Source organism: Nocardia sp. NPDC005998, from assembly GCF_040614395.1.
In the GTDB taxonomy this organism is placed as follows: domain Bacteria; phylum Actinomycetota; class Actinomycetes; order Mycobacteriales; family Mycobacteriaceae; genus Nocardia.
The window spans coordinates 56175-112712 of the sequence record NZ_JBEXUI010000029.1; the positions used below are offsets into that span (position 1 = coordinate 56175).

Annotated in this window: 57 protein-coding genes and 1 pseudogene (2 of these 58 running past the window's edge); 27 read left to right on the top strand and 31 right to left on the bottom strand. The window is 66.3% G+C overall.

Going from position 1 to position 56538, the window contains the following annotated elements; translation table 11 throughout:
- The 3 genes from ABZ293_RS30140 to ABZ293_RS30150 all read right to left on the bottom strand — a co-directional run.
- Window positions 1-551, bottom strand: partial view of a helix-turn-helix domain-containing protein gene (locus ABZ293_RS30140; RefSeq protein WP_355186122.1) — the 5' portion only. 85 nt of this gene lie to the left of the window's left edge; the window shows 551 of its 636 coding nt (coding positions 1-551); its start codon is at window positions 549-551; its stop codon lies beyond the left edge, outside the window.
- Between the two features lie 19 nt (window positions 552-570).
- Window positions 571-1716: an acyl-CoA dehydrogenase family protein gene (locus ABZ293_RS30145; protein WP_355186124.1), complete on the bottom strand. Its 1146-nt coding sequence runs from the start codon at window positions 1714-1716 to the stop codon at window positions 571-573.
- Window positions 1717-1849: 133 nt separating this feature from the next.
- Complete coding sequence (locus ABZ293_RS30150) at window positions 1850-2545, bottom strand: TetR/AcrR family transcriptional regulator (protein WP_355186126.1); 696 nt, start codon at window positions 2543-2545, stop codon at window positions 1850-1852.
- A 195-nt stretch (window positions 2546-2740) separates the two neighbouring features.
- On the opposite strand from ABZ293_RS30150, the gene ABZ293_RS30155 reads away from it, so the two are divergent.
- From ABZ293_RS30155 to ABZ293_RS30170, 4 genes are all read left to right on the top strand, one after another.
- Window positions 2741-3679, top strand: coding sequence for an alpha/beta fold hydrolase (locus ABZ293_RS30155; protein ID WP_355186128.1), 939 nt, complete (start codon window positions 2741-2743; stop codon window positions 3677-3679).
- Between the two features lie 112 nt (window positions 3680-3791).
- Window positions 3792-4988 carry a hypothetical protein gene (locus ABZ293_RS30160; RefSeq protein ID WP_355186130.1) on the top strand — a complete coding sequence of 399 codons (1197 nt, stop codon included), beginning with the start codon at window positions 3792-3794 and terminating at the stop codon, window positions 4986-4988.
- A 105-nt stretch (window positions 4989-5093) separates the two neighbouring features.
- Window positions 5094-6563 carry an SDR family NAD(P)-dependent oxidoreductase gene (locus tag ABZ293_RS30165; RefSeq protein WP_355186132.1) on the top strand — a complete coding sequence of 490 codons (1470 nt, stop codon included), beginning with the start codon at window positions 5094-5096 and terminating at the stop codon, window positions 6561-6563.
- Window positions 6564-6641: 78 nt separating this feature from the next.
- A complete protein-coding gene (locus tag ABZ293_RS30170) occupies window positions 6642-7031 on the top strand; it encodes a DUF2784 domain-containing protein (RefSeq protein ID WP_354956923.1) in 390 nt (129 codons plus the stop codon).
- On the opposite strand, the gene ABZ293_RS30175 is transcribed toward ABZ293_RS30170, so the two are convergent.
- Both ABZ293_RS30175 and ABZ293_RS30180 read right to left on the bottom strand, forming a co-directional pair.
- On the bottom strand, window positions 6971-7729 hold the full coding sequence (locus ABZ293_RS30175; RefSeq protein ID WP_355186134.1) for an alpha/beta fold hydrolase: 759 nt from the start codon (window positions 7727-7729) through the stop codon (window positions 6971-6973). The genes ABZ293_RS30170 and ABZ293_RS30175 overlap by 61 nt on opposite strands.
- A 73-nt stretch (window positions 7730-7802) precedes the next feature.
- Window positions 7803-8708 carry a dienelactone hydrolase family protein gene (locus ABZ293_RS30180; RefSeq protein WP_355186136.1) on the bottom strand — a complete coding sequence of 302 codons (906 nt, stop codon included), beginning with the start codon at window positions 8706-8708 and terminating at the stop codon, window positions 7803-7805.
- Between the two features lie 44 nt (window positions 8709-8752).
- On the opposite strand from ABZ293_RS30180, the gene ABZ293_RS30185 reads away from it, so the two are divergent.
- Both ABZ293_RS30185 and ABZ293_RS30190 read left to right on the top strand, forming a co-directional pair.
- Window positions 8753-10099, top strand: coding sequence for a CoA transferase (locus ABZ293_RS30185; protein WP_355186138.1), 1347 nt, complete (start codon window positions 8753-8755; stop codon window positions 10097-10099).
- Window positions 10100-10160: 61 nt separating this feature from the next.
- Entirely contained in the window at window positions 10161-10352 is a 192-nt protein-coding gene (locus ABZ293_RS30190) for a hypothetical protein (protein ID WP_355186140.1), read from the top strand.
- A 4-nt stretch (window positions 10353-10356) separates the two neighbouring features.
- Here the strand turns inward: ABZ293_RS30190 and ABZ293_RS30195 are convergent, their stop codons facing one another.
- Complete coding sequence (locus ABZ293_RS30195) at window positions 10357-10929, bottom strand: TetR/AcrR family transcriptional regulator (RefSeq protein WP_355186142.1); 573 nt, start codon at window positions 10927-10929, stop codon at window positions 10357-10359.
- A gap of 101 nt (window positions 10930-11030) precedes the next feature.
- Between ABZ293_RS30195 and ABZ293_RS30200 the strand changes: the two genes are divergently transcribed.
- The 3 genes from ABZ293_RS30200 to ABZ293_RS30210 are packed head-to-tail and all read left to right on the top strand — an operon-like array spanning window position 11031 to window position 14204.
- Complete coding sequence (locus ABZ293_RS30200; protein WP_355186144.1) at window positions 11031-12239, top strand: FAD-dependent monooxygenase; 1209 nt, start codon at window positions 11031-11033, stop codon at window positions 12237-12239.
- A 43-nt stretch (window positions 12240-12282) separates the two neighbouring features.
- Window positions 12283-13326: a nucleoside hydrolase gene (locus ABZ293_RS30205; protein WP_355186146.1), complete on the top strand. Its 1044-nt coding sequence runs from the start codon at window positions 12283-12285 to the stop codon at window positions 13324-13326.
- The gene (locus tag ABZ293_RS30210) at window positions 13323-14204 is read left to right on the top strand and encodes an amidohydrolase family protein (RefSeq protein WP_355186148.1); all 882 of its coding nucleotides are present in this window, start codon (window positions 13323-13325) and stop codon (window positions 14202-14204) included. The genes ABZ293_RS30205 and ABZ293_RS30210 overlap by 4 nt, the downstream gene beginning before the upstream one ends.
- Window positions 14205-14207: 3 nt before the next feature.
- On the opposite strand, the gene ABZ293_RS30215 is transcribed toward ABZ293_RS30210, so the two are convergent.
- A complete protein-coding gene (locus ABZ293_RS30215) occupies window positions 14208-14849 on the bottom strand; it encodes an NAD(P)H-binding protein (RefSeq protein ID WP_355186150.1) in 642 nt (213 codons plus the stop codon).
- A 117-nt stretch (window positions 14850-14966) separates the two neighbouring features.
- On the opposite strand from ABZ293_RS30215, the gene ABZ293_RS30220 reads away from it, so the two are divergent.
- From ABZ293_RS30220 to ABZ293_RS30235, 4 genes are all read left to right on the top strand, one after another.
- Window positions 14967-15461, top strand: a complete 495-nt coding sequence (locus ABZ293_RS30220; RefSeq protein ID WP_354957287.1) for a MarR family transcriptional regulator — start codon at window positions 14967-14969, stop codon at window positions 15459-15461.
- A gap of 288 nt (window positions 15462-15749) precedes the next feature.
- Complete coding sequence (locus ABZ293_RS30225) at window positions 15750-16628, top strand: hypothetical protein (protein ID WP_355186152.1); 879 nt, start codon at window positions 15750-15752, stop codon at window positions 16626-16628.
- Window positions 16629-16690: 62 nt separating this feature from the next.
- On the top strand, window positions 16691-17551 hold the full coding sequence (locus ABZ293_RS30230) for a hypothetical protein (protein ID WP_355186154.1): 861 nt from the start codon (window positions 16691-16693) through the stop codon (window positions 17549-17551).
- Window positions 17548-18972, top strand: coding sequence for a neutral zinc metallopeptidase (locus ABZ293_RS30235; protein ID WP_355186156.1), 1425 nt, complete (start codon window positions 17548-17550; stop codon window positions 18970-18972). Before ABZ293_RS30230 ends, ABZ293_RS30235 begins: the two co-directional genes overlap by 4 nt.
- A gap of 67 nt (window positions 18973-19039) precedes the next feature.
- Here the strand turns inward: ABZ293_RS30235 and ABZ293_RS30240 are convergent, their stop codons facing one another.
- On the bottom strand, window positions 19040-19699 hold the full coding sequence (locus ABZ293_RS30240; protein WP_355186158.1) for an L-2-amino-thiazoline-4-carboxylic acid hydrolase: 660 nt from the start codon (window positions 19697-19699) through the stop codon (window positions 19040-19042).
- A 180-nt stretch (window positions 19700-19879) separates the two neighbouring features.
- Window positions 19880-20281, bottom strand: coding sequence for a nitroreductase/quinone reductase family protein (locus tag ABZ293_RS30245; RefSeq protein WP_355186160.1), 402 nt, complete (start codon window positions 20279-20281; stop codon window positions 19880-19882).
- 48 nt (window positions 20282-20329) lie between these two features.
- On the opposite strand from ABZ293_RS30245, the gene ABZ293_RS30250 reads away from it, so the two are divergent.
- A complete protein-coding gene (locus ABZ293_RS30250; RefSeq protein ID WP_355186162.1) occupies window positions 20330-20926 on the top strand; it encodes a TetR/AcrR family transcriptional regulator in 597 nt (198 codons plus the stop codon).
- A 35-nt stretch (window positions 20927-20961) separates the two neighbouring features.
- Here the strand turns inward: ABZ293_RS30250 and meaB are convergent, their stop codons facing one another.
- The 3 genes from meaB to ABZ293_RS30265 form a co-directional block, all read right to left on the bottom strand.
- Window positions 20962-21963, bottom strand: coding sequence for a methylmalonyl Co-A mutase-associated GTPase MeaB (meaB, locus tag ABZ293_RS30255; protein WP_354957281.1), 1002 nt, complete (start codon window positions 21961-21963; stop codon window positions 20962-20964).
- A gap of 91 nt (window positions 21964-22054) precedes the next feature.
- On the bottom strand, window positions 22055-24355 hold the full coding sequence (scpA, locus tag ABZ293_RS30260) for a methylmalonyl-CoA mutase (protein ID WP_355186164.1): 2301 nt from the start codon (window positions 24353-24355) through the stop codon (window positions 22055-22057).
- Window positions 24355-26232 carry a methylmalonyl-CoA mutase family protein gene (locus ABZ293_RS30265; protein WP_355186166.1) on the bottom strand — a complete coding sequence of 626 codons (1878 nt, stop codon included), beginning with the start codon at window positions 26230-26232 and terminating at the stop codon, window positions 24355-24357. The genes scpA and ABZ293_RS30265 overlap by 1 nt, the downstream gene beginning before the upstream one ends.
- A 175-nt stretch (window positions 26233-26407) precedes the next feature.
- Here ABZ293_RS30265 and ABZ293_RS30270 point away from each other — a divergent pair, with 175 nt between their 5' ends.
- Entirely contained in the window at window positions 26408-27100 is a 693-nt protein-coding gene (locus ABZ293_RS30270) for a TVP38/TMEM64 family protein (protein WP_355186168.1), read from the top strand.
- Between the two features lie 78 nt (window positions 27101-27178).
- On the opposite strand, the gene ABZ293_RS30275 is transcribed toward ABZ293_RS30270, so the two are convergent.
- Both ABZ293_RS30275 and ABZ293_RS30280 read right to left on the bottom strand, forming a co-directional pair.
- Entirely contained in the window at window positions 27179-28081 is a 903-nt protein-coding gene (locus ABZ293_RS30275; protein ID WP_355186218.1) for a trypsin-like peptidase domain-containing protein, read from the bottom strand.
- A gap of 296 nt (window positions 28082-28377) precedes the next feature.
- Window positions 28378-28545, bottom strand: a complete 168-nt coding sequence (locus tag ABZ293_RS30280) for a hypothetical protein (RefSeq protein WP_355186222.1) — start codon at window positions 28543-28545, stop codon at window positions 28378-28380.
- On the opposite strand from ABZ293_RS30280, the pseudogene ABZ293_RS30285 reads away from it, so the two are divergent.
- Together ABZ293_RS30285 and ABZ293_RS30290 are read left to right on the top strand one after the other, a co-directional pair.
- Window positions 28499-28908: pseudogene (locus tag ABZ293_RS30285) on the top strand (metal-dependent hydrolase). The gene ABZ293_RS30280 and the pseudogene ABZ293_RS30285 sit on opposite strands and share 47 nt — an antisense overlap.
- A gap of 40 nt (window positions 28909-28948) precedes the next feature.
- A complete protein-coding gene (locus ABZ293_RS30290; protein WP_355186170.1) occupies window positions 28949-29179 on the top strand; it encodes an inositol monophosphatase family protein in 231 nt (76 codons plus the stop codon).
- A 337-nt stretch (window positions 29180-29516) separates the two neighbouring features.
- Here the strand turns inward: ABZ293_RS30290 and ABZ293_RS30295 are convergent, their stop codons facing one another.
- Both ABZ293_RS30295 and ABZ293_RS30300 read right to left on the bottom strand, forming a co-directional pair.
- On the bottom strand, window positions 29517-29885 hold the full coding sequence (locus tag ABZ293_RS30295; RefSeq protein WP_355186172.1) for a nuclear transport factor 2 family protein: 369 nt from the start codon (window positions 29883-29885) through the stop codon (window positions 29517-29519).
- Between the two features lie 111 nt (window positions 29886-29996).
- Window positions 29997-30389 (bottom strand): hypothetical protein, encoded by a 393-nt coding sequence (locus ABZ293_RS30300; RefSeq protein ID WP_355186174.1) that lies wholly within the window; start codon window positions 30387-30389, stop codon window positions 29997-29999.
- Between the two features lie 165 nt (window positions 30390-30554).
- On the opposite strand from ABZ293_RS30300, the gene ABZ293_RS30305 reads away from it, so the two are divergent.
- Genes ABZ293_RS30305 through ABZ293_RS30315 form a run of 3 tightly spaced genes read left to right on the top strand, consistent with a single transcriptional unit; the run spans window position 30555 to window position 32255 of the window.
- Window positions 30555-30872, top strand: a complete 318-nt coding sequence (locus tag ABZ293_RS30305; protein ID WP_354957274.1) for a hypothetical protein — start codon at window positions 30555-30557, stop codon at window positions 30870-30872.
- Window positions 30873-30876: 4 nt separating this feature from the next.
- Window positions 30877-31422 carry a DUF6879 family protein gene (locus ABZ293_RS30310; protein ID WP_354957273.1) on the top strand — a complete coding sequence of 182 codons (546 nt, stop codon included), beginning with the start codon at window positions 30877-30879 and terminating at the stop codon, window positions 31420-31422.
- Window positions 31419-32255, top strand: a complete 837-nt coding sequence (locus tag ABZ293_RS30315; RefSeq protein WP_355186176.1) for a helix-turn-helix transcriptional regulator — start codon at window positions 31419-31421, stop codon at window positions 32253-32255. Before ABZ293_RS30310 ends, ABZ293_RS30315 begins: the two co-directional genes overlap by 4 nt.
- Window positions 32256-32260: 5 nt before the next feature.
- Here the strand turns inward: ABZ293_RS30315 and ABZ293_RS30320 are convergent, their stop codons facing one another.
- The 7 genes from ABZ293_RS30320 to ABZ293_RS30350 form a co-directional block, all read right to left on the bottom strand.
- Window positions 32261-33064, bottom strand: a complete 804-nt coding sequence (locus tag ABZ293_RS30320) for an LLM class flavin-dependent oxidoreductase (protein WP_355186178.1) — start codon at window positions 33062-33064, stop codon at window positions 32261-32263.
- A gap of 69 nt (window positions 33065-33133) precedes the next feature.
- Complete coding sequence (locus ABZ293_RS30325; RefSeq protein WP_355186180.1) at window positions 33134-34441, bottom strand: DUF3533 domain-containing protein; 1308 nt, start codon at window positions 34439-34441, stop codon at window positions 33134-33136.
- Window positions 34442-34565: 124 nt separating this feature from the next.
- On the bottom strand, window positions 34566-36197 hold the full coding sequence (locus tag ABZ293_RS30330; protein WP_355186182.1) for a tetratricopeptide repeat protein: 1632 nt from the start codon (window positions 36195-36197) through the stop codon (window positions 34566-34568).
- Window positions 36194-38014: a hypothetical protein gene (locus ABZ293_RS30335; protein ID WP_355186184.1), complete on the bottom strand. Its 1821-nt coding sequence runs from the start codon at window positions 38012-38014 to the stop codon at window positions 36194-36196. Before ABZ293_RS30335 ends, ABZ293_RS30330 begins: the two co-directional genes overlap by 4 nt.
- A complete protein-coding gene (locus ABZ293_RS30340) occupies window positions 38011-39303 on the bottom strand; it encodes an ABC transporter substrate-binding protein (protein ID WP_355186186.1) in 1293 nt (430 codons plus the stop codon). Before ABZ293_RS30340 ends, ABZ293_RS30335 begins: the two co-directional genes overlap by 4 nt.
- A 174-nt stretch (window positions 39304-39477) precedes the next feature.
- Window positions 39478-40413, bottom strand: coding sequence for a CorA family divalent cation transporter (locus ABZ293_RS30345; protein ID WP_355186188.1), 936 nt, complete (start codon window positions 40411-40413; stop codon window positions 39478-39480).
- 3 nt (window positions 40414-40416) lie between these two features.
- Window positions 40417-40605, bottom strand: coding sequence for a hypothetical protein (locus ABZ293_RS30350; protein ID WP_355186190.1), 189 nt, complete (start codon window positions 40603-40605; stop codon window positions 40417-40419).
- Window positions 40606-40809: 204 nt separating this feature from the next.
- Between ABZ293_RS30350 and ABZ293_RS30355 the strand changes: the two genes are divergently transcribed.
- A complete protein-coding gene (locus ABZ293_RS30355; protein ID WP_355186192.1) occupies window positions 40810-41151 on the top strand; it encodes a metalloregulator ArsR/SmtB family transcription factor in 342 nt (113 codons plus the stop codon).
- Between the two features lie 21 nt (window positions 41152-41172).
- Window positions 41173-42060 carry an LLM class flavin-dependent oxidoreductase gene (locus tag ABZ293_RS30360; protein ID WP_355186194.1) on the top strand — a complete coding sequence of 296 codons (888 nt, stop codon included), beginning with the start codon at window positions 41173-41175 and terminating at the stop codon, window positions 42058-42060.
- A gap of 373 nt (window positions 42061-42433) precedes the next feature.
- Here ABZ293_RS30360 and argS read toward each other — a convergent pair whose 3' ends face one another.
- Window positions 42434-44197 (bottom strand): arginine--tRNA ligase, encoded by a 1764-nt coding sequence (argS, locus tag ABZ293_RS30365; protein ID WP_355186196.1) that lies wholly within the window; start codon window positions 44195-44197, stop codon window positions 42434-42436.
- 192 nt (window positions 44198-44389) lie between these two features.
- Here argS and ABZ293_RS30370 point away from each other — a divergent pair, with 192 nt between their 5' ends.
- Window positions 44390-44929, top strand: a complete 540-nt coding sequence (locus ABZ293_RS30370; protein ID WP_355186198.1) for a DUF3558 family protein — start codon at window positions 44390-44392, stop codon at window positions 44927-44929.
- 74 nt (window positions 44930-45003) lie between these two features.
- Here the strand turns inward: ABZ293_RS30370 and ABZ293_RS30375 are convergent, their stop codons facing one another.
- Together ABZ293_RS30375 and ABZ293_RS30380 are read right to left on the bottom strand one after the other, a co-directional pair.
- The gene (locus ABZ293_RS30375; RefSeq protein ID WP_355186200.1) at window positions 45004-46260 is read right to left on the bottom strand and encodes an SPFH domain-containing protein; all 1257 of its coding nucleotides are present in this window, start codon (window positions 46258-46260) and stop codon (window positions 45004-45006) included.
- Complete coding sequence (locus ABZ293_RS30380; RefSeq protein WP_354957258.1) at window positions 46260-46691, bottom strand: NfeD family protein; 432 nt, start codon at window positions 46689-46691, stop codon at window positions 46260-46262. The genes ABZ293_RS30375 and ABZ293_RS30380 overlap by 1 nt, the downstream gene beginning before the upstream one ends.
- 80 nt (window positions 46692-46771) lie before the next feature.
- On the opposite strand from ABZ293_RS30380, the gene ABZ293_RS30385 reads away from it, so the two are divergent.
- The 4 genes from ABZ293_RS30385 (at window position 46772) to ABZ293_RS30400 (ending at window position 52472) form a co-directional block, all read left to right on the top strand.
- Window positions 46772-47599 carry a DUF3097 domain-containing protein gene (locus ABZ293_RS30385; protein ID WP_355186202.1) on the top strand — a complete coding sequence of 276 codons (828 nt, stop codon included), beginning with the start codon at window positions 46772-46774 and terminating at the stop codon, window positions 47597-47599.
- 210 nt (window positions 47600-47809) lie between these two features.
- Complete coding sequence (locus ABZ293_RS30390) at window positions 47810-48628, top strand: hypothetical protein (protein ID WP_355186204.1); 819 nt, start codon at window positions 47810-47812, stop codon at window positions 48626-48628.
- Between the two features lie 109 nt (window positions 48629-48737).
- The gene (locus tag ABZ293_RS30395) at window positions 48738-49508 is read left to right on the top strand and encodes a serine protease (protein ID WP_355186206.1); all 771 of its coding nucleotides are present in this window, start codon (window positions 48738-48740) and stop codon (window positions 49506-49508) included.
- Window positions 49509-50027: 519 nt separating this feature from the next.
- Window positions 50028-52472, top strand: coding sequence for an FHA domain-containing protein (locus ABZ293_RS30400; protein ID WP_355186208.1), 2445 nt, complete (start codon window positions 50028-50030; stop codon window positions 52470-52472).
- An 18-nt stretch (window positions 52473-52490) separates the two neighbouring features.
- Here ABZ293_RS30400 and ABZ293_RS30405 read toward each other — a convergent pair whose 3' ends face one another.
- The 5 genes from ABZ293_RS30405 to ABZ293_RS30425 form a co-directional block, all read right to left on the bottom strand.
- Window positions 52491-53552, bottom strand: coding sequence for a ferrochelatase (locus tag ABZ293_RS30405; protein WP_355186210.1), 1062 nt, complete (start codon window positions 53550-53552; stop codon window positions 52491-52493).
- 21 nt (window positions 53553-53573) lie between these two features.
- The gene (gene inhA, locus ABZ293_RS30410) at window positions 53574-54410 is read right to left on the bottom strand and encodes an NADH-dependent enoyl-ACP reductase InhA (RefSeq protein WP_354957252.1); all 837 of its coding nucleotides are present in this window, start codon (window positions 54408-54410) and stop codon (window positions 53574-53576) included.
- A 76-nt stretch (window positions 54411-54486) separates the two neighbouring features.
- The gene (fabG1, locus tag ABZ293_RS30415) at window positions 54487-55203 is read right to left on the bottom strand and encodes a 3-oxoacyl-ACP reductase FabG1 (RefSeq protein WP_354957251.1); all 717 of its coding nucleotides are present in this window, start codon (window positions 55201-55203) and stop codon (window positions 54487-54489) included.
- Between the two features lie 97 nt (window positions 55204-55300).
- A complete protein-coding gene (locus ABZ293_RS30420; RefSeq protein ID WP_354957250.1) occupies window positions 55301-56305 on the bottom strand; it encodes a VWA domain-containing protein in 1005 nt (334 codons plus the stop codon).
- On the bottom strand, window positions 56302-56538 hold the final stretch of the coding sequence (locus ABZ293_RS30425) for a DUF58 domain-containing protein (protein ID WP_355186212.1). The gene runs 714 nt beyond the window's last position; only the last 237 of its 951 coding nucleotides appear in the window; the start codon falls outside the window, past its right edge; its stop codon occupies window positions 56302-56304. Before ABZ293_RS30425 ends, ABZ293_RS30420 begins: the two co-directional genes overlap by 4 nt.

Genomic DNA, 56538 nt, shown 5'->3' on the forward strand with positions numbered 1-56538 from the left:
GTGAGCGTGCCGCGGGTGATCCATTCCCGGCCCGCGACCTTCACCAGACCACCGAATGCGCGGACCATGGCCCGCAATTCGGCACTGTGCGCCGATTCCGCGCGCCCGACCATCAGCAGCATCCGCTCGGCGGCCGCGTCATCGGCCTGATCCAGGATGTGCTGCACCTCCGGATCGTCGCCGACCCCCTCATGGCTGGTCACCTTGACCCAGGTGCTGCCGTGTTCGGAGATCACATCCAGCAGCCAGTGCACACTCGCGTCGACGCGCTCGCGATCGGTGCCGGTCGGCGCGACCATATCGTCGAGGCGCGGCAGGGTGACCATCCGCCGCACCACCGCGAGATATAGGTCGCGCTTATTGCCGAAGTAATGGTTGATCAGACCGCGCGCGACCCCGGCGCGTTGTGCGAGTTCCGCGGTGGACACCGCCGCATACGGCCGTTCGCCGAACATGTCGATCGCGCATTCGAGGATCTGCGCGCGGCGTTCGTCCGGCTCCAGCCTGCGTCTGCGCGGCTGCGCCTCGGTGTTGTTTCGAGTGATCCGCAAGCGATCGCCTGCGGCGATCTCAGAGTGACCTGGCAATGAGATCCTTCATCACCTCGTTGCTGCCGGCGAGGATGCGCAGTACGCGGGCACCGGTGTAGAGCTGGGAAATCGGATACTCCGTCATGTAGCCGTAGCCGCCGAACAGTTGCAGGCAGCGATCGACCACAATACCGAGTTGATCGGTGAGCCAATACTTCGACATCGCAGCAGTGGGAATATCGAGTTCGCCGCGCAGATGCTGCACGATGCAGTCGTCCAGGAAGATCCGGCTCACCTTGGCGATGGTCGCGCATTCGGCCATCTCGAATTTGGTGTTCTGCATCGCGAACAGCGGCTTGCCGAAGGCCTCACGTCCCTTGGTGTAGTCGACGGTCAGCCGCACGGCCTGCTCCATCATGGCGACCGCGATGATGCCGGTCACCAGTCGCTCCTGGGCCAGCAGCTGCATCATCTGATAAAAGCCCTGGCCTTCGGCCTCGCCGAGGAGGTTCGAGACGGGCACGCGCAAGCCGTCGAAGAACAGTTCGGCGGTGTCCTGGGCCTTGCCGCCGATCTTGTTGAGGATGCGGCCGCGCTTGAAGCCCGGGGTGTCATCGCCGACCTCGGCGAAGATCAGGGATACGCCCGCCGCGCCCTTGGTGGGGTCGGTCTTGGCGGCGATGATGATGCCATCGCAGAGCCAGCCGTTGGTAATGAAGATCTTCGAGCCGGTGATGACGTATTCATCGCCCTCGCGAACCGCGCGGGTCTTGATGTTCTGCAGATCCGAGCCGGTGCCCGGTTCAGTCATGCCGATGGACAGCACCATCTCACCGGTCGCGGCCTTGGGCAGCACCCGCTGCTTGAGGTCCGCGGTGCCGAAGCGGTGGATATAGGGCGCGATGATCGAGCTGTGCACCGGCATGCCGAGCGCACCGTCACCCGCGAATGCCTGTTCCTCGATGATGGCGGCCTCGTGCGCGAAAGTGCCACCGCCACCGCCGTATTCGGCCGGGATGGCGGTGCACAGCAGGCCGAGTTCACCGGCCCGGTTGTACAGCGCGCGGTCTGGATGTCCCTGCGCGACGAACTTCTCCTCATGCGGGACGACCTCCCTCTCGAAGAAGGTTCTCGCTAGTTCCCGGACCGCCTCGACCTCGTCGTCACTCCATGCGGCGCGTGCCATCGCATAAATCCTTTGCTCATGCGCGCAGGCCTGCTCGCCCGCGTCTCGCCATCAGATTCGCGCACTATTGGCATGATGTCAACAAAGCGGGCGCGCGACAGGTACGGGCGGGTGTACGAGGATGGAATGCGGATCAGCCGGTCGGGCGCTGCGCCTGGTTGACGGCCGCGAGCGAGGTGAAGATCGGGGTATCGGGATCGGCCGAAATGCCCTGCCGACGCAGGAATCCGTCGATCAGGCCCCAGACGAATTCGGTGGCCTGCTCGACGAATTCGGCCGTACCTCCAGGACGCTCGGAATCGGCTTCGCCGAGCCACAGGTCGGTGACCGCGACGACCACACCGACGACCGCGCGAGCGAGATAGTCGATGCCGGTGGCATCGATCGGGATGGACTCGGCGACTTCGCGCGCCTGCCCGGCGAATCGGCCCGCGGCCGCGCGACCGAGATCGAATTGCACTACCGAACCGTCCGCGTGCTGGGTGACATGCGCCTGGCCAAGAAACCGAAAGACGTTGGGGTGCTGGAGGATACTGTCGGCATAGCCGGTGAGCACACGACGCAGCGCGACCCGCGGCGGTTGCAGCATCAGTGTCAGATCATTGCCCGCGGCGGCCCCAGCCGATTTCGCCATCCGGTTGCCGATCTCGGTGTAGAGGTCGGCCTTATCGGCGAACTGGCGGTACAGGCGCGGCTTGGTAATCCTGGCCTCGCGGGCGATGTCGTCCATGCTCGGGTGCGGGCCGTCGCGGTCGATCACCCGAATGGCCGCGTCGACGATCTCCTCGCGGGTGATCGTCCGCGGCACGGATCTATCCGAACGGGCCATGGTGCGGAGCATACACGTACCGGCGGTACACGCTTTTGAGCCGCGCAAATCCCTGGTCGACAGCGCGATATGGGTGACCGACTTCATAGTCGACGCAGGTTTCAACCCATTGCCTCAGGTGCATTCGTACTGTCAGTATCGGCTCACGTACCGGTGGTACACAGCAGCACCCAGCGCATCGATCGAGGCAACAAGATGACCGAACAGCTCGACTCAGCCGACCCGACCGGCGCCCGGCAGCCGCACCGACAGTCGACCGTTGACGGCGCACACGGTGCACTTGCCGTCTTCGAATGGGGCGTGGTCGACGCCGAACCTCTGGTACTGGTGCACGGCCTGTCCGACACACACATGGTGTGGTCGGCGGTGGCGGCGCTGCTCGCCGACGGATTCCGGGTCATCGCCTATGACGTGCGCGGGCACGGTCGATCGGCGAAACCCGGTGCGCCGCAGGACTATCGACTCGACTCGCTGGCCGAGGACTTCTTCGCGCTGATCGATGCGGTCAGCCCGAAGCGGGCGGTGCACGTCTGCGGACACGGCTGGGGTGCGGTGCAGGCCTGGGAGGCGGTCTGCGATCCGCGCGCCAATACCCGCATTGCCTCGTTCACGGCGGTCGCCGGTCCGAATCTCGATCACGTCGGCCTGACACTGCGCGAGTTGGCGGCGCAGCCGGGGCGCGCGCTGCGACTGATCGCCGACCCGAAGTTCCGACGACACGGGGCCGGATCGGCCCGGACCGCGGCGCAGCGGATCGCCTATCCGCCCCGGGTGCGCACCTGGCTGATCGACCAGCTCGGCGGCATCGCCCGCGCGTACGCGCCCCTCGCCCCGACCTGGCGCGCGGATCTGGCGGCAGGCGCGTGGATCGCCGCGGCCAATCTCGCACACCGTTTGCTGTGGCCGCGCGAGCGGACCACCGCGGTGCCGGTGCAACTGGTCGTCGACACCACCGATGTACTCGTACCACCGTTCCTCTACTACGGCAGTGCGCGCTGGGTGGACCGGCTGTGGCGCTGTCCGATTCCGGCCGATCACTGGCTGCCGGTGACCGAGCCGCTGCTCGTGGCCGAGGCCATCGCCAATTTCGTCGAGGATCTGCGCGCCGCGAATACCAGCATTCCGCACCAGTGACACCGAAATCCATGAGCGGAGCGCAATCTTCGTGCTCGACGCAGCCAGCACACCCACCAGTGGCGGTCGGTCGGGATCGCCGGGCAAATGAACGAGATGGTACTTTGCGCGCATGACCGGACCGGGGGAACAGCAGAATCAGCCCAACGACGCCTGGTGGGCACAGGAGCAGCCACCGCAGGCGCCGCAGTATTCACAATCGGATCCGACGATGGTCGGGCAGCCCGGTTTGCAAGTGCCACCGCAGCCCGTGGCGCCAGCGGCGGGGCAACCGGCCGGCGGCGCCGAGCAGCGGCCCGCTGATCCGACACTGCTGCGGCAGCCGTTCGACCAGCCAGGGGCCGTGCCCGCCGGATATCAATCGGGCACGGGCTATCAGCAGCCCGGATACCACCAGTCCACACCCGGATATCCGCAGCCGGGATTCCAGCAGGCGCCGAGCACGCCCGGATTCCCGCAGGCCGCACCGGGTTTCCAGCAGCCGACGCCCGGATTCCCGCAGGGGGCACCAGGATTCGAGCAGCCCGCGCCCGGATTCCCGCAGGCCGCACCGGGATTCCAACAGCCCGGCGCCGGATTCCAGCCCGCGCCGGGATTCCCGCAGCAGGCGCCCGGATACCCACAGCCACCCAAATCCGGTGGTAAAGGCTGGCTTTGGGCGCTCGGCGCGATCGTGCTCACCTCCGCGGTCTGGGCGGTCGCCATGTTCGCGATCGGCGCCTTCGACGCGGGCAAGGCCGATATCAGCAAGGACGCCGACCTGCGCGGCTACAAGTACATCGAGAATCTCTGCGATATCACCGATACCTCGCCGTACACCAGCGCCGGCTTCACCCTGTCGAAGTCCGATTCCTCGGGCGAGACCTACCCGAAGCACGACGGCTCCAAGCACGCGGCGGTCGATTCAATGGGCTGCGATGTTCGCTTCACCCCGTCCGGATCGAGTGAGAAATACGACTACGCCGCGATCTATACCAGCGCGCAAGTGCACAAGCAGTCCAACCCGGGGCCGGAATTCACCGCATCGTACGAGACCTGGACGCAGAGCGAATACGGCAAGGACTCGAAGGTCGAGAAGATCTCCGGGCTCGGCGACGAGGCGTATGTGATAACCGGCAAGCACAAGTCCGACGATCCGACCGCCGATGTCTCCGTGGCCGTGCGCGACGGCTGGACCACCTACCACATCAGCTGGTCGCAGTATTCGTCGAGCACTTCGAAGTCCTCGGGCAAGATCCTCAGTACCGCCGAGGTCACCGAACTGCTGAAGAAGACGGCGAACTCGACAATGAGCAAGCTGCGCAAATAGCCGGCGGCCGGTCGGTGCGGGACCGCCGTGCCGACCGGTCGAAACCGCGAATGCGACAATGAGTGGGTCAACCCCCATGTTCACGAAGGACAAATCCGCATTCCGATGGCCGAGTACACCGCGTCGACGTCTACCCAACCAGCGCCGAGCGGCACTGCCATCGCCCCCGATGAGCTGGCGATCTGCCTTCGGGTGCTGGAACAGGCCGGGCAGTTGGACAAGGACGATCCGGATTCGATCGCGGTGCAACGCGCCGTCGGCCATATGTTCAAGAAGCTCAAGCAGCGCCGCCGGACCGAGGCCAGGGATGCGGTCGCCGAGGCGGACCGCGCAGTGGTCGCCGCGACGGCGACCGGCTCCCCGAACCGGATCGATGACGAGACCGCGGGCATTCTGCTGACCTCGAATGCGGCGGGCGCGAGTGCGGGCACCCTTATCCGGCCGCGGCCCTGCTATATCTGCAAACAGCGCTACACCCGGGTCGACGCGTTCTACCACCAACTGTGCCCGGACTGCGCGGCGAGCAGCCACGCAAAACGGGACGCCCGTACCGATCTCACCGGGCGGCGCGCCCTGCTGACCGGCGGTCGCGCCAAGATCGGCATGTACATCGCGCTGCGGCTACTGCGCGACGGTGCGCACACCACCATCACCACCCGTTTCCCCAATGACGCCATCCGCCGCTTCGCCGCCATGGACGACAGCGCCGACTGGCTGCACCGACTGCGCATCGTCGGCATCGATCTCCGGGATCCGGCCCAGGTCGTCGCGCTCGCCGACGATGTCGCAGCGCAGGGGCCGCTGGACATTCTGATCAATAATGCCGCCCAGACCGTGCGCCGCTCCCCCGGCGCCTACAGCGCACTGGTCGATGCCGAATCCGGTCCGCTGCCCGCTGGCGCGCTGCCGGATGTGGTCACCTTCGGCAAGACCATGCAGGCGCACCCCACCGCTCTCACCGCCTCCCTGACGCCGACGCTGTCCTCCGCCGATGTCGCCGAACTGGCGCTGGTCGCCGGATCGGCCACGCCGGAACGCATTTCCCGCGGCATCGCGATCGACGCCGGTGGTCTGGTGCCGGATCTGGCGCATACCAACAGCTGGGTGCAGACCGTCGGCGAGGTGAATCCGACCGAACTGCTCGAGGTCCAGCTGTGCAATTCGGTGGCACCGTTCATCCTGGTCTCCCGGCTGCGCCCGGCCATGGCGGCCGCCGCGGCCCGCCGCAAGTATGTGGTGAACGTCTCGGCCATGGAGGGCCAGTTCTCCCGCGCGTACAAGGGTGCGGGCCACCCGCACACCAATATGGCCAAGGCCGCGCTGAATATGCTGACCCGCACCAGCGCCCGGGAGATGTTCGAAGAGGACGCCATCCTCATGACCGCCGTGGATACCGGCTGGATCACCGACGAACGCCCGCACTACACCAAGATCCGCCTCGCCGAAGAGGGCTTCCACGCTCCCCTCGACCTGGTCGACGGCGCGGCCCGCGTCTACGACCCGATCGTCCAGGGCGAGACCGGCAACGATCTGTACGGCTGCTTCCTCAAGGACTATCAACCCTCGCCCTGGTGATCAGATCCTCGGCAGACGATCGACCCAGCGGACACTCGAACCGTCATATCGCACGGATTACGGGACTACGCTGGGCATATGCTTTATCGGCTGCTGGCCGATGCCACCGCCGCGGTGCATTTCGTGTTCGTGGCGTATGTGGTGGTCGGTGGGTTCATGGCGTGGCGCTGGCCCCGCACCATCTGGCTGCATCTGCTCGCGTTCGGGTGGGGGTTCAGCACGGTTCTGTTCGGATTCGTCTGTCCGCTCACGAATTTGGAGAATTGGGCGCGGCATCGGGCCGGTGTGGCCGGGCTGCCGCCGAGCGGGTTCATCGACCACTATCTGACCGGGGTGATCTATCCGGAAAGCGCGTTGGGGTTGGTGCGCGGGTTGGTCGCGGTGTGCGTGGTGGTGTCCTGGGTCGGCTACGTCCGGAGGGTGCGGGCGATGAGGTCAGCGACCTCGGAGACCTTGTCGTCCAAGTAGAAGTGTCCGCCGGGGAAGACGTTGTGCGCGAAGGAGCCGCGGGTGTGCTCGCGCCAGTCCTGGGCCTGCTCCGGTGTCATGGTCGGATCGTCGGTACTGACCAGGGCCGAGACATCGCAGGACAGTGGGGCGCCGTCGCGGTAGCGGTAGGTCTCGATGGCCTGGTAGTCGCTGCGCACGGCGGGTAGCACCAGTTCCGCCAGGCTCGGTTCCTCGCGCAGGATCCGGACCGACGCCGGATCGGTTGCCAGGCGCTCCAGATCGCCGATCAGATCGTCATTCGAGCCGAGGTGCAGGCGACCCCGCTCGATGAAAGTCGGGGCGGGGCGGCCGGATACGAACAGCGTCGTCAACGGTTGTCCCTTGCGCTCGAGGCGGCGCGCGGCTTCGAAGGCAACGGTCGCGCCCATGCTGTGACCGAACAGCGAAAGTTGCTGCACCGGGCCCTGATTCAGCACCTCCTCCACGATCCGGTCGACGAGGGTGTCCAAATCGTCGATGGCGGGCTCACCGAGCCGGTCCTGCCGACCCGGGTACTGCACGGCCACGACGGCGATGCCGTCGTCGAGCCGTTCGGCCAGTGCGCGATATGCGGTAACCGAACCACCGCCCGGCGGGAGGCACAGCAGTTGGTGGCGCGGCGCGGGATGCGCTCGCAGCACCCGCAGCCAGTCCGTCGCGACCATGGCTCTGCCCACGTCGATCTCCTTCTCCGTTGAAAGATTCCTCACATTGCCCCGACCGCGATATCGGTCTGCCAACCGCGATGTTTCAGCCGAGATATGTTCCGTACCAATCCAGGACCCGTCGCCAGGCCTCGGCCGCGGCGGTCGGGTTGTAGCGGGGGCCGGTGTCGTTGAAGAAGGCGTGGTCCGCGTTCGGGGCGACGTAGATCTCGTGGGTGAGGCCAGCGCGGTCGAGCGCCGCTTCCGCGGTGGGTCGCGAGGCGATCACCCGTTCGTCCTTGGCGGCGTAGATGCCGAGCACCGCGGCCTTCGAGCCGGTCAGGTCCCCATTCTCCGGGAAGGGGCCGTAAAACGGAGTCGCCGCGGCAAGTGTCGGGGTGCCCGCGGCCAGTAGCAGCCATACCAGACCGCCGCCGAAGCAGAACCCGGTGGCGCCGACCTTCTTTCCGGGCACCCGGCGCTCCAGTTCGGCGATTCCGGCCTGCAAATCGGCGGTGAACTGCTCCGGCGCGATCTTGCCGAGTTCGGCGGTGGCCGCCGCCGGATCTTTGAAGGCGGCGGTGCCGCCCAGCTCGGAGAGCAGGTCCACGGCCAGTGCGGAGTATCCGGCACCCGCGAAACGTCCTGCCACCGAACGGATATGGTCGGTGAGTCCCTTGTTCTCGTGGATGACCAGCACACTTCCGCGCGGCTGCGCGGCGGCCGCCCACGCGGCCTGTAGCTGACGACCGCCGGGGCCGGGAAAGGTGATCGCGGTGACCGCGACCGCGTCGTTCACCCCCGGCGGGGCCGCCGACGCCGCGGGCGTCGAGCCCGTCGATGCGGAGTTCGCCTGATCACCACTGCTCGAGCAGGCGGCGAGCAGGGCGGCCGCCGCGGTGGCGCCGACCCCGAGCATTCCCAGTCGGCGCAGTGCCTCGCGGCGGCCGATCAATCCGTCGGCGTGATCGGTGGCAATCTCTTCGGCTATGTAACGCTGCAGCGGCGTCATGGCCCCGACCCTACTACTGCCGCACAACAACTACTCTCGGTCTGGTGATTGCGCACGAACAGCTGGTCCGTGACTACGAAGCCGGAATCGGTGTCCCAGCCTCCGACACCACCCCCTCCGCCGATCCGGGCGGCTGTTTGGCTGCGACGCTGCCGGTTTGGGCGCTGGCCGCCGGTTCGGTGGCCGCGGTGACGGCGGCGGCCAACCGCATACGCGACGTACACCACCTAAATCCGGTGGCGCACCGGCTCGATCCGGACCGGATCACCGCCGCCTTCTCCAGTGAGCGGCTGCTGCGCATGGGCGGTGCGCCCGCGTCGGCATTCGCCGACCTATCCGGATTCTTCCCGACCTTCGACGGCTGGGTCCGCACCCACGCCAACTACCCGCATCATCGCGCGCGACTGCTCGCCGCGCTCGGACTCCCCGATGACGCGCCCGTCGATCTGGCGGTCGCGCAGATGGCGATGAGCCGCGCCAGCGATGTGGAGGAACTCGCCGCCGCGCACGGCGCGATCGCGGTACAGGTGCGCACCGAAGCGGAGTGGGCGGCCAGTCCACAGGGGCAGGCTGCCGCATCGGGTCCGCTGGTGGCGATCGACACCCGGATCGATCGTGGCGAGATCGGCTTGCCGATCGGCGCATCGCCGTTGCAGCCATTGCGTGGCGTCCGGGTGCTCGATCTGACCCGCGTCGTCGCCGGACCGGTGGCGACTAGAACACTGGCGCTGCTCGGTGCCGATGTGCTGCGGATCGACCCGCCGCGACTACCCGAAATCCCCTGGCAGTACCACGACACCTGCCAGGGGAAACGCTCGACGCTGCTCGATCTGCGTGCGCAGCTACCGGTGGTCGATGATCTGCTCGCCGCCGCCGATGTGCTGATCACCGGATACCGGCCCGGCGCGCTGGAACATGCCGGGCTGACCGCCGCCCGTCGTCCCGGCCTGGTGCACGGCCGGATATCGGCGTGGGGTGAATCCGGTCCCTGGGGTCAACGCCGCGGTTTCGACAGCATTGTGCAGGCCGCGGCCGGTATCTCGATCATCGAAGGCGCACCCGCGGTGCCCGGGGCGCTGCCCGCGCAGGCACTCGACCACGCCTCCGGCTATCTACTCGCCGCCGGTGTGATCGATGCGCTCGTCGCCCGCGCCCATGACGGCATCGGACGCGACGTCCGAGTCGCGTTGGCGCGCACCGCGTCCTGGCTCCTCGACGCCTCCGGCCGGACCCCGCGGCATCCGCAGGCCACGGCGCCGAATCCGATGGCGGCGGTCACGCACGGCAATATCATCACCGCGGCGCCGGTGCTCGCCGAATATCCGGACTACGCCTGGCCCGCACCGCGATACGGTGCGGACCGGCCCGCTTGGCCCTTGCCAACGCGGTAGCACCTGCGCGGACCTGCTCCGGGCCGCGGAAGATTCGTTTGCGGTCGATCGGCGGTGGCCGATGAAACAGCAAGTGGCGGCGATGCTGCCCGAACGGCTCGGCGACGCGGTTCTGCTCGCGGCGCGCACGGCATTCCTGGACGGCGTGCACGTCACCGCGACCATTGCTGGCCTTGCCGCACTGGCACTTTCGGTGATCGCGGTGCCGCGGCTGCGGCGCATCCCCGCCGGAGCGTTCTCGAATCAGTCCTGACCGGTCAGGACTCGCGGGCCAGGGCCGCGATGGCCTTGGCCAGTCGCGCGCCGTCGGGGAGGGTGCTGCCACTGGTGATGGTCCACAGGATGCCGAGGCCCTGGGTCAGTACGAAATACAGTTCGGCGATCGCCTCTGCGGTGTCCTGATCCAGATCCGGGCGAGATTCCCGTAGAGCCCGACCGAGGTCGGTGTAGGCACCGGTCAGGCTGTCGTCCATATAGGTCTTCGATTCCGGTGTCCGCGCGACCCGCACCAGATTCTCCAGACTGGCCAGCATACCCTCGCGGTTGTCCTCGAAAACCTGCGGCATTCCGTCCCACAACCGGATGAAAGCCGCCAGCGGCGGCTGACCGGCGCCGTCGTGGATCAGCGCCTCCATCCGGTCACCGATATCGGTGCCGAGCGCCTGGGCCAGCGCCTCGGTGATCAGCCGATCCTTGGAGCCGAAGTGGTAGCCGATCGCGGCCAGGCTCACACCCGCCGCCGCGGCGATATCACGGGCGGTCGTCTTTGCCACACCACGTTCGATAATGGCCTTACGCGCTCCCGCCAACAGGTCTTCCCGATTTCCCATGATCTCAGCCTACACTTGGCTCAGACATTTGTACTAGACGTTCGTGCCACCGCTGTGTTAAACATTTGTCTGACACATTCGTCCGACAGATTGGCGCGGTCATGAGCACCACCAACACCCTGCACATCCTCATCAGCGGCGGAGGCATCGCTGGCAACGCGCTCGCGCTGCAGTTGCTGCGCGCGGGCATCCGCACCACCGTCGTCGAGCGCTCCCCCAAGCCGCGCCCCGGCGGTCAGGCCGTCGACCTGCGCGGGCCGAGCCGCGAGGTCGCCGAGCGGATGGGAATCATGCCGGGCATCCGCAAATACCAGCTCGACGAGCGCGGTATGGCCTACGTCGACGAACACGGCCGGGAGTTCGCCAGGATGCCCGCGGAGATGTTCGACGGCAAGGGGCCGGTCGCCGAGATCGAGATCACCCGGGGCGATCTGAATCAGGTGCTACTCACCGAACTCACCAGCACGGCAGGTGAACTCGACTACCGCTACGGCGAATGGATCGAGGCACTGCGGCAGGACGACACCGGGGTAGATGTCACCTTCGCATCGGGTCGCACCGAGCGCTTCGATCTGGTCGTCGGGGCCGACGGGGTGCATTCGGCGACCCGGCAGCTCGCCTTCGGCCCGGAGGAACAGTTCGTCACCTACCTCGGCGGGTACATGTCCTTCTTCACCATCCCGACGCCCGCCGGAACCGAGCCCGGCTGGTTCAAGATGCATACGGTGCCCAGCGCCGCGGTCGCGATTCGACCGGATGCCGATCCGGCGACCTCGAAGGCGATCATCACCGTGCGCACCGAAGCCGATCCGGCGCTGCGCCGCGATGTGGCCGCGCAGCAGCGGTTCATCCACGACGCGCTGGCCGAAGCGGGATGGCAGACGCCCGCCGTACTGGACGCGATGAGCACCACCCCGGACTTCTACTTCGACATGCTGGCCCGCGTCGATATGCCGTCACTGTCCAACGGCCGGGTCACCCTGCTCGGCGATTCCGGCTTCTGCGGTTCCCCGATGACCGGCATGGGTACCGCGATGGCGATTGTCGGCGCATACGTCCTGGCCGGTGAAATCGCCTCCGCCCCTGACGATCTCGCAAAGGCGCTGACCCGCTATGCGGAGATCGTCACGCCGTTCCTGGACAATGCCAAGGAACTGCCCGGCGGTGGCATCAAGATGATGCTGCCGACCTCGCGCATCGGCACGCGCATGGCGCGGGTGAGCATGCGCCTCATGACCTCGCGACTGCTCCGGCCGGTGATGATGAAGATGATGACCGACACCGACGACTACGTGCTGCCCTCCTACTGAGCCTCACGGCTGAGCGACGGCATCGACTCGCTAGGCTCGACGGGTGCGGCAAAAGATCATTATGGACGTCGATACCGGTATCGATGATTCACTCGCGCTGCTGTACCTGCTCGCCTCCCCGGAGGCCGAGATCGTGGGAATCGCCGCCACCGCGGGCAATGTGCCCGCGCCGCAGGTGGCGGCGAACAATCTCGCCTGGCTCGATGTGTGCCGGGCACCCGATATCGAGGTCGCGCTCGGTGCCGCGACACCGCTCGCGATCCCGTTGCGCACCACCGAGGACACCCACGGGCCGCAGGGCGTCGGCTATGCGGAACTGCCAAAGTCCGCTCGATCGCTCTCGCCTCGGTCCGCGGCGCAGATGTGGGTCGATCTGGTGCGTGCGGCACCCGGCGAGATCATCGGGCTCTGCACCGGACCACTGACCAATCTCGCACTCGCCCTTCGGCTCGAACCACGATTGCCACTGCTGCTGCGGCGGCTGGTGATCATGGGCGGGGCCTTCAACCATCCCGGCAATACCACCCCGACCAACGAATGGAATGTGCACGTGGACCCGGAGGCGGCCAAGGAGGTCTTCGACGCCTTCTCCGCCGCCCCTGCCGATCGACGGCCCATTGTGTGCGCGCTCGATATCACCGAGACCATCGAGATGCGGCCCAAACATGTGGCCCAGCTCGCCGAGCGCGCGGGCAGCCTGCCCGTCGAGGTGGTTTCGGAGACCGATCCGCCGGAGGCCAGGTCGGCGACGAGCAATCCCATCGTGCGCCACTTCACCGATGCGGTCCGGTTCTATTTCGACTTCCACAAGCTCTACGACCAGGGCTATCTCGCGCATATGCACGATCCGTTCGCGGCGGCCGTCGCGCTGGATCCCGCACTCGCCAGCACTCGACCGGCCACGGTCGATGTGGAACTCGTCGGCACCCTTACGCGCGCGACGACGGTGGCGGACTGGGCTGGCATGTGGGGCCGGGAACCCAACGCCGACATCGTCATCGGCACCGAGCCCGATGTGTTCTTCGAGCGATTGATCACCAGGGTCGGCGACTTCGCTCGCGCGATCTATCCGGAAGGGGCGCAATGACAGGCGACGACAATACCTATCTCGCCGAGTTCCGCACCCGACTCGACCTGCCCGGAATCATCGATGTCCATACGCATTTCATGCCGGAGCAGGTGATGGCCAAGGTGTGGGCGTACTTCGATTCGGCCGGTCCGCTGGTCGGCCGGGAGTGGCCCATCGCCTACCGCGACGATGAACAGGTCCGATTGAAGACATTGCGCGGCTTCGGTGTTCGCGCATTCACCTCACTGGTGTATCCCCACAAACCCGATATGGCAGCCTGGCTCAACGAATGGACCGCCGAATTCGCCGAACGCACCCCGGATTGCCTGCACACCGCGACGTTCTATCCCGAACATTACGCCGACAGCTACGTGGAGGCGGCCATTGAACGCGGTGCCCGGATATTCAAGGTCCATGTGCAGGTCGGCGACTTCCATCCCGGTGATCCGCTGCTGAATCCGGTATGGGGCATGCTGGAGGATGCGCAGATACCGGCGCTGATCCACTGCGGCTCCGGTCCGGCACCTGGCGAATTCACCGGACCCGAGCCCATTGCCGGTCTGTTGCAACGGTTTCCGCGCCTGCGACTCATCATCGCGCATATGGGCACACCCGAATACTCCGAATTCCTGGATCTGGCAGAGGAATACCCGGGGGTGTATCTGGACACGACGATGGTATGGACCGATTTCACCGAGGCCGATGCCCCCTTCCCCACCTCGGAACACGGCAGGTTGCGCCACTTCGGTGACCGGATTCTGTTCGGCAGCGACTTCCCGAATATCCCGTATTCCTACGGGCATTCGATCTACTCGCTGGAACGCCTGGACCTGGGCGACGCCTGGCTACAACAGGTCTGCTACCGAAATGCCGCCCGGCTCTTCGGAATCCATTAGCACCTAGGCCCCTGCCACCGTGAATCTGGTCCGGCGGTGCACGGGCCGCTCGGCCTCATCGAGCAGTGCTACCGCGAAATCCTCCATGGAGATGGTCGAGACGCCATCGGCGCGGGTGAGCAGTTCGTCCACGCCGACCCGGTAGCTGCCGGTGCGCGCCCCCGGCACCAGTTCGGCGGGTGGGCTCAGATACGTCCAGTCGGTGGTGGTTTCGGCGCGGCAAATGGCCAATTGGTCGGCGCAGGCCTGTGCGATGGCACGCAGTTCGACCGGGAACTCCGGACTTTCGTGCAGGGTCAGCGGATCCGCGCCGGGCACGACCAGGGTGGCCGCGCCGCCGACCACCAGCAGGCGGACGCCGGTGCATGCCAGACCGGATAGGAGCACCGAGGTGATTGCGGCTAGTTCCTGCTCGTGACCGGGTGCCGGGCGGGTCGCGGTGATCACCAGATCCTGGCCCGCGCTCAGCGATACGACATCGTCGAGGTTCGCGGCGTCTCCGGTGCGCAACGTCGCCGCGGCGGGCACCGCACGGGCCCGCGCAAGGTCCCGGACCACCGCGGTGACCTCGTGCCCGCGGTCCAGCGCCTCGGCCACGACCCGACTGCCGACATCGCCCGCCGCTCCGAACACGGTGATACGCATGATGATTCGCCTTTCGTAGAGCTCATAGATCGCTTAGCTCTAAGAAACATAGCTTAGCGTTAAGTAATTTCGGCTTATGAGATACCTCACCGCTGAGGTATTCGCTAGGCTGCGGACGTGACCGATCATGTCGAACGGGTGCTCGACCAATGGCGTACGCAGCGTCCCGACCTGGACGTCTCGCCGATGGCCGTGCTCGGCAGACTGACCAGACTGTCCCAGGTCGTCGGAACCGAGCTGCGCAAGACCTTCGCCGCGCACGGACTCGACGCCGCCTCCTTCGATGTCCTCGCCACCCTGCGCCGCAGCGACCCACCCCACCGCCTCACTCCCACCGAACTCATGCGCTCGGCCATGATCACCTCGGGCGGGGTCACCCAGCGCCTCGACCGCCTGGAGGAACGCGGCCTCGTCGCCCGCGCCCGCAGCGAATACGACGGGCGGGGCGTACACGTCACGCTCACCGAAGCGGGACGCGAACTCATCGATGCGGCACTGCCCGACCACGTCGCCACCGAGGCCCGCCTGCTCGAACCCCTGACGCCCGCGCAACGCAAGCAGCTCGCATCCGCACTGCGCACCCTGCTCGAGGCACACGGCGATTCGGTCTGACGCCCAGGATCGACTAGAGCCAACTCGTCTTGCGGTCGGAATCACTCCACCGCAAGGAAATTGCAAATCAGCGGCGTTTATCCGCGATTGCCGAAGGATGATTCATTTCGCAACGATTCGTGACGCGGACATTTCTAGAATTTCGCAATCTATGTCGGAATCGTTAACAGGCGCGATCGCTTGCTGACCGGGTCGGCCCATCGGGCGGATTTCGCATATCGCTGCCCGTTAACAGCGGACCTCCAAACGCAGAATTTAGTGGCAACGGCCACAATCGAGAGGAAAGGCATGTCCGAGTCCGAGAACAATTGGCAAGCCCCCGGTATCCCGGCAGCCGGTCGAGTGCAGCACGGCGCGCCCGTGGGCCGACCTGCGCCGCGCCGCCGTGGTCGCAGGGCTGTTGTGATCGGTGTCGTATCGCTGCTGGTGCTCGCTGGCATCGGGGCGGGCACGTACTTCCCCGTTCGGGCGCATCTGGGCCGGCCCACCGAGGAGGATCATGTCCGGGCAGCCGTTCGGTCCGCCACGGCCGCACTGCAGGACGGCGATATCGGTCAGCTGCGCTCCGCATTCTGTGCCGAGTATTCGGAGGAGCTGTCGCAATTCTCGCCCGGACAGTTTGCCGCATTGATTCGATTGGACAACAACAAGAACGGTCGATTCACGATCGACGCGTTCGACACTGTCGAGGTTTCAGGTGATCGCGCACGTGCCACGGTGTCCGGGCATATGGATCGCGGCGATATCGGCGCACAGCACACCAGCTTCGCGCTGACCCGAATCAATGGCGACTGGAGACTGTGCAAGTGGCCGGAAGACGATCCCGCGACCAAGGCAAGGCAGGAGCAGGCGGCCGCCGAGCAAGCGGTACGTGACGTCGTCACGAAGTTCTACAACGCGGTCGCGGACCGCGATCGTGAGCGGCTTGCCGCATTGAGCGACGGCCCCGTCGCTCAGACCATCGTCGGCACCCCACCGGATCAGTTCGCGCGCACCCTGCGCGACTGGGGCACGCTCGAATCCGTCGACGAGGTGGTGATCCGCAGCGACTCGGCCACGGTCACGGTCACCGGCAAGGACCGAGACGGCCGGTACGTCGCGGAGCTGACCCTGGAGCGGATCTTCGGCGAATGGAAGTTGTCCGACTCCGCGGAGATCAGCCGATGAGCCCGCACCCCGGCGCGGACGCACCGCCGCCCACCGACCTTGCAATGTCGAAAGGACCCGTCATGTCGACTCCTCCCTCGCTCACGGAGCCGCCGTCGCCGATGCCGGATGTGCCCGCGAATCCCGTCACACGCAAATTGCGGCGCTGGGCGCTCATCGCGCTGGGCGGCCTTGTTATCGTCGCGATCGCGGGCGGCGCGGCAGGCGGAAGCTACCTGCTCACCCGCCCGACGCAGTCCGGCCCGACCGCCGAAGTGCGGGTGCGCGCCGCCATCGACAACTACTACGCCGACTGGCAGCGCGGCGATCTGACGAAGGTCCGTGCCGATGTCACCGACGACGTGGCCAAGGCCGAATTCGACGTACCGCCGACCGCATTCGCCGACTACGTCAAGCAGGTGACGGCCCAGAACGGCCACTTCGTGGTCAATTGGTTCGATAACGTCGAGATCGACGGCGACCGCGCGCGGGTCACCGTGACCGGCCACTCGATCGGTGGCGAGCGGGCCGATATCGGCGACGAGCATCCGCGGATCGAACTGACCAGGATCGACGGCGCATGGCGGATCAGCAAGCTGCCCACCGATCCCGCCGCGGAACGCAAACGGACCCAACGGTCGGACGAGGCCGATGTGCAGCAGACGGTCCAGAATCTTTTCGATGCATCGGGCAGCGGCAATCTCGCTGCCGCACAACAGATTGCGGATATCAGTGCGGAGAACTTCACGGCGCTGCAGGGATTCGCGATCCGCTCCGTCGATCGGACCGTCGTCAACGGCGATTCGGCGAGTATCACGGTAACCATTCAGCGGGCCGATGTGACCCACCGCGTGACCTTCCAGCTCGAGCGTATCGGCGGGCGGTGGCTGATTGTGGATTCCGCCGTGCTGAACACGGTCCAGGCCGGAAGTGCACACCGATGAACGCACGAACCTTGCGCCGGGGCCTGCTGGGGACGCTTATTGCGGCCACCGTGCTCGCCCTGGTCGCAGGGTGCGGCCACGACCCCGCCGCACCCGCGCGCGTCGGCTACGACGCGACCAAGGTCGCGGGTCTGACGGTCGCGGACGGTCCCAGCGGCCTGCGCGAGGATGTGCCGCCGCCCCCGCTCACGGTGGACGGATTCACCGGCACGCCGGTCGACCGGCTGGCAGCCAATGCGGTCGCCGATGTCGAGGACTACTGGCGCGTCGAGTACCCCAAGATATTCGGCCGCCAGTTCATACCCGTCGACCGCCACGTCTCCTACGACTCCGACGATGCGGCCGCAAGCGTCTGCGGCGAATCCGTTGCCGGTATGCCGAACGCCTTCTACACCGGCGACTGCAAGCAGGGCAGACTCATCGCGTGGGACCGCGGCATGATTTCGATGTACGCCCGGCTCGGCGAGGAGACCGTCCCATACATTCTGGCCCACGAATACGGACACGCGATCCAGGATCAGGCCAGGCTGGTCAACAATTCCACCACGACCGTCGTGCGTGAACAGCAGGCCGACTGCTTCGCCGGGGTCTACCTGAGATCCGTCGCCGAGGGCAAGTCGGCCCGCTTCACCCTCAATACCGCCGACGGGCTGAACCGGGTGGTCGTCGCGGCAATGTCGTTGCGCGACGGCTACTACATCGGAACGATGCCGTCCGAGCACGGAAGTGGATTCGATCGGGCCAGCGCCCTGGAGCTCGGCATCACCGACGGCGCGGACGCCTGCAGCAGGATCGACGATGCCGAAATTGCGGCACGTCGCGGTAATCTGCCCGCCATTTTCAGTTCCACCGAAACCGGCGAACAGGAGATCACCCAGGACTCGGTGCAAGCCCAGATCGATTTCGTCACCCAACTGTTCAAGCTGAAGGACAAGCCCAAGGTGGAATACACCGGCGCGATCCGGGGCTGCCCAGATGCACACGAAACCACACCGGTCTCGTACTGCCCGTCCACCAACACCATCGGCATCGACCTGCCCGGGCTGGTGAAACGCGGGCACAAGGTAGATAGCCTGGTGCCCAGTGGCGACTTCGATGCCTACGCACTGGTTGTCTCTCGCGTCCTGCTTGCGGTCGAAAAGGCTTCCGGCCGATCACTTTCCGAGCAGAGCACCGCACTGCATGTCGCGTGCTACACCGGCGTCTACACCGATGCCCTGGCCAGGGGCGAGCAGCCGGAAAGCGCACTGTCCCAAGGTGATGTGGACGAAGCGCTGACCGGACTGCTGCGGGACGGGCTGGTCGCCAGCAACGTCGACGGCCTTTCGGTGCCCAGCGGATTCGCTCGCATCGAGGCCTATCAACTGGGCCTGAAGCAGGGTCGTACGGCCTGCGACAACACCTACACCGACGCGAGCTAGGCCACGATGCGCAGCAAAGCGACTGAGACAGCGAATCAAAAGCTGTCTCAGTCTCGATTGCGACTCGTTAGATGCGGTCGAAGTGGAAGGGACAGTGTGAACCGCCGAGGCCGATAGTGGTAGTCCGCTGGAAACGGAAGCCATGTGCCCGCGGATCGATGGCGTCGATCCAGTTCGCGTCGAATTCGCACATCACCGGGGTGAGTTCGGGTGCCGAATGTGCCGCCAGCACTTCGTGATAGAAGCAGCGCACGATATTCAGGTGGTAGCCGCGGTCGTCATCGACGGGACGCTCGAAGGTGAAGCCCGCACCGTACGTGGACACTTCTTGCATCTTCGACAGCGCGACCATGGCCGCGAATGGATCCTCGGCCGAATCGAGCATCGCCCGGGTACTCGCCGCAACCGCATCGCCGAGTGGCTCGACGAATGCGGCGCGCACGAGGGCGATCGTGACGTCTCGGCCGAGGCGCGGCCGCAGCGTTCGATATGCGACCACGAGTGCGAGGGTCATCCGCAGGTTGTAGGCGGCGGGTTCATCGACAACGCGGTGCGCGTTTTCGGCCTCCAATTCCGTTAGCCGCGTGCGCATCTCGCCGATCAGGTCATCGGAATCCGGCAGCGCTGTGGCAAGGTGATCGAAGAAGGCGTCGACGACGACGGCCGAATCGCTATCGGCATCGGGGGCGTGATCATCGTCGGCGAGGCCGAATCGGTCGGTGTTCATGGTCTGTCCTTTCGAGACGTCGACGGTCCCGAAGTACAGCTATGCCCCTGAATGGTGGGCGCAGCCGTGCTCGAAACCGAACGAGCACGCCAGCACGCTCCACCGACCTACCTGGCGCTGACGATATTTGGATATCTGACCCTCGCAGAATGCCACCGCGGCCATAGGTTCGGCAACTCGTCAGTCGGTCAAGTCGATGCGGATGGTCAGGAGGTTGGTGCCGAAGGCGCGGACCATGGCGCTGTTCATCCGCGGGAGGGTGGCCAGGCGGGCGATTGCGTCGTCGTCGGGGAGCGGATGGGCGATGCCGTTGCGCCAGCGGCCATCGATGCGTACGCGAACGGCGGGGTCCGCCTTGATATTTCGCACGTAGTCGGAGTGATCGCCGTGGTTGGAGACCATCCAGAACTGCTCCCCCACCACCTTCCCGCCGACCGGTGTGCGCCGCGGTTCACCGGATTTGCGCCCGGTGGTTTCCAGCAGGATCTGGTCGCGCATGCGCGTGGTGATCGGGTTGGCGAGGCGGCGATGGAAGGCGTGGTCGAGACGCAGTCGCCAGGAATTGTCAGCCGATGAAGTCATGATTCGAGTGTTGTCGAGACTGTCAGTCTCGTCAAGGTAGGATTGGGCATGGCCGAAAACGCGAATACCCGAGTGCACACCGGATCCCGCCGCAATGCGGCGGCGCGGGCGGCGATTCTGACTGCCGCCGCCGAACTCCTTGCCGAATACGGGAGTTCGGGTGTCACGGTCGACCGCATCGCGGCGCACGCGGGCGTCGGCCGTCAGACCATCTACCGCTGGTGGCCGTCCAAGGACGCGGTCCTACTCGACGCGCTGGTCCACTCGGCCGAACAGGCCGTCGCGATTCCCGATACCGGCACCCTGCGCGGCGATCTGGAAATCTTCCTGCGCGAGACCTTCGCCGCCGCACAGACCGAACGCAACCGCCAAGCCCTGATCGCCGCGGTCATCGCCGCCCAGGACGACGCGAACCTCGAACAGGCCCTGCGTGAATTCCTGGCCCGCCGCCGAACGGCACTGACCGAGGTCATCGAACAGAGCAGATCGCGCGGCGAGATCCCCGCCGCCGCACCGGTCGAATTGGCCGTCGAACAGGCCTTCGGCGTGCTGTGGTACCGAATCTTGTTCCAGCCCAGCGCCCTACACGCCGAGGGTGCAGCCGAACTCGCCGGGGCGCTGACCGCCCAACTCGCTGTCGTCTAGCCGAAGACGGCCCCGATCTTGCCGAGGGGCCAGGCTCAGCTATCGAAGGCGTCGAGAAGCTGTTCCGCGGCCAATGCGGCGGTCAGCGTGCCGTCACGCACCTGCTTCTCCACTTGCGCGCGAATGGCTTTGACGTTGGGGTTCTCGGCGAGACGGCGCAGGAGTTGATCGTGCACCATGGTCCAGGTCCAATCGACCAACTGGCGGCGTCGCTTTTCGGCGAATTCGCCCGCCTCGGTGAGGACGCGGCGGTGTTCGAGCACCGTATCCCAGAACTTGTCCAGCCCATGGCCTTCCAGCCCGCTCATGGTGAGCACCGGTGGACGCCAGAGCGCGTCGTGCGGATGGATGAGGCGCAGCGCCCCGGCCAGTTCGCGGGCGGCGGCCTTGGCCTCGATCTCGTGTTTGCCATCGGCCTTATTGACCGCGACCAGATCGGCGAGTTCGAGGACGCCCTTCTTGATGCCCTGCAACTGATCTCCGGTGCGGGCCAGGGTGAGGAAGCAGAACACGTCGACCATATTCGCGACGGTCACCTCGGACTGGCCGACACCGACGGTTTCCACCAGGATCACGTCATAGCCCGCGGCCTCGAGTAGCACGATCGTTTCACGGGTCGCCTTGGCGACGCCGCCGAGCGTGCCCGCGGTCGGCGACGGACGGATATAGGCATTGCGCTCCAACGACAGTCGCGCCATGCGGGTCTTGTCACCAAGGATGGAACCCCCGGTGCGGGTGGAGGACGGGTCGACGGCCAGCACCGCGACCCGATGCCCCTTGCCGATCAGATCCATGCCGAGGGCATCGATGAAGGTCGACTTGCCGACGCCGGGAACACCGGTGATACCAACACGATTCGAGGTGACGGTATCGGTGGGCGGGGTTAGTTGCAGCAGCAATTGCTGTGCGAGCTCCCGATGGTCGGCCCTGGTCGATTCGACCAGGGTGATGGCCCGGGCAATGGCGGCCCGCTCCTGAGAGCGGACCGCCTGCGCGAGTGCATCGATGTCAATGACGCGCTTCGACCCGGCCGTCACCCGGCTACCCCCATCGAATCGCTACGCGATGCTGCAAGCCCGCCCGCCGCCCGACCACCGCCCCTCATCGAATCGCTACGCGATGCTGCAATCATTTGCCGCTGCCGCCGCCGATCTCGTGACCGAGTTCGCCCGCCAACTTCTTCAGCAGATCGATCGCGGCGTCCGCGATCACGGTGCCGGGCGGGAAGATCGCCGCCGCACCCGCCGCGTACAGCTCTTCGAAATCACCGGGCGGGACGACACCGCCGACGATGACCATGATGTCGGGACGCCCGACATCGGCCAGTGCCTGCCGCAAGGCGGGCACCAGCGTGAGGTGGCCAGCCGCCAGCGAGGACACACCGACGACGTGCACGTCGTTATCGGCCGCCTGCTGCGCCACCTCTTCCGGGGTCTGGAACAGCGGGCCCACATCGACATCGAAGCCGAGGTCGGCGAAGGCCGTCGCGATCACCTTCTGTCCTCGGTCGTGCCCGTCCTGGCCCATCTTCGCGACCAGGATGCGCGGTCGACGGCCTTCCGCATCGGCGAACTCCTCGACGAGTTCGATCGCCTTGCTGATATTGGTCACCTTCCCGGCCTCGTCGCGGTACACACCGGAGAGGGTACGGATCTCGGCCTGATGGCGGCCGTACACCTGCTCCAGCGCGTCGGAGATCTCGCCGACGGTGGCCTTGGCCCGAGCGGCATTGATGGCCAACGCCAGCAGGTTGTTCTCCATGCCACCCTCCGAGGAGGCTGCCGCACGGGTCAATTCGGCCAGCGCCCGCTCGACCTCACCCGCATCGCGCTCGGCCCGAAGCCGATTCAGCTTCTCGATCTGCTCGGCCCGCACCCGCGAATTCTCGACCTTGAGGACCTCGACCTGCTGATCCTCTTCGACCTGGTACTTGTTCACGCCGATCACCGGCTGCTGGCCGGTATCGATGCGCGCCTGGGTGCGCGCGGCGGCCTCCTCGATGCGCAGCTTCGGGATGCCCTCGCCGATCGCCTGCGCCATACCGCCGTGCGCCTCCACCTCGGCGATGTGCGCGCGGGCCCGGTTGGCCAGCTGGTGGGTGAGCCATTCGACGTAATACGAACCGCCCCAGGGATCGATCGGCCGCGTGGTGTTGGACTCCTGCTGGATCAGCAGCTGGGTATTGCGCGCGATGCGCGCGGAGAAGTCCGTGGGCAGGGCCAGCGCCTCATCGAGGGCGTTGGTGTGCAGCGACTGGGTATGGCCCTGGGTCGCGGCCATGGCCTCGATGCAGGTGCGCGCCACATTGTTGTAGGCGTCCTGCGCGGTCAGCGACCACCCGGAGGTCTGCGAATGGGTGCGCAGCGATAGCGATTTCGCACTCTTCGGTTCGAACTTCGCGACCAGTTCGCTCCAGAGCAGCCGTCCCGCACGGAGTTTGGCGACCTCCATGAAGAAGTTCATGCCGATGGCCCAGAAGAACGACAGCCGCGGCGCGAACTTGTCGACCTCCATACCAGCGTCGATACCCGCACGGATGTACTCGACGCCGTCGGCGAGGGTGTAGGCCAGCTCGAGATCGGCCGTAGCTCCGGCCTCTTGAATGTGGTAGCCGGAGATGGAGATCGAATTGAACTTCGGCATCTTCGCGCTGGTGTAGGCGAAGATATCGGAGATGATCCGCATCGAGGGCTTGGGCGGATAGATGTAGGTATTGCGGACCATGAACTCCTTCAGAATGTCGTTCTGAATGGTTCCGGCCAGCTGTTCCGGCGCGACGCCCTGCTCCTCGGCCGCGACGACATAGAGCGCGAGAATCGGCAGCACCGCGCCGTTCATGGTCATCGACACACTCACCTGGTCCAGCGGGATGTGGTCGAAGAGCTGACGCATATCGAGAATGGAATCGATGGCGACACCGGCCATGCCGACATCACCCTGTACGCGCGGGTGATCGGAGTCGTAGCCGCGGTGCGTCGCCAGATCGAAGGCGACCGAAAGACCCTTCTGGCCCGCCTGCAAGTTGCGACGGTAGAAGGCATTCGAGTCCGCGGCGGTGGAGAAGCCCGCGTACTGGCGAATGGTCCACGGCTGGTTGACGTACATGGTCGGGTACGGACCACGCACGAACGGGGCGATACCGGGCACGCTGTCGAGCGGATACCCCTCGGTGGCAATAGCATCGCGATCGGCCTTGGTGAAAACCGGTGGCACGTCGATGCCCTCGGGCGTCGACCACACCAGCTGTTCAGGCGTGTAGTTGTTCGCCTCGGCGGCGGCGCGCACGTACGCGTCGACCTGCGCGGCGTCCACCTCGGCGGGTTCGGCCGGACGCTCGGACAGCGGCACCTCGGCGAAACTGCCGATCCGATGTTCGATACCACCGGGTTCGTCGATGTGCCCTGGGTTGTCGATATGACTCAGTGTCATCAGGCTCCCACCTTCTCCAGCAGGTCGGACAGTGCGGCGACCGCATCGATGCGGGCCGCGAGATAGCCGTCCGGGCGCTGTGCACCGCTCAGCTCGGCAACGGCCTTTTCCGCACCGGCCAGCAGTACCGTCTCGATTCCGGCGGCGCGCAACTGTTCGACGGCTGCACCCGCCTGTTCGCCATAGCGCTTGTCCGAACCACACAGTACCGCGATCGTGGCACCGGATTCCGTTGCGGCCGTACCGATTCCGGCCACCTCCAACGGGCCCGGATGCACCGCTTCGATACCGCCGGAGGCCAGCAGGTTCGCGATGAACGTCACCCGCACGTTGTGCTCGGCCACCGTGCCGAGCGGCACCAGCAGCGCACGCGGGCGCGCACCCTTGGCCGCCAGGTAGGCATCCGAGCGGTTGCGCAGCGCCTCGAAGGCTGCGCCGTAGCGGGCCACCTGCCCGGTCGCCCGCGCGGCTTCCGACAGCGGTACCTCGGCCAGATTGGGGAATTCGTTCACGCCGGTGACCGCCGTCTTGCGGTGTGCCACATCGGCATCCCGGGCCGACCGGGTGGCGGCGATGCACTCGGCGAGCAGGCCGGAATCCAGTGCGGGCGCATATCCACCCGCCGCCTCGATCTCCTGCATGAACTCCCATGCCTTGGCGGCGAGCGCGGCGGTGAGATCCTCCACGTACCAGGAGCCAGCACCCGGATCCTGCACATGTCCGAGATGCGACTCCTCGAGCAACAGCAGCTGGGTATTGCGCGCCATGCGGTCCGCAAACGACTTCGAGACACCGAGTTCGCCCGGCGGCAATGCCGAATCGAAGGGCAGCACGGTCACCGTATCCGCGCCGCCGACGCCGGCGCCGAATGCGGCGAGGGTGGTGCGCAGCATATTCACCCAGGGGTCGCGCTGAGTCATCATGGCCGCGGAGGTCACCGCGTGCTGGGGTGCGTCACCGAAGGTGGGCGCACCACACACATGCGCGACACGGGCCCAGAGTTGGCGGGCGGCACGGAATTTCGCGATGGTGGCGAACTGGTCGTCGGTCGCGGCGAAGCGGAATGCCAACTGGTCGAAGGCATCCGCAATATCGTGTTCGGCGGTGAGCGCGCGGAGATAGGCCAGACCCGCGGCCACCGCGGCACCGAGTTCCTGTGCGTCCGAGGCACCGGCATTGTGAAAGACGGTGCCGTCCACGGTGATAGCGCGCACGGTTTCCGACCGCGCCACCGCGGCACCGGCCAAGCCGATCGCCTCGGCCAGCTCGACATCGGCGGTTCCGGCGAAGCGACTGGTCAGCGGGGCCGCACCGAGTGCCACCTGGATACTGGACCGGTCGGCCACCTGGTAGCCGTCGAGCACCGCGAAAACCTGTTGGGCCGCGTCGGAAGCCACGGTACCGGCATCGAGGGTCAGCGGCGCCAGTTCGAAAAGCAGCCCCGACAGCGCCGCGGGCAGTTCGGCGACCGGAACACCCCGCTCGCCGACGGCAAGCCACAGTGCGCTGATCCCGTTCTCCAGACCCGCGAGGATCTCCCGATTCGCTGTGGCGCCATCTCGCGCATTGACCAAAGCGCTCACATACCAGCCGCGATGCACGTCTCGGGTGGCGTCGCGGCCACGCACGAATGGATATTCGCCCGGCAGCGGCAGTTCGGCCCGCTCGTCCCGGCGGGTGTACAGCGGGGCGATGGTCAGCCCGTCATAGGTCTTTTCCTCGAGCAGCTTCTCGGGCTCCTCGGGAAGTTCGGCGACCCCGACCCGGCTGGCCTTCGCCAGCACCCCGGCCACACCCTTGCGCCATGCGGCATAGTCGGGAACATCCGGTCGTTCCGCGGGCTCCGCTCCGGCCACCGGCTCTGAAGCAATCGGCATAGCTGCTGTTCCTCTTCTCCTCGACGCACGCCTTGCGTGCGCCCGAAACCGTTGCATTCGCCCAGCTCAGCGAGCACATCAGTTAACGAGCATTCGTCCCGTTTCTTTTGATGCTAGCGGCAGCGCGGCAGCCGGTTGACCGTGGCCGCCACTACCAACCGGTAACCTTTCGCGGGTGACAAGGCTGATCCGTGACCCACGCGTCGTCGCTCTGCTCGTCGGCGGCGCGGCGCTGTTCATCGCGGCGATGCTGGCCCCGCTGCCGACGCCACAGCAGATGCAGGACTGGGCCACCTCGGTCGGTCCCATCTTCCCGCTGCTGTTCTTCGTGGTCCACGCGCTGGTCACGGTGGCGCCGGTACCGCGAACGGTGCTCACGGTGAGCGCGGGCGTCCTGTTCGGCCCGGCGCTCGGCATCGTCCTGGCCGCCGCCGCGACGACCGTCAGTGCCGCACTGGCCATCCTGCTCGTTCGCGCCCTCGACCGCGACCGCGTCGCCGCCCACCTGACCCACCCGGCGGTGCGCTCCATCGATGAGCGCCTCGAACGCCGCGGCTGGCTCGCCGTCGGCTCGCTGCGCCTGATCGCCTTCGCCCCGTTCTCGGTCATCAACTACAGCTGCGGGCTTTCCTCGATCCGGTTCTGGCCCTACATGATCGCCACCGTCATCGGCATCCTCCCCGGCACCATCGGCACCGTTATCCTCGGTGACGCCCTCACCGGCGGTACCCATCCGGGGATGCTGGTGGTCTCCGGAGCGCTGATCGCCATCGGCATCATCGGGCTGATAGTCGATGCGCGCTGGTCGCAAACCCATCAGCCAGCTCAGGAACCCACCACCGCGGCACCGGCGTCGAGCACCGACTGATCGAATACCCGCGCGCGACACACCACATCCGACACCTGCTCCTCACCGCGCTCCCCTCGCCTGAGCGCCAGCGATGCGCTAGTCGACGGTTAGTTCGATGGGAATCGCGAATACGTCCACCATCGCGCCGTTGCGCAGGACGGTCACTGGCATGGAGACGCCGATGGCGTCGCCGAAGAGCTGGCGTTGGATCCCCTGGGCATCGGCCACTTCGGAACGGGCCAGGCTGAGAACGAGATCGCCGCGGCGCAGGCCCGCGTGGTCGGCGGGGCCGCCGCGAACCACCTCGACGATACGGACACCGGCGGGCTGGCCGGTGCGGTCCGCCACGGACGCGGGAAGCGGGGCGGGGACGCCGACGAGGCCGAGATAGGCGCGGCGGACCCGGCCGTCCTGGAGCAACGTGCTGATGATGCGCCGGGTGGTGGCATTGATCGGAATCGCAAGACCCAGACCGACTCCGGCGACCGCGGTATTGACGCCGACCACTCGACCCGCCGAATCCGCAAGCGCACCACCGGAATTGCCGGGGTTCAGCGCGGCGTCGGTTTGGATCACATCCTCGATCACCCGTCCGGCGCGTCGGGAGGCGACCGGAACCGCGCGGCCCAGCGCGCTCACCACGCCCGCGGTCACCGAGCCCGCCAACCCCAGCGGACTCCCGACCGCGACCACCAACTGCCCGACCACGAGCTTGTCCGCGTCGCCGAGGACAACCGCGCCCGGAGCGCCGCCGCGTGCCCGCAGCACCGCGAGATCCGATAGTGGGTCGACGCCGACGATATCGATGCGTGATTCCACACCGTCGGCGAACACGACATCACCGCTGCCCGCCGAGCCGACCACATGCGCATTGGTCAATAGAAATCCGTCATCGGTGAACACCACCGCGGATCCACTCCCCCGCCGGGTCCGCACGCTCGCCACATGCGGAGTGACCGACGCCGCCACCGCGATGACGGTGCGCGAATACGCGTCCATTGCGGACTCGTCGAGATTGTGTTGTCGTGCGGCGTCGCCCTGGCCCGACAACGGGACCGACTCGTCGTCCACGCTGACCACCATCCTGCTCATCGGGCGCGCACTCGATTCGAGGGCGCCCTTTCCAGCATGCCCCGCCGCCACCGCCCGTGCACCGTGTTCGCCACAGGCGCAACCGGATTCATCCGCCGCCGAAGAACGCTGCCGACGCGTTCGAAAACAGCGCCTTCGTATCAATCCGCACGACAGTCTTGCCCAACCGTCTGAGACGGTACCGTACTTGTAGTACCGCATACCTACGGTACCGAGCCCAATGAGGTGCGCAGGACGGAGTAGACCGTGCAGGCAAAGGGCCGCACGAACCTCGGATATCCCAAGGCCAGACGACTCACCTTCCGCTTCGGCGAGCCGGAGCCCATGTCCAAGTACTTCGCGGACAGCGACATGGTCTTCAGCCATTTCATCGCCGGACTCTCGGCGCCCGCCCCGCTAGGCGTCGTTCATCAGATCGGTCCGCCGGGTTTCGGGCCAGATCACCGATCCAGTGCCGAAGAAGCGGGTGACGGGCTTTATCGGCTAGGAGGCTATGCACGGACAGCGAGCACCGCATGCTCAACGACAAGCTGGTCCAACTGGGCTATGTACTGCTGCGCGGTCCGCTGGTGCAGGGACTTGCCGCCGAGGTCCACGAATATCTCCGGCCGGGCTTGCACCCGGACGACCTCGATACCGAACCGCTGTTGCGCGAATGGCAGCGCGAACTCTTCGGCGCCGACGGCGAATTGCTGGACGGGTCAGATAGGCACAGCGAAATCATGACCGGATAAGGATCAATCAGGCACATTTTCGTGATCAGGCGGCGGCGCCATGCTCGTTGCCGCTGGACAGGTCGACGTCTTTGTTCACTTGACGGCCGGTCCCTGGGACATCGCCGCAGCCGTGCCGATCGTAGAGGAAGCAGGCGGACGGTTCAGTGACCTGCGAGGAGGACGCAGCATCTCCACTGGTGCCGCCGTATTCACCAACGGCCACGTACATGAGGAAACGCTCGACTTGCTCAGGTATTCGACAGATCGGCCTCACACGGCGCGGGGTTAGCGGCGCGGTACGTCGTATTGCGCAGTCGCCCAACAGGATTCGCTTCTCGAGAAGGTACGGTTTTGCGCACCCGAACATCTGACGCTTGATCATCTTGATGCAGTTGACGTGTGCTTCGACCGAGCCTGGCATCCCCCGCGTGCACATCGCCTTCGACCAATAGGGATTCTGTTCGCCTCGAAGGCGAGATGCGTAGGCACAGGGCGGCATCGACGAAATCCCCGGACACCCGCTCCCAATGCTCGCGCCAACGTTCGGTGCGAGCATCGGGGCGCGACGGGGCCGGAGTCGTGCCACGCGAAGCGCTCGTGCAGCGGCGGTCATGGCGTCGTGGTGTTCACGCCCCTGGCACCCGATCCAGAAAGCCGTGCACACCGAGGATACGGCCGTCTTCGGCCAAGGTGATCACATCGGTCCCGGCGACCGGCGCGCTCCCGTCGGCCACCGATACCAGCTCCCACGAGAAGCGGGCAGTATCGTGGTGCCCGTCCACCGGGCCGAGCTGACGGAACTCGAAGCCGGGGAACTGCTGATGCACTCCCCCGATGGCGGCGCTCAACTGCTCGTGCCCGGCGACATCGGCCAGCGGATCGGTGTAGAAGCCGTACTCGTGCCAGGCCGCGGCCACCGCCCGCGCGCGCACGTCATCGTCGGTGGCATTCCACGCGGTGAAGTACCGGCCGACCGCGTCCTCATAGTTCGACATAGTGAATCATCCTCTGCTGAAAGGTATTTCGTTCATCCGTCGAAGTTCCGAAGCGGATACCCCAACCTTGCCCGCCACCGATCGCGGAGTCGATTACGCGCGAGGTAAGAATCACCTGGCGAACCAGCGCGGCCACTGATGGCCGCGCTCCCACACCGTGTCTCCGCAGACCACGATTAGGTCGCAGACCTCGGTGACCGCACGCCTTGACGCCCAGATGTGCTCGCAGTTCGGCACGAGCACCGCATGCGCACCACAGCGCGTTATCGCCGCCAGCAACCGCGCGACCGGATCACCCTGCGGACCAACCGTCATCGGGACCAGGTCGTAGCCGAGCCGGGCCGCACAGTTGCGGATGCCCCGCACGTCGTGGTCCACCATGGATCCGGAAATGTCCCACCGCACGAACCCGATCGCCCAAGGTTTCGTCGCCACCCCATTGCCAAATGCCCCCGTTTCGCCTCCCAATCCCGCGATACCCTCCCATGGCTCGGACCCGCTCATCTTGCACACCCTGTCTGCCAGCACCTAGCTGAAACGGTAGGAAACCGGGCTCCCGCGACACCATAGTTTTGCGGGGATTTGCGGAATCTGTTGACCCTCATCGCGCTGACCGGCGACGATTGGTCATAGCCAGCGCAATTCTCCACGCGAGACGAGGCCACTCTGATGCGTATACAACTGCTCGGCGGACCCACCAACAACACCGGCTCACCGCGGCTGTGGATCGATGAGGATCGACATCTGTATCTAGTCCAGGGCTACCGGGTGGCCCATCACGCCAACCACGTTGAAATACCCCATATGTTGCTGGGTTGGCTACAACCCGGCACTTATATCGGCGTTCCACTGCACGACTCCGGGCACGGATCCTTCACTCTCGCCGGGCAACCGGTAACCGATCCGGATGCCTTGGCGCACATGCGGATTCCCGATCACGAAACCGCAATCGCGGTCCCGGTCGGACAGAGCCCATGGGAATGGTAATGCAATGCTCTACTTCACCATCGAGGAAACCAACGATCTCATTCGTGAGACCCGAAGCGACGCTTTCCATCTAGAGGTGTCCGATGATCACTCCCAGGTCGCCGACGAGACCGAACCGATGCGCCGGGTACTGGCCGGGCTACCGCCCTTCGAAGAGCAGGCCTATCCGCCATCGTGGCGGGCCTGGGAGGAGCTGACCAGCGAGGTCTCGGGACGCGGCGTGCCGATCCGGCGCGTTCGGGTGGTCTCGGAACCGCTCACCGACTATGTTCGATTCCTACACGCACTTACCGACCGAAACCAGCACTACGGCGAGGATATTCGCTGGCTGCCAAGGCATCTCGCGGATCCTTCGGAGTACACCGACGACGAGTGGTGGCTACTCGACGAGACGGTCGCCTTTACGATCTTTACCAAGTCCGGCGATCTGGCGGGTGCCGCGGTAACCACCGACCCCGTCTTGGTCGCACGATGCACGACAGTACGAGATACGCTGTGGAACAAAGCAATTCCACACCACGACTATATGCCCGGCGGGCGGAGTGGATGACCGGTGTCGAACAGTCCCGGCAAGCCTTCGGGGCGCGATTACGTGAACTGCGCAAAGCCGCACATCTGACCGGTGTGCAGCTGGCCGCCGATGCGGGCTGGCATTCGGCGAAGGTGTCGCGCATCGAGCACGGCAAGCAGACGCCGAGCGATAACGACCTGGCCGAATGGTGCCGATTGTGCGGTGCCGAACTGCTGCTGCCCGATCTGCGTGCGGCACTGGCGAATATCGAGGCGCTCTGGCAGGAGTGGCGGCGCATCGCCGCGACCGGACATGCCCAGCAGCAGCGCCGTCGCATCGAATTGGAAGCGCGCGCCAGCACGATCCGCAACTATGAGAACGCGGTCGTCCCCGGGCTGTTGCAGACCGAACCATATGCCAGGGCGGTCCTGCAGCGCTGCATCGACTTCGTCGGCGGCATCGACGATATCGACCGTGCGGTGGCGGCACGCGTTGCGCGCCAGCGGATTCTGCACCGCGGCACCCATCGCATCTGCATCCTGCTGGCCGAACAGGCGCTCTACACCACCGTCGGCGACGACGATGTGATGACCGGTCAGCTCGAGCGGCTGATCGATGTGATGCCGCTGCCGCGGCTCGGACTCGGCATCATTCCCCGGACGGCGGATTTCCTCTACACCACAACGTGTTTCGTGCTGCTCGACAAACGCGTCGCCGAGGTGGAGACGATTTCGGCGGGTCTGACCATCACCCAGCCGCGGGAACTCGCGTATTACGAGAAGACCTGGGCGGCGCTGCACCGGCAGGCGCGTTATGGCGAAGCCGCCCGGGCCATGATCACCGACGCGCTGAAGCAGCGGCTGCCCGAGTAGTGCAGCTACAGTGCCGCACGGAGTTTCGCGGCATTCTCATAATCGCGCTGCCATTGCGGGCTGGTCGGGGCGAGGATGACACGTTCGACTCCCACATCCCGGTGCGCCGCGAGCAGTTCGACGGCGGCGGCGTGATCTTCGGGCAACACTGGCGCGACGACGGTGACCGCGGGCACCGGACGATCGAATTGTGCTGCAAGCGCATGCAATTCGTCGATCTCGGTCGCCAGCTGTGCGAGGCCGGGCTGTAGAGTGATCCAACCCCCGGCGTACTCGGCTGCCCGACGCCGTGCCCGAGTGCCGTTGCCCGCCACCAGGATCGGCGGCATTGCCGATCCGGGCGACAAGGTCACATCCACACCGTTGACCGCGGCACTCGACCCCGTGACGAGATCGGGCAGCACGCGCAGCGCCTCATCGGTGCGGCGGCCACGATCCTCGAAGGCCATACCGGCCGCGCGCCAACCGATATCGCCGTGCGCCGGATTCCCGGTGCCGATGCCGAGCAGCAACCGGTTCCCCGATACGTACTGCAGCGTGCTGATCTGCTTGGCCGCCCAGGCCACCGGGCGCAGCGCGAGCAGCATGACGTTGTAGCCGATCCGGATCCGGTCGGTGACGGCCGCCGCCGTCGCGAGCGTCACGGTGCTGTCCAACATCGGCGCACTCGCCACGAGATGGTCTGTGGACCAGACCGATTCGAGTCCGAGCTGTTCGGCGAGCCGGGCGCTGGCCCGCACATCGCCGAGGATCGGCTGCGCGGGATCGGGTGTCGAGGTCGGGAGGATAACGCCGATTTCCAAGGTCATGAGCACAACGTTAGGCACCGGAGGTGAGCGTTCCAATGGCCCGAGCGCTCACTCCGATGCCCCGAACGCTCACTCCGACGCAGCTGCCTGCTCGGCGGGCTTGCGTTGCAAACCCTTTCGGTCGTAGTACAGAGTCACCACGGCGCCGAGCACCAGGCCGATACCCACACCGAGCACCGCCATCCAGCTGCCGCGCGCGAGCCCGGCGTCACCATTCGCATTGAAGTACAGGATGGCGCGCACACCGAGATAGACCTGGTGCATCGGTTCGAAGGTGGCCAGCCACGCGAAATAGCTCGGCGTCGCTTCGATCGGCACGCTGCCGCCCGAGGAGGGCAAACCGAGCACGATGAACAGGATGAGATTGACCAGCAGACCCGCGGTGCCGAGTGCGGCGAGCACCGATAGCGCGGTCAGCCCGACCGCGATGATCGCGAGCACGCAATAGAGGAACAGCGCGAGCGGATGATCCAGCGGCACATCCAACGCCGCTGCGACGCCGAGAAATATTCCGGAGACGATGGGCGCGGTGACGATCAGGATCGCCCACTTCAGCAGCAGGGTCCGAAACCGGGAGATCGGTGCGGGCGGATAGTGCACGTACCACGGGCCGTATTCGGTCGGTGCGAATCCGAGCGCGGAATCGGTCATCGAATGGATGATCATCGCGCCGGTGAATCCGGCGAGCAGCACCATGATCGTATAGAAGAACGCGGACAGGCCCTGTCCGGTGCCGTCGGGCAGCGGCCGATACGGTGCGACCACCACCTGGATCGGGTGGGCCAGCATCAATTGGCTGGCTCCGGCCAGTTCGGGCGCCGCACCGCCGCCGGCTGGGCGCAGTTGGGCCTGCACGGTATCGGTGAGTTGTCTGCCGACGGTCTCATCCACGCGACTCAGCGCTTGTTCGGCGATGCGCTGCATCACCCCGGTGGCGAAACTGCCCGCGCGCGGATTCGTGTGCACCGTGATGATCGGCTGTTCGACCTTGCCGGGTACCACCCCCGCCGCGCCGAGAATGGCCAGCCGCTTGGTGAAGTCACTGGGGATGACGATCGCGCCATAGGCCCGGCCCTGGCGCAGTTGCCGCTGTGCCTCGGCGAATCCGACGACCTGCAGGTCGATCTTGTCGGCGGGTATGCCAGCGACGAGCGCCTCGGTGATCTGATTTCCGACGTTGGTCGGCTTGCCGCCGAGGGTATCGCCGTCGTCCTGGTTGACCAGTGCGACGCGGAAATCGTGCAGATTCTTGGTCGGATTGACCACGTATGCGAGGTACATGGTGGCCAGTAGCGACATGAGCAGGGTGACCACGGCGATCGGGGCGATCCAGGCCCGCGGCCGCAGATGGCGGGCGGCTGTGTCGGCAGTCGTCATGGGCGCACCGTAATCCGTCGGGCGGTGTTTCGGTACCGATCCGGCGTGGGTCTGCTGCTGGTCACATCACGGGTCCGGCACCCATCACCGAGACAGCCGTCACAGCTGTGCGCATCGCGCCGGTTCAGGATGGATCAGGGGCGGGCAGGGGCCAGCGATCCACCGTGTGCAGGGTCGAACCGGCTTGCTGGGCATAGTGTTCGGCGTGCAGTGCGCCCGGGTGAAGTCTGCGCGACGCGGCCAGCCAGCCACCGGCCTGGCGCAGGACCTCTGCTCGGGTCAGGGGCGGGTCGGTGCCGAGCAGGAGGGCGCCGTGTTCCGGGGCGACGATCGCGGCGGAACCGAGATGCTGCAGGCAGCGGCCGGTGCCGAGATCGTCGTCGAGGTCACGATAGGCGGTGAGGGCGCGCTGCCAGTGCCGCAGCGCGCGCCGGGGTTCACCGCGTGTCCACCAGACGATTCCGAGCGTTTCGCGGGTATGCGCGCGCCCCGCGGGATCGCGGCCGCCGCGGGTGAGGGATTCGGCCAGTTCCAGGTGGCCCTGGGCGGCATCCAAGCGGCCCTGATGCAGATGGACGACCGCCAGATTGATCAGGGCGCAGACCTCCGCTGGCACATCCGTGCGGGGCAGCAGCCACCAGGCGACCTCCAGCTGATTCTCCGCCTCGCTCAGCACGATCGGGCTCGGTGGCGCGGTGTCGAGCGAATGCAGTGCGCTGTAATGCGCCCAGCGCGCGGACAGACTCGTCGACAGGCCACGCGGCCGATACTTCGGCGGCCGCACGCGCAGGCGCCCGGCGCGCAGCAGGGCCAGATCGCGAGACAGCGGGAACTCGTCCGATTCGGTCAGGCGGCACAGGGCCTCGGCCACACCGGACGCATTCTCCGGCAGGCCCTTTCGGGCATACCACACGTCCAGGGCGTCGGCGATCCGCGCGAGCTCGTGCACCGCGGCCCTCGGCACCGGCACCGTCGGCGCTGGAAACAACGTGCGCAGATACGGTTCCTGCGCTTCGAACCAGCGGCGGGCACCCCTGGCGAAACGGACCGTTTCCAGGGCGATCGCCCACCGGCTCGCGCGGTCGGCATAGTGGTGCAGCAGCGCGGGCAAGGCGGCCTGCCAGCGTGGCCCGGCGACGACCTCCGCCGTCGCGGGCAGTCGGGGCTTCTTGCGCAGGCAGTACCGATCGGCCCCGAGATATGTCACGATCCCGCGCACCTCGAGATCCTCGAGCAGCAATGCCGCGGTGCGTCGCTCCGCGGCCGAATCCGACGGCAACCGAGTCGGCGCGTCGAGAATCGCCGACAGCACGGCCAGTAGTGCGGCCGTCTCGAATTCGTGGACCGGCAGGTCCCGCAGTGCCGCCAGGATCGGATCGTGGTCCAGTTCGGTGAGCTCTTCCGGTTCATCGGGGCAGCTGGTAGCACCGACGAACCGGACCGGCTCACCCGGTTCGATCAGTTCCGCGATCAGGGCGAGTTCCCGTTCGGTGCGCACTCTTTCGCGAAATTTCTCGATGCGCCGATAGGCGACGTAGGCACCTACTGCCAGCACTCCGACAACAGTCAGTCCACGCAGCAGTCCACTGACCACCTTGACGGCATCGTTGTCACCGAGCGAATTCACCACGATATTCCGGGCCAGCTCCAGCACCACGGCCCAGGCCACCACCTCGGCGGTGCCGAGCACGCCCTCCCAGATAGTCGACCGTGGTGTGGTCTGCTGTGGCGATTCGTGCCCGCGTGGCTGGGTCATCGCAGCGTTCCGCCCGTCAGTCCGGGCACCAGCCAGCGCCGCCATGTCGAGAGCAACAGCAGCACCGGCAGCACGGCCGACAGCAGGGAGCCCGCCGCGAGCTGTGCGGCATTCTCGTTGAATTGCCGTGCCTCGCCCCAGAGCAGCAGCGACCACGGGCTCGCACCCGCGCCGTTCATCATCAGCCCGATGAAGAAGTCGTTCCACACCTGGATGAATTCCAGCACCGCAACCGCGACCACGGCCGGACCCGCGGCGTCCAGCAATCGCCGAATGATGGTGCCCGGACTGGCCAGCCCGTGCAGCACATCATCGGCCGGACCGTCCAGCGGAGCCAGCATGGCACCGCGCAGAATCAAGATCGCGACCGGCAATCCGGCGGCGGCGTGCACGAAGATCAACGGAATTCTGGTGCCGGACAGGCCGAATGCGTCGATGAACGCGTCGAGCGAACCGAGATAGCCCTGCGCGGGCAGCACCGACAGCACGACCAGCGCCACCACCGCGATCCGTGCCATCGCTCGATCCGGGCCGACCGCGGCCAGTCGATGTGCCACGGGCAGCGCCGCGGCCACCACGACTACGGTGGCCAGCCCGGCCACCAGGAATGTCGTCTGCCAGGCATGACGGAATGTCTGGTCGTGCCACATGCCCGTGAGCGCGGCGAGGTCGAATCCGGAAGGGCCGTCGAAACATACGACGATCAGCACCAGGATCGGAATCGATGCGAACACCGACACCAGCGCGATACCCGTCGCGCGGACGAGGCCGATCCGGGGCCTGCCCACCGCCCCGGACACCACCGTGGCGGACGTCCATCCGGTGCGATATCTGCGCACGCCGGTCTGCAGCAGCCAGGCCACAAACCCCACCAGCACCGCCAGCGGCAGGGCGTAGGCAGCCGCCACACCCGCGCCGAGATCGGAGTCCGTGACCAGCCGCCACCACTGCACGGTCGCGCTATCGAGCTGATACTGCATCGACCCCGGCACCCCGATCAGCACCACATCGAACACGCGGGCCGCCGCCACCCCCACCACCAGACCGAGGATCAGCAATACCGGACGCACCAACTCCAGTAGGCGCAGCAACGGGAATCGCCGCCCCTGTCCGTGCAGATGGCCCGAGCGCACCGGGTCGGCCTCGATGGCTCGGATATCGGCGCGGAGCAGTCCGGTGAGGAAGCCGAGCCAGGTCCACAGGAAGGCCGAGCCGAGCATTACCGCGTACCACATCCGGTACCCGCCGACGCTCTGCATGCCGAACCGGTCGGCGAGATATTCGAAGATCAGCCGGAACGCGACACCCGAGACGAATGCCGAGATGCCGAAGGGGACGATCAGCGGCACCCACAGCGCGCGCGAGTTCCGCGACCACCACGCGATCACCAGCGCGGCGAACAGGAGCATCAAGCCGTAGACAACCCACAGCAGGGTGCGCGCATATGCCCAGGCTCCGTCCGTGGTCAGCGCGGCGCCGAGCGACCACAGCCCGAGCGCGGCGGTCAGCGCGAAAGCCGACCGCAGCGCCAGTCGGAGGCCACCGCGGCGGCGATGCCGGGATACCAGTGTGAACGCCACGGCGGCGACGGCAATGACGGTGCAGGAGAACACGATTCGCGGGCGGGCCGGCACCGCGATCGCGACGGTCCACAGCGCGGGAGCCACCAGCAGCACCACGATCAGCCCGACCGCGAGCAGACCCGCCCAGCCGAACCAGCGGCGTGGGCGGCCACCGGGGACGAGCGGCCCGCGCATCCGCCGGGTGGCCAGTTCCAGGCGCAGACCATTGGCCCGGAAGTCGGAGACACCCGTCATCGATGGCTCCGCTCGGCGGCGTCGAGCGCAGTGATCGCGGCATCGATCGCGGCATCTGGATGCTCGTTCGCACCGTCGCCGATCGCGGTGAGGAAGCTGGTCAGGATGCGCCACAGGCCATTTCGGCCGCCAACGGCCCCGAGCTGGTCGGACAGGTCGAACGCGCTCCACGAGGTCTGCGATCGCGCGATCGGTTCGAGCAATGCCGAATATCGCACGGAGGTCCGCAGATTCGGCGCGATGAAGCCGCCGACACCCTCGATCCACGGCAGCGGCGCCTCGGGTGCGGCCAGCGCCGCCACCACCTCGTCGGCCCGCTGGTCGGCGTGTTTGGTCACGACCAGGACATCGCCACCGACGATCCTCGGGCGCTCGCCGCCCAGACCGACCGACGGGAACTGTGCGATGCCGACAACGTCTTCGGAACGCCGTCCGGTGGCCCGAAGGCTGTCGCGCACAATGGGTTCGGCGAAATCCGGGGCGATCACCATGGTGGCGCGACCGCGTTCGAACACATCCCGGATGGCATCCGGGAATTGTCTGGTCAGGGCCACCGCGACACCGCCTGCGAAGGTGTGGCGCTGCCCCCACAGCCGGGCAAGGTATCCGAAGGCGGCGCGCACGGCGGGACGATCCCAGGTTCGATCCTTGCCCGCTCCCGCCAATTCGTCGTAGGTGCGCGGCGATTCGGCGCGCAGCACATTCTCGAAGACGTCGGTCAATACCCAACCGTCGCCAGCGGCGAGGGCGAGCAGCCGGATCGGCGTGTTCGCGAGCACCTCCATCCGGTCGATCCAGTCCGGGATCGTCCAATTGGCCGGATCGCCGAGACGATAGCGGTCGATCGCCTGCCGGTCGTACCAGACCAGCGATTTATCAGCGGCCTTGAACGGCACACCGTACGGTTTTCCTCCGTGGTACAACAGCTGCCGCCACGGTTCTGAGTAGCGTGCCCCGTTCTCATCGGTCCAGAACCCCTCGGCGACCGGGCGCAGTTTATCGTCTTCGACGAGGGTGCGGACCTGTCCCGCCTGCGGCAGCATGACGATATCCGGCGCCGACTTCCCGCCCGCCGTGAATGCGGTGCCGATTTCGTCGCCCAGCGGGATCACCTCCACCGACCCGGCGAACGGCAAACGCGCCAAAATCGTTCGGAACGCAGACAATTCCGTCCCGCTCCAGGACACTCCGATCCGGACCAGGCTCGAATCACCCCACAGCAACTGGGGAGCACAGGCGGCCAACGGCAGCACCAAACCCGCTTGCAGCAGTGCTCGTCTAGTCCCCATGCTCTCCCGACAGTGTCTTGTGACAGTCGCCGAGGATTATTCCATCAACTCCGCTTGGCCGGAGCGATTCCGCGCGCACAGCTCGATGGACACCCCAGCGATCCGTGTATCACCGACCCGAAACCGGCTCGGATGCAAGGGAATCCGAGCCAGTTCCGCTCCGCCGTCACCGCCTCAACGCAACCAGCCCTTGCGTTTGATATAGACCAGCGGAATCACCGCCGCCACCAGGGTCATCAGTGTGGTCGCGAGAAAGCCGTGCTCCCACTCCAATTCCGGCATCCAGGTGAAGTTCATGCCGTAGAAGGTCGCGATCAGCGTCGGCGGTAGGAAGACGGCGGTAATGATGGTGAAGACCTTCACGATCTGGTTCTGTTTCACGTCGAGCCAGGTCATCACCGACTGTTGCAGATAGCGAACCTTATCGTGTTCGAAACCCGCGTGCTGCTTCACGCCATCGATATCGGCGATCAGGATGGCGATCAGGCCCTCCAGATCGCCCGTGGGTGTATCGGCCATCAGATGTCTGGCCGCGCGGGCCAATTGCAGTTGGGTCTCCTGCACCCGCGAGACGATCTCCTCTGCCGCATTCATCCGCGACATGGTGCCGCGCATATCCGCGACGCCGATTTCGCGGCCACGGTGGTCATAGCCGTTGGTGGCCATCTCGATATCTTCGTTCATCGCCTCCAGCGCGTCGCTGGCGTAGTGGATGACCCGTTCCGATGCCTCGTTCATCGCCCAGAGCAGCGCGTACATGACGCCGTGCGGCGATCCGGTGAGGTTCGGATTGCGGCGCATTTTCGCGACGGCCTTGTCGAACGGGGTGAAATGCTCGTCCGGTTGCAGGGTGATCAGGAAATCGCTGCCCAGTGCGAAGACGATGGTGTCACGTTCGATGGTGTCGCCGCGTTTATAGCTGAGGACGACGGGCAGATAGATGAACTTGTCGGTCTCGAAGACCCGATTCCGCGCGGTGGCGAAATCCACGCCCAAACGGTTGTGGAGCACCGCGGCAGTGTCGGAATCGGTCACCGAGAGCGGAATCCAATGCTGCTGAAGGATTTCGGTATCGAAGCGGTCGCTCGGAGCGGCGGTAGTCGTCGTCATCGGCTACTGCCCGAACGACGTATGCGCTGGCGACACCGACGACGATCCGACCGGCTGCTGCGGATGCGCATAGTGCATCGTCAGCAGTCCGGCACTGATGAACAGATATAGACCGATGGTGAACCAGATCGCCTGTCGCTCGAGATTCGGTGTGCGGTACGGAGATTCGACCTTGTTGAACAGCGTCGCCATGGCGGGCTCCAATACGTCCGTTCGTGCAGTGGCCGCGCTCGCCACGATGCACCGGCGAACGCCATTGGCGGGGCACCCCGCTTCGTTGGTTGATCCCGGCGCACGAATTGCGCCATCAATCATTAGAAACCCGCCGCGGCGGTCCGTCAATCAGTTGCGCAAGTATGCGCAATCGTGCAACTCTTGCAACAGGTGGAGGCAGACGTGACTCAGCGTGGCGAGCCGCCGGGACCTATCCCGGCCGACCGATTACAAAACGCGGCAGCGGTTTTCGGCATGCTTGCCGCCACCGCCCGCCTCCAGATCCTGTGGCTGCTCAGCCAGAGTGAACGCGATGTCGGCACCCTCGCCGCCGAAATCGGCCAAACCGTGCCCGCGGTCAGCCAGCATCTGAGCAAACTCAAACTCGCTGGTCTGGTTCACGTCCGAAAGCTCGGTCGACGCAGCATCTACACCATTACCGATCCCGATATCGCCGATATCGTGCGACTCGCATTCCGCCACCACCAACTGCGCAGCGGGCCGCCGCGTCCGGATGCGCGCTGACGTGCTGGCATCATGCGATCTGTGAACCTTCGTTTCGGAATTCAGCTGGCGCCGACCGCCGACGAACTCCCGCGTCTTCGCGCACTCGCCCGACTCGCCGATCGGGAGGGGCTGGATCTGCTCGGGATTCAGGACCACCCGTACGCCGGTGGGCTCGCCGATACCTTCGCGGTCATCGCGACCGTCCTCGCCGAGACCGAGCGGCTCCGGGTCTTTCCCGATGTGGCCAGCCTGCCGCTGCGCGGTCCGGCGCTACTCGGCAAACAGGCGGCGACACTCGATCTGCTGAGCGGCGGACGGTTCGAACTGGCCCTGGGCGCCGGGGCCTTCTGGCCCGCCATCAGCGCGATGGGTGGTCCTTCGCGGACGAATCCCGAAGCGCTGCAGGCGCTGGCCGAGGCCACCGAGATCATTCGGACCATGTGGGTGCCGGGCGCGAAGGCCACGGTGGCGGGTGCGCATTACGCCGTGCACGGTGTGCAATCCGGTCCGGCGCCGGTGCATCCGATCGGCATCTGGTTCGGCAGTGTCGGACCGAAGGCCAATGCGCTGACCGGGCGGATCGCCGACGGCTGGGCGGCGCCGATCCCGCACTACCTGCCCTACGAGAAATGGCAAGGCGCGCAACAGATCATCTCGGCCAGCGCCCTCGATGCCGGACGCGATCCCGGCGACATCATGCGGATGGCGCAACTGGTCGGCGATATCACCGAGGCGCCCGGCTCGGTGACATTGCGCGGCGAGGAGCCGATTCGCACCGATGCGGCCGGATGGTCACGCATCCTGGCCGATCTCGCCACCGATACCGGATTCGACACCTTCGTGTACTGGCCGGAGTCACCGGATGAGACCCAGTTGCGCCGGTGGGTCGCGGAGGTAGTGCCGCGCGTGCGCGAACTCTGCACCTGACCTCGGACAGCCGTCGCGTCACGTCGGCGCGACGGCCGATCGAGCGGACCCGTCCCCATCGCAGCCCGCCCAAGCCGATCAAACGCGGCTGTCCATGACGGCGCACCCAAGCCGATCGAGCGGACCCCATCCATGACGGCGCGCACGGACCGATCAAGCGGACCCCATCCATCGCGGCGCGCCGAGACCGATCAAGTGGACCCCGTCCGTGGCGGCACACCCAGACCGATCAAGCGGACCCAATCCATGACGGCGCGCCCAGACCGATCGAGCGGACCCGGTCCAGGCACGCTCGGGCCAATCGAGCGCCCCATCCTTGGCAGCTGCGCCAAGCTGATCGTCCGCACTCGCGTCTGCACCGTGCAGGTGTGGTTCACATGCGCTCAGGGGCCGCGATGCCCAAGAGGCCGAGTCCGTGCGCGAGCGTTTTTGCGGTCAATTCGCAGAGTGCGAGGCGGTTTCCACGGACGGGGTCGGCCGCGGTGAGCACCGGGCAGCTCTCGTAGAAGCCGGTGAAGTCGCGGGCGAGGTCGTAGAGATAGCCGCACAGTCGATGCGGTTCCAGGGTCGCGGACACCTCGGCGACGACCGTGCCGTAGGCGTCGAGTTCCAGTGCCAATGCCCGCTCGGCGGGTTCGAGCGCGACGCTCACATCGATGCGTGACGTGCGGTCTTCGGCCTTGCGCAGAATGGACCGGATTCTCGCATGCGCGTATTGGAGGTAGACGCTGGTATTGCCCTGCAACGCGACCATGCGGTCCAGGTCGAAGGTGTAATCCTTGACCCGGGAGGTGGACAGGTCGGCGTATTTGACCGCGCCGATGCCGGTGGGTTCGGCGATTGCGTCGAGTTCGGCGGCGGGCAGGTCCGGGTTCCGTTCGGCGACAACGGCTCTGGCCTTGGCGACGGCCTCGTCCAGCAGATCGGCCAACCGTACGGTGCCACCCGCGCGGGTCTTGAACGGCCGTCCGTCCGGGCCGAGCACCGTACCGTAGGCGATATGTTCGGCATCGATCTCATCGGTCAACCAACCGGCCCGCCGTGCGGCCTCGAAGACGAGCCGGAAGTGCAGGGCCTGACGGGAATCGGTGACATAGAGCAACCGCTCAGCGCGCAGGGTGTGCACACGGTAGCGAATGGTCGCCAAATCCGTTGTGTCATAGCCATATCCCCCGTCACGCTTGCGCACCATCAGCGGGACCGGCTGGTCATCGGGGCCGGTCACCGCCTCGGAGAACACCACGAGTGCGCCGTCGCTGTCGACGGCGATACCCTTGTCGACCAACTCGGCGATGGTGTCGGCCAGCAGTGGGTTGTAGAACGACTCCCCGACATAGTCGTCGGGGGTGAGTAGTACACCGAGCCGGTCGTAGATATCACCGAACGCACGCTCCGATTCGGCGACGATCTCCCGCCACCGCTGCGAGGTGGCCGGATCGCCGGACTGCAGCGCCACCACCCGGGCCCTGGCGCGGTCCGCGAATGCCGGATCGCCGTCGAATTCCCCGCGAGCCGCCTTGTACAAACCGTCCAGCGCCGATACCGCCGAGACATCGCCGTTCAGCTCATCGTGGCGCCACCTCAGATCTGGGTGCTCGTCCAAGTACTGGATGAGCATGCCGAACTGAGTTCCCCAGTCCCCCAGGTGATTCTGCCGAATTACCGTGCCGCCGAGGAAGTCGAGCACCCTGGCGATGCTGTCGCCGATGATCGTCGTCCGCAGATGGCCGACATGCATCTCCTTGGCGATATTCGGCGCCGAGTAGTCGACCACGGTACGGCGTCCGGCCTCGGCTGCCGCTACGCCGAGCCGATCATCGCCCAGTCGTGCCGAAACCTGTTGCCAGACCACATGATCTGCCACCGTGATGTTGAGGAATCCGGTCCCCGAAACCATTGCCATGAACAGCCCGCCGCCCGGATCGGCCAATGCCCCGGCCAACTCCGCGGCGAATTCGGCGGGCCGCATCCCGACCCGCTTGGCCACCGCGAGCGCCGCATTCGACTGGAAGTCCGCGCGTTCGGAGCGTCGCGCCACCGGATCCGCGCCAGCCACCTCGGGGCGGACGCGCCCGATCGCCGCCGATACCACGGCAGCAGCCTGGCCCAGCAATGGCAGCACTCCGGAATCACCCACGCGCGTTCCCTCCTGTCGGTTCGGATCCGTGAGTATTCCAGCGCGGCCGTATCGTGCCGAATGATTTTCCGGTCCAAGGTCGACGCCTGTCGATGATCAGAGAGGGGTGCGGTCCCACCGGACTGCCCGCCCAAGCGAGCGCCGGTAGCCTTGGCACATACTCGCCCGGCTGGATTCGAGAAGGGAGCGGACGTGGCCGCATTCCGCACGCGCGGCATCGGACTGGCCGTTCTCGCGGTCGCCGGACTGCTGACCGGCTGTTCCGCCCATGGCACGCCGGATGCGGGTCCGACCGCCGCCCCGGCCGCCAACTCCCTGGCCAACTGCACGCCGCTGACCGATGAGCAGATCAGCCGTACCGCACAGGCCGATACCCTCACCGCACACCATCGTCCGCCGGTCTGCGTCTGGCAGGCGCAGCGCGGCGACGACGAATCCGACCTGACCTTCACCTACACCGACCGCGAATCCCTGCAACAGACGTGGCAGCGGGCCGAGAACGACGGCTTCCAGAACGAACATCTGACCATCACCAGACAGATCTTCGGCACCACGGTCACCGCGACCGGCTTCTACATTCGCAATCCGAACGACCCCGGCGATTGCGCGGTCGCCGCCGCTGATAACGGCACCATCGTCTGGCGGGTACAAAACCATGCGCACACCACGACACCAGACCCCTGCGCCGTGGCGCTGCAACTGGCGACGCTGACCATCGATCTCGCGCCCTAACGCCGACCGGACCTGCGCGGACCTCGACGAAACGCCCCGGATCTCTGGGATCCGGGGCGTTTCGTGTCGACCTCCTACTGTGCCGGCGGCTGCCAGGGACGGTCCTGAGGTCCGGGCCCGTCCGGATGGTATGGCTGCTGCTGCGGTGGCACCTGCTGCGGCGGAATCGCCTGCTGTGGTGGCACGACCTGTTGGTACGGCGCGGGCTGGGGCTGACGGGTCACCGGGGTGGCCATCCCCTCCACCGACGCACGGGCATCGGCCTCCGCGGCACGGACCGCCTGTTCGATGGCCGGGTCACGGGCCGTATCGAACCAGCCCGCCACATCGGAATCGTCCTCCGGCTTGCTCTGCACATCGTCGGCCGGAGCGGGCTCGTACCGGAATACACCGTCCTCGCCCTTGGTCGCGAAGTTCTGCGCGAAACCTTCCAGGGCCTTGCCGAAATCGCTCGGCACCAGCCAGACCTTGTTCGCATCGCCGCGTGCGACCAGCGGCAGGGTCTGCATGTATTGGTAGGCAAGCAGTTCCGGCGTCGGCTTACCGGATTTGATTGCGGCGAACACCTTTTCGATGGCCTTGGCTTGACCCTGCGCCTGCAGATAGGACGCGGCACGTTCACCCTGGGCGCGCAGAATGCGGCTCTGCCGTTCACCTTCGGCCGCCAGGATCGAGGCCTGCTTGGCACCCTCGGCGGAGAGAATCTGCGCCTGCTTGGCCCCCTCGGCGGTCTTGATCTGCGACTCCCGGGTGCCCTCCGCGGTGAGGATCATGGCGCGCTTCTCGCGGTCGGCCTTCATCTGCTTCTCCATCGACTCCTGGATCGATGGCGGCGGATCGATGCTCTTGAGCTCGACCCGCGCGACGCGCAGCCCCCAACGACCAGTGGCCTCGTCGAGCACACCGCGCAGCTGGCCATTGATCTGATCGCGCGAGGTCAGCGTCTGCTCCAGGGTCATACCGCCGACCACATTGCGCAGCGTGGTCACGGTGAGCTGTTCGACGGCCGCGATGTAGTTGCTGATCTCGTACACCGCCGCCTGCGGGCTGGTCACCTGGAAGTACACGACGGTGTCGATGTGCAGGGTCAGATTGTCCTCGGTGATCACCGGCTGCGGCGGGAAGGACACCACCCGCTCACGCAGGTCCACCTTGGCCCGGATCCGATCGGCGAACGGCACCAGGAAGGTCAACTGACCGGAGACGGTGCGCGAATATCGACCTAGTCGCTCGATGACCGCCGCCTCCGCCTGCGGGACGAGGGCGATCGACTTGAAGACCACCACCACGACCAACAGCACCAAGACGGCGGCAACGATCAGTACACCCATTACGGCCCCTTCCAGACGACAGCGGTCGCGCCGTCGATCTTCATGACGTACACCGTGGTTCCCTTCGGATACTCGACCGTTGTATCGAACGGCCGGGCGGTCCATTCCTCACCGCCGATTTTGACCAGGCCGCTGTGCTCGGCCACCTGTTCGAGCACCAGCGCCTGTTTGCCCATCAGCGCGTCCACATTCGTCGGGATCGGCGGCGGAGTTCCGAAGCGGCGCCGCAGAACTGGGCGCACCCCGAGCAGCAGAACCAGCGCCAGCACCGCGAAGATCACCGCGTCGACGACCAGACCCGTACCCGCCACCGCACTCACGCCCGCCGTGCCGAGCGCGGCGACGCCCAACATGAGCAGTGTGAGGTCCCCGGTGAGCATCTCCGCTGCCGCGAGCAGCAAACCCGCGACCAGCCAAACGATTGCGGCCACATGCCCACTGTAGTTGTCCGTGGCACTTCTGTGGCGTGACAAACCGAGATCAACCGAAGCGGCAGTGCTAGTTTCGGCGGGTGAGCGGGCGTGACATGTATGGCGGCGATATCTTCTCCGGACATTCGCGAGCGAAGAGGCCAGCGGTGCCGACAGTGTCGGCAGAACGCGACCTCGTGGTGGAGGATGCGGCGAGCGGATTCTGCGGCGCCGTTGTCGGATTCGATCGCAGCTACGACGGCGAGTTCGTCAAACTGGAGGACGCGCACGGTGTGGTGCGGTTGTTCGCATTGCGCGAGGCCGCGTTCCTGATCGACGGTGAGCCGGTGACACTGGTCCGCCCCAAAGCCGCGGCGCCCAAGAAGCAAACCCGGTCGGCATCGGGCTCGACGCGAGTGGAGGGACTGCGCGCCCAGGTCGCCAAGACCAGCCGGATCTGGGTGGAGGGTGTGCACGATGCCGCATTGGTGGAGCGGGTCTGGGGGCACGATCTGCGGGTCGAGGGCGTGGTGGTCGAACATCTCGAGGGTTTGGACAATCTGGCCGAGCGGCTGACCGAATTCGCGCCGGGGCCGGGACGGCGGGTCGGTGTACTGGTCGACCATCTGGTGACCGGTTCGAAGGAAACCCAGCTGACCACCGGCCTCGGTAAGTATGTGCTGGTCACCGGGCATCCTTATATCGATGTCTGGCAGGCCGTGCGCCCGGCGGCGGTCGGCATCGCGGCATGGCCGCAGGTACCGCGCGGTGAGGACTGGAAGACCGGCATTTGCCGCCGCCTCGGCTGGGGCACCCCACAGGAAGGGTGGCGGCGGGTCTACAACGCCGTCGAATCCTTCCGCGATCTGGAAGCCCCCCTGATCGGCGCAGTGGAGCGGCTCATCGACTTCGTCACCGAACCGGAATAACCGCAGCGGCAAGATCAATTCCGGGTCCACTCGCTGAAACCATGTCCCACTACGCGGAATTCGATCCCGGTCGGCGTAACTGTGAAGCGGCGGCGGCCGGTCCGGTATTGCAGGTACTCGCGGTACCAGTAGATCGATAGATGCGCGCAGCTCACCGGGGTATCCGGCATGCTGCCCCCGAGTCGCAACCCTCCTTTATGCTCGATAATTATGTGCTCTCCTAGTGCCACGCTAACGGTGTGGGCTGGCTCATGGCTGGCCGGTCGCAGCGCGCCCGATGACATTCTGGAGGCGTTGTACGCCTGGGCGCCGCGGCACACGATCGCCGCGGGCGACCCGATCACCGGCGGTCGCGACGACCTGCCCTGGTCCTCTCGCGGCAATCTGTCCGGCACCGGAGTCATGGCGCTGCTCAAGGTGATTCGCGAGGCGATGGCCCATCCCGGTGCGCAGCTGCGACTGGTGCTGCCGGTGCCCGGCGATGTGCGCGGTCTGCCGACCGGAACAGCCTTCGCCGCCGATGCCATCGAGGCGGGCGAGGGCATGCTCTTCGGCGTGCCCGGCAGCGACGGCACCGGACTGATCCCGCAGTGGGCCGATGACGACACCCTGCAGTGGACCGTCTACAGCACGCCGATCCCCGCCACGCCCGGATCGGATATGTCGCTCGGCGAGGCGGAGTACACCATGCGCGAAGCGGTGCGCGATGCCGCCGACGCCCTGATGCGACTGCACACCACCGCCGTCGGCGCGGCCGCGGACACCGACCCCCGCGAACTCATCGAGGCCGAACTCGCGGACTATTCCCGCCACGACTATCCGGATTCGATCCCGTTGCGCGCCAGGCGAATCCTCGACAGCGCCGACCACGTCGCCGCCATCCTCACTGTCGCCCAACGCGAACCGGCCTCGTCCCCCACCTCCGCCACCGCCATCGGCGCCCAGGAAGACCTACTACGCCCACTGTGGGATGCGATTCGCGCGGCACGGTTGGTGGCGGTACATGCCGCGGCCCGAGGCAATTCATAAGCACCGGCATTCGGCGCACGAGACGGCCACCGGTCCCCGAAGCCGCGAGATCACCGGCGTCCTCTGGTTGAATAGGCCGACAGATCGACTGAATCATCCGGGAGGCGGCATGTTCCGCATACGTCGCATTGCCGCGGCTCTGACCACCGCAGTCCTCATCGGCCTCGGCGTGCCAGCCGTTCCTGCCACGGCGATCGTGGGCGGCGATACCACCGAGGCGAGCGCCTACCCGTGGCTCGCCGCCGTCGGCTCCCCGTTGTTCTTCCCCCGACCGTCCGGACAGTTCTGCGGCGGTGCGCTCATCGCGCCGGATCGGGTGGTGACAGCCGCGCACTGCGTCGAGTTGGCCCGGCTGCTGCCGCAGGCGATCACCGTCACCTTCGGGCGCACCGACCTGCGCTCGCACGACGGAGTCATTGTGGGGGTCAAGGAGATTCGCATTCACCCGGATTTCCGGGAGAGCGATTTCGACGGCGAGACCGCGCACTACAGTGATCTCGCGATCCTCGTCCTCGACGAGCCGAGACCGGGGCCTTTCCTGGAAATCGCTGCACCACAGCATGATCCGCGCGCATACGGCGACACCGGCACCATCGTGGGTTGGGGTGCAACCAGCGAGACCGACACCTCGAATACGCACCTGCGATCAGCCACCGTCCCCATCGTCTCCAACGCCACGTGCGCCGCCGCCTACGGCTCCGCCTTCGACCCCGCCGATATGTTCTGCGCCGGATCAACCGCCGCCGATACCGCCGAATACGACAGCGGCGCCCCACTTCTCGCCTCGGGCCGCCTGCTCGGCCTCACTTCCTGGGGCAAGGGCAGCGCCCGCCCAGGGTTCCCTGGCGTCTACGCCTACGTCACCACTGTGAGCTTCTGACCAGCACGGAACGTCGCGACAAGGGGGATGAAAATGCGATCGACGATGGTGTCAGCCGATGACGGAACCCTGCTGCACGTCGGTGTCACGGGACACGGTCCCGATGTCGTGGTCCTATCCGGCGGATCGCCCCGCAGCACGACATCCGCCCGTCGTGGCCCCTGCGGCAACTCGCAGCCTTGATCCCGAACGGCAGATTCGAAGAACTACCCGGAGTCGCCCACAACCTATGGGCGACCGATCCATGCATCTGGGTCGACCTCGTTACCAGAAGCTGCCGCGCGCACATGATCACCGACTCAGGGTGAAAGGAACGTTTGCTCCGTGCCGAGTGCCGATCATCGGTTCGAGCAATGCTGGCGCACTGAAGGACCATCGCGCCGTCGGCCGGACCGGCGCCGGGTACGTCGTCGACACGGACGCCAATCGGGTGCCTGCGCTGGCAAGTGCCCGGCAACCAGGATCACGGGGTGGCCGAATCATTGCGGCGACACGGCGGCCCAGTCGTATACTCACGTCATGGCGGGTGAACCGTCTTCCACGGAATCCCTCGTGGCGCCAGTTCTAGTGGTGCAGACGAGGGAGCGCGTCTACCGGCTACGCGCTGGTGACGTCTACAACGTCGGTCGCGATCCGGCCGCCGACGTTGTGGTGAACGATCCGCGCGTATCTTCGATCCACGCAGTTCTGGAGCTGGGTGCCGACGGCTGGGAAATCGAGGATGTCGGCAGCCGCAACGGCACCTTCTTCGGCGGGCGCCGGGTCAACCGGATGGTGATCGACCACGACGAGACATTCCGGCTCGGGCACTCCGTGGACGGTGAACAGCTGGCCTGCTCGCCGGAGGCGCCGCCGGGCAGCGAGTCCGATCGCGATACCGGTGGCGAAACGCTGATCGTCCCCGGCCGTAGCCTCGCCGAGGAAGCGACGGTCACGCAGTTCCCGTCGAGCCTGCCCCGGCGATCTGCGCGATCGTCGCGGATGATGCGGCCCCCCAGCGAGGTCGTCCGGATCACCTCCGACAAGCTTCGGATCGGACGTGCCGCCGACAACGACGTAGTCGTGCCCGACCTCCTGCTCTCCCGCCATCACGCCGAACTGCAAAGGACCGGCGACGGCCGGTACCGGATCATCGACCTCGACAGCCACAATGGCACCTACGTCAACGGCTCTCGGGTCGACGCCGCGGACCTCTCCGAATCCGACTTGATCGGCATGGGGCACACCACCTTCCGGCTCGTCGGCGACGAGCTGCGCGAGTTCGTCGACACCGGTGACGTATCTGTCTCGGTGCAGAACCTCATCGTGCGCACGCCTGAGGGCAAGGTGATCCTCGACGGGGTGAGCTTCCCCATCCCGCAGCGCTCGCTGGTGGGGGTAATCGGCCCCAGCGGAGCGGGCAAGTCGACGCTGCTCGGCGCGATCACCGGATTGCGGCCCGCGACGGAGGGGACGGTCCGCTACGACGGACGCGACCTGTACACCGATTACGACGAACTCCGGCACCGGATCGGGCTGGTCCCGCAGGAGGACATCCTGCACAACCAGCTTCCGACCCGGCGTGCGCTGCTCTACGCGGCCGAACTGCGCTTCCCCGGTGACACCCGCAGCGAGGAGCGCGAGCAGCGGGTCGACGAGGTCCTCGACGAGCTCGGCTTGGCGCGGCACGCCGATACCCGCATTGATCGGCTCTCGGGCGGGCAGCGCAAACGTGTGAGCGTCGCACTGGAGTTGCTGACCAAACCGTCCCTGCTGTTTCTCGACGAACCGACCTCCGGCCTCGATCCGGGCCTGGACAAAACGGTCATGGAAATGCTGGCCGAACTGGCGCACGACGGGCGGACCGTCATCGTCGTCACGCACAGCGTGGCGAATCTCGATTCCTGCGACCGTCTGCTGGTCTTGGTGCCCGGCGGTCGACTGGCCTATTACGGACCACCCACGGAGGGGCTGCTGGAGTTCGCACAGCGCAGCTGGGCCGAGGTTTTCCAGGCCTTCGATCGCGAGCACGAGCGCGACTGGGCCGGTGAGTTCCGGACGTCGCCACGCTTCGAGAACTACGTGGCGGTCGGACTGACCGACGATATCGGCCCAGCGGAAGTGCACACACCGGCGCCGCCGCCCGCGCAACAGTCCAAACTCGCCCAGCTCAGCACCCTGTGCCGCCGATATCTGGCGGTGATCGCCTCGGACCGAAGCTATTTAGCTCTCCTCGGCGTGATGCCCCTACTGCTCGGTGGCTTGATCGCCGCAGTGCCGTCGGGCCAGGGATTCGCCGGGGCGCCGGGATCCAATATCGATGCCGCGACCAAGCTCATGATTCTGGCATTTGGCGCATGCTTCGTCGGCACCGGAAACTCGATTCGCGAGATCGTCAAGGAACAGACGATCTATCGCAGAGAACGCGCGGCAGGCCTGTCACCAGGGGTCTACCTGATGTCGAAACTGCTGGTCCTGGGCGTGATCACCGCCCTCCAGTCGACGGTATTGGTGCTGATCGGCACCATCGGCGTGGATATGCCCCCCAAGGGGCTCTTCACATCGGTCGAGCTGGAGTTGATCCTGGCGATGGCGCTGCTCGGCATCGCATCACTGGCATTGGGCTTGCTGGTGTCGGTGTCGGTGAATACCTCGGAGAAGACACTTCCGCTGCTGATCGTGCTGTCGATGGCACAACTGGTACTCACCGGCGGGCTGGTGCGACTCCCCGGCACACCCGTCCTAGAGCAACTGGCGTACATATCGCCGGCCCGTTGGGGGTTCGGCGCCGGAGCCGCCACCGTCGACCTCGACACCCTCTCACCGCATGAGGGCGCGGCCGACCCGCTGTGGAAACACACCATCGGCACGTGGCTGCTCGACATGGGAGTCGTCGCCGGGCTGGGGGCCGTCTTCCTCGCGCTGGCCTGGTACCGCCTGTACCAGCTGCGTCCACGGCGGCGCGGTGCCCGCCGCGCGATCTGACGCCCAGGACGTCCTGGGCTAGGTTGCCGTGGCGGGACGACGGGGCGGGGTGCAGCAGCCGACCGCACAGGGTGCACCGTTTACGGTGCAGCCATAGCCCGGGATGTCGCCGAGGCGGCGCGGCGAACTACCGGCCAGGTGCTCGTTGATCAATTCGACGACCAACCGGGCGAAGCGGGGATCGGTGCCGGGGGTGGCGGCCCTGGCGAACGCCATGCCCAGTTCCTCGGCCTTTTCCCTGGCTTCGTTGTCCAGATCCCAGATGACCTCGAGGTGATCGGAGACGAACCCGACCGGGCAGACCACGACCGCATCCACCCCCTTGCCGGACAGCTCCTCGAGATGATCGACGATATCCGGATCGAGCCACGGGATCTGCGGTGGACCGGAGCGGGACTGCCACACCAGGTCATAATCGGTGAATCCCGTTGCGGCGGAGCACAATCGGGCGGCCTCGGCAACCTGGCGGCTGTACAGGCGGCCACCATCGGCAGGCGGCCCCGCGGAAATATCGGCCGATACCGGAATCGAGTGCGCGGTGAACACCAGTCGAGCGCCGTCCCGGCGCTGCACGGGCAGGGCATCCACCGCGGCACGAATGGCGGCGGCGAATGCCTCGATCAACAGCGGATGGTCGAAGTACTGCCGCAACTTCACCAGTTCCGGCGCATCCGGCCCCATGGCCGCCCGCGCCCTGCTGATGTCCTCGTCGTACTGCAGACAGCCGGAGTACCCGCCCCACGCCGAGGTCGGGAAGACCAATGCCGACCGCACACCGTCGGCGGCCATCCGCGCGACGGTCTCCTCGACCATCGGGTTCCAGTTGCGGTTGCCGAAATAGACCGGCAATTCGATTCCGGCACCGACCAATTCGCGCTGCACCGCGGCAATGATGTCGCGGTTGAGCGCATTGATCGGTGAGACACCCCCGAAATGCAGGTAATGCTGCGCGACCTCTGCCAAGCGTTCGCGCGGCACGCCCCGCCCCCGGGTGACGTTCTCCAGGAACGGCATGACGTCCTCGGGACGCTCAGGGCCGCCGAACGACAGCAGCAGCAGGGCGTCGGCGGCCCGAACCACGGTGTCTCCCTTCGAAATACGTCAGTTGATCGACATGTTCTCCGGGAACCAGGTGTTGTGGCTGGCTCCGCCGTCGACGTAGATGATCGAACCGGTGGTAGCGGGCAGCCAGTCCGAGAGCAGCGTAACGATCGACTTCGCGACCACGGTCGGGTCGTCGACATCCCAGCCGATCGGCGAGGCACCGTCCCAGTAGGTGTTGAGCTGGTTCAGCTTGGCCGCATCATCGGTCGCGGTGCCCGCGATGGCCTTGGCCGCGAGGGTCTTGATCGGTCCGGCGGCGATCAGATTCGAGCGAATCCGCTTCGCGGTACCGACCTCGCGCGCCACATAGCGGTTCACCGACTCCAGCGCGGCCTTGGCCACACCCATCCAGTTGTAGAACGGCATCGCGGTGCGCGGATCGAAGTCCATGCCGACAATCGAACCGCCCTCGTTCATGACCGGCAGCACGGCGCGCGCCAGCGAGGCGTAGCTCCAAGCCGAGATCTCGAAGGCCTTGGCCGCATCCGGGCCGGGACCGTCCAGGAACGGACGCGCCTCCGGACCCATCAGCGTGCGCGGCGCAAAGGCGATCGAGTGCAGCACGCCATCGACGCCCTCGGGCGCGAGCTCGCGCACCTTATCGGCCAGCGCGCCGAGATCGTCCTCGCTGGTGACGTCGAGCGGGATGGCCGGACCGACCTCTTGCGGCAGCCGCTTGGCGATCCGATCGATCAGCCGCAGCCGCTCCGGAATACCGGTGATCAGCACCTTCGCGCCCTGCTCCTGCGCGACCGCGGCCGCGTGGAACGCGATCGAGGAATCGGTGATGATGCCGGTGATCAGCACGGTCTTGCCTTCGAGCAATCCGCCCATGGGTTTTCGGTTCTCCTGTGGTCGAAGTTCGTGGGGTTGCGCGACCGCCGAGGCGGCGCACCGTTTTCGGGTCGGCTCAGTGGCCCATGCCCATGCCGCCGTCGACCGGGATCACCGCGCCGGATACATAGCGCGAATCCTCGGAGGCGAGGAAGCTGACCACGGCCGCGACATCTTCGGGCTCGCCGAGACGCTGCAACGGAATGAATTTCTTCGCCATCTCGCGCAGATCGTCGGGCAGCTCGGCGGTCATATCGGTCTCGATGAAGCCGGGCGCGACGACATTGGCGGTGATCGAGCGCGAACCGAGTTCACGGGTGACCGAGCGAGCCAGACCGATAACACCGGCCTTGGATGCGGCGTAGTTGATCTGTCCGGCTTGACCGGCAAGGCCGACCACGGAGCCGAGGAAGATCATCCGACCCCAACGCGCCCGCAGCATGGCTCGGTTCGCGCGCTTGGCGCAGCGGAATGCGCCGGTCAGGTTCGCATCGATGACCTTGGTGAACTGCTCCTCGGTCATCCGCATCAGCAGGGTGTCGTCGGTGATGCCCGCATTGGCGACCAACACCTCGACCGGCCCCTGATGCTGCTCCACCTCGGTGAAGGCGGCATCGACCGAGTCACTATCCGTCACATCGCATTTCACACCGAACAGACCGTCCGGAACCCCCGACCCGCGATGCGTGACGGCCACCTTGTGCCCATCGGCCAGCAGACGCTGCGCGACCGCGAGGCCGATGCCGCGATTACCGCCGGTCACCAGGACCGACCGGGATGTGATGTTCGACATGAAGACCAACCTATCTGTTCGGGTTCGTGCGCCACGCCCCGGCCACATGCAGTGCGCTATGCGGCGCCGGGCGCGTCGCGACGGCGGACATTGACGACTACGGCAGGCGTTGACGATAGAGCAAGCCGGTAACCACACCGGCAGCGACGACCAACATGCCCAGCAAAAGCCATGGTCGACTGGCATCGCCCCTGGTCATCTCGAAGCCGATCTGCTCTTCGAGGGTGTCATAGACAGCGGTCAACTCGGTCAGGCTGGACGCGGTATAGAAGTCACCGCCGGAGAGTTTGGCGATCTCGCGCAGCGCATCGTCGTCGACAGGCACCTTGACGCGCTGAGCGCCCTTACCGTCCTGGTCCGGGATCTCCACCGTGCCCCATGAGGTGCCGAACGAAATCGTCGACACCGGAACGCCTTTGTTCTTCGCCAGGCGGGCCGCGGTGAAACCGTGCCGTGGATTATCGACATCCTTATCATCGGGCACGGTCTGCTTACCGTCCGACATCAGCACGATGCGTGCAGGCGGCGGCGTTTCCGCACCGCCGAGCACCGTGGCAATGGTGTCGATCGACTGCAGCGCGGTGAGAATGCCCTCACCGGTGGCGGTGCGCTCGGCGAGTTTGATGTTGTCGATAGCCGCCTTGACGGCCTCGCGATTCGTCGTCGGCGGCACCATGACCGAGGCGGTGCCCGCGAAGGTGACGAAGCCGAGATTGATACCGGGCGGCAGTCCGTCGACGAATTCCTTACCCGCCTTCTGCGCCACCTTCAGCCGCGACGGCGGCACATCGGTGGCTTCCATGGACAGCGAAACGTCCATTACCAGAACGACTGTCGCGCGATTGCGCGGTACCTTCTTGACCGCGGTCGGCCCCGCGGCCGCGATGGTGAGGAAGACCAGACCGATCAGCATCAGCGCAATCGGCACATGCCGGATCGGACTCGGCCGCGACGGGGCGACCTTCTCCAGCAGTTCCATATTGCTGAACTGCAGCATGTGCCGGTGGCGACTGCGCTGTACGAGGATATAGCCCAGCGCGATCAGCACAACGACGGCGAGGAAGCCCAACCAGATCAACGCGGTGAAATGCGAAATACTCACTGGCGCGGCGCCCGTCCGCTCGGGGCGCCGAATGCGTGGCGCCGGGTGGACACGAACCGGACCACATCCGAGATCCAGTCCCGATCGGTCTGCAGAGTGAGCACCGGTGCGCCGCAACTGCGCAGCGCCTGTTCGACCTGAACGCGATGGCGCTGGGCGGCGGCCGCGAAATCGGCGCGCAGCGCAGGAGTCACGCTGAATTCCCGGGTGCGTCCGGTCTCCGGATCGTGCAG

Coding starts and splice junctions, on each gene's coding strand:
- ABZ293_RS30145 (WP_355186124.1), bottom strand. CDS start 1,716: ATGGCACGCGCCGCATGGAGTGACGACGAGGTCGAGGCGGTCCGGGAA.
- ABZ293_RS30150 (WP_355186126.1), bottom strand. CDS start 2,545: ATGGCCCGTTCGGATAGATCCGTGCCGCGGACGATCACCCGCGAGGAG.
- ABZ293_RS30155 (WP_355186128.1), top strand. CDS start 2,741: ATGACCGAACAGCTCGACTCAGCCGACCCGACCGGCGCCCGGCAGCCG.
- ABZ293_RS30160 (WP_355186130.1), top strand. CDS start 3,792: ATGACCGGACCGGGGGAACAGCAGAATCAGCCCAACGACGCCTGGTGG.
- ABZ293_RS30165 (WP_355186132.1), top strand. CDS start 5,094: ATGGCCGAGTACACCGCGTCGACGTCTACCCAACCAGCGCCGAGCGGC.
- ABZ293_RS30170 (WP_354956923.1), top strand. CDS start 6,642: ATGCTTTATCGGCTGCTGGCCGATGCCACCGCCGCGGTGCATTTCGTG.
- ABZ293_RS30180 (WP_355186136.1), bottom strand. CDS start 8,708: ATGACGCCGCTGCAGCGTTACATAGCCGAAGAGATTGCCACCGATCAC.
- ABZ293_RS30190 (WP_355186140.1), top strand. CDS start 10,161: ATGAAACAGCAAGTGGCGGCGATGCTGCCCGAACGGCTCGGCGACGCG.
- ABZ293_RS30195 (WP_355186142.1), bottom strand. CDS start 10,929: ATGGGAAATCGGGAAGACCTGTTGGCGGGAGCGCGTAAGGCCATTATC.
- ABZ293_RS30200 (WP_355186144.1), top strand. CDS start 11,031: ATGAGCACCACCAACACCCTGCACATCCTCATCAGCGGCGGAGGCATC.
- ABZ293_RS30210 (WP_355186148.1), top strand. CDS start 13,323: ATGACAGGCGACGACAATACCTATCTCGCCGAGTTCCGCACCCGACTC.
- ABZ293_RS30215 (WP_355186150.1), bottom strand. CDS start 14,849: ATGCGTATCACCGTGTTCGGAGCGGCGGGCGATGTCGGCAGTCGGGTC.
- ABZ293_RS30225 (WP_355186152.1), top strand. CDS start 15,750: ATGTCCGAGTCCGAGAACAATTGGCAAGCCCCCGGTATCCCGGCAGCC.
- ABZ293_RS30230 (WP_355186154.1), top strand. CDS start 16,691: ATGTCGACTCCTCCCTCGCTCACGGAGCCGCCGTCGCCGATGCCGGAT.
- ABZ293_RS30235 (WP_355186156.1), top strand. CDS start 17,548: ATGAACGCACGAACCTTGCGCCGGGGCCTGCTGGGGACGCTTATTGCG.
- ABZ293_RS30240 (WP_355186158.1), bottom strand. CDS start 19,699: ATGAACACCGACCGATTCGGCCTCGCCGACGATGATCACGCCCCCGAT.
- ABZ293_RS30245 (WP_355186160.1), bottom strand. CDS start 20,281: ATGACTTCATCGGCTGACAATTCCTGGCGACTGCGTCTCGACCACGCC.
- ABZ293_RS30250 (WP_355186162.1), top strand. CDS start 20,330: ATGGCCGAAAACGCGAATACCCGAGTGCACACCGGATCCCGCCGCAAT.
- scpA (WP_355186164.1), bottom strand. CDS start 24,355: ATGACACTGAGTCATATCGACAACCCAGGGCACATCGACGAACCCGGT.
- ABZ293_RS30265 (WP_355186166.1), bottom strand. CDS start 26,232: ATGCCGATTGCTTCAGAGCCGGTGGCCGGAGCGGAGCCCGCGGAACGA.
- ABZ293_RS30275 (WP_355186218.1), bottom strand. CDS start 28,081: ATGGACGCGTATTCGCGCACCGTCATCGCGGTGGCGGCGTCGGTCACT.
- ABZ293_RS30280 (WP_355186222.1), bottom strand. CDS start 28,545: ATGAAATGGCTGAAGACCATGTCGCTGTCCGCGAAGTACTTGGACATG.
- ABZ293_RS30290 (WP_355186170.1), top strand. CDS start 28,949: ATGCTCGTTGCCGCTGGACAGGTCGACGTCTTTGTTCACTTGACGGCC.
- ABZ293_RS30295 (WP_355186172.1), bottom strand. CDS start 29,885: ATGTCGAACTATGAGGACGCGGTCGGCCGGTACTTCACCGCGTGGAAT.
- ABZ293_RS30300 (WP_355186174.1), bottom strand. CDS start 30,389: ATGAGCGGGTCCGAGCCATGGGAGGGTATCGCGGGATTGGGAGGCGAA.
- ABZ293_RS30305 (WP_354957274.1), top strand. CDS start 30,555: ATGCGTATACAACTGCTCGGCGGACCCACCAACAACACCGGCTCACCG.
- ABZ293_RS30310 (WP_354957273.1), top strand. CDS start 30,877: ATGCTCTACTTCACCATCGAGGAAACCAACGATCTCATTCGTGAGACC.
- ABZ293_RS30315 (WP_355186176.1), top strand. CDS start 31,419: ATGACCGGTGTCGAACAGTCCCGGCAAGCCTTCGGGGCGCGATTACGT.
- ABZ293_RS30320 (WP_355186178.1), bottom strand. CDS start 33,064: ATGACCTTGGAAATCGGCGTTATCCTCCCGACCTCGACACCCGATCCC.
- ABZ293_RS30325 (WP_355186180.1), bottom strand. CDS start 34,441: ATGACGACTGCCGACACAGCCGCCCGCCATCTGCGGCCGCGGGCCTGG.
- ABZ293_RS30330 (WP_355186182.1), bottom strand. CDS start 36,197: ATGACCCAGCCACGCGGGCACGAATCGCCACAGCAGACCACACCACGG.
- ABZ293_RS30335 (WP_355186184.1), bottom strand. CDS start 38,014: ATGACGGGTGTCTCCGACTTCCGGGCCAATGGTCTGCGCCTGGAACTG.
- ABZ293_RS30340 (WP_355186186.1), bottom strand. CDS start 39,303: ATGGGGACTAGACGAGCACTGCTGCAAGCGGGTTTGGTGCTGCCGTTG.
- ABZ293_RS30345 (WP_355186188.1), bottom strand. CDS start 40,413: ATGACGACGACTACCGCCGCTCCGAGCGACCGCTTCGATACCGAAATC.
- ABZ293_RS30350 (WP_355186190.1), bottom strand. CDS start 40,605: ATGGCGACGCTGTTCAACAAGGTCGAATCTCCGTACCGCACACCGAAT.
- ABZ293_RS30375 (WP_355186200.1), bottom strand. CDS start 46,260: ATGGGTGTACTGATCGTTGCCGCCGTCTTGGTGCTGTTGGTCGTGGTG.
- ABZ293_RS30390 (WP_355186204.1), top strand. CDS start 47,810: ATGTGCTCTCCTAGTGCCACGCTAACGGTGTGGGCTGGCTCATGGCTG.
- ABZ293_RS30395 (WP_355186206.1), top strand. CDS start 48,738: ATGTTCCGCATACGTCGCATTGCCGCGGCTCTGACCACCGCAGTCCTC.
- ABZ293_RS30400 (WP_355186208.1), top strand. CDS start 50,028: ATGGCGGGTGAACCGTCTTCCACGGAATCCCTCGTGGCGCCAGTTCTA.
- inhA (WP_354957252.1), bottom strand. CDS start 54,410: ATGGGCGGATTGCTCGAAGGCAAGACCGTGCTGATCACCGGCATCATC.
- fabG1 (WP_354957251.1), bottom strand. CDS start 55,203: ATGTCGAACATCACATCCCGGTCGGTCCTGGTGACCGGCGGTAATCGC.